The sequence below is a fragment of the Desulfobulbaceae bacterium genome (genome assembly GCA_015231515.1).
GTDB lineage: Bacteria > Desulfobacterota > Desulfobulbia > Desulfobulbales > VMSU01 > JADGBM01.
In genome coordinates, this window is sequence record JADGBM010000013.1 from 1 (window position 1) to 43828 (window position 43828).

Annotated in this window: 44 protein-coding genes; 5 read left to right on the forward strand and 39 right to left on the reverse strand. The window is 45.5% G+C overall.

Features of this window, described 5'->3' with window-relative positions; translation table 11 throughout:
* Positions 1–655: 655 nt before the first annotated feature.
* The 14 genes from HQK80_03750 to ileS form a co-directional block, all read right to left on the reverse strand.
* A complete protein-coding gene (locus tag HQK80_03750) occupies positions 656–1258 on the reverse strand; it encodes a dTMP kinase (protein ID MBF0221338.1) in 603 nt (200 codons plus the stop codon).
* Positions 1259–1315: 57 nt separating this feature from the next.
* The gene (gene pdxA, locus HQK80_03755; protein ID MBF0221339.1) at positions 1316–2305 is read right to left on the reverse strand and encodes a 4-hydroxythreonine-4-phosphate dehydrogenase PdxA; all 990 of its coding nucleotides are present in this window, start codon (positions 2303–2305) and stop codon (positions 1316–1318) included.
* Positions 2306–2348: 43 nt separating this feature from the next.
* Positions 2349–2723 (reverse strand): YraN family protein, encoded by a 375-nt coding sequence (locus HQK80_03760; GenBank protein ID MBF0221340.1) that lies wholly within the window; start codon positions 2721–2723, stop codon positions 2349–2351.
* Positions 2710–3396 carry a ribonuclease HII gene (locus HQK80_03765; GenBank protein ID MBF0221341.1) on the reverse strand — a complete coding sequence of 229 codons (687 nt, stop codon included), beginning with the start codon at positions 3394–3396 and terminating at the stop codon, positions 2710–2712. The genes HQK80_03760 and HQK80_03765 overlap by 14 nt, the downstream gene beginning before the upstream one ends.
* Before the next feature lie 253 nt (positions 3397–3649).
* Positions 3650–3997 carry a 50S ribosomal protein L19 gene (gene rplS / locus HQK80_03770; protein MBF0221342.1) on the reverse strand — a complete coding sequence of 116 codons (348 nt, stop codon included), beginning with the start codon at positions 3995–3997 and terminating at the stop codon, positions 3650–3652.
* Positions 3998–4063: 66 nt separating this feature from the next.
* Positions 4064–4615, reverse strand: a complete 552-nt coding sequence (locus HQK80_03775; protein ID MBF0221343.1) for an RNA methyltransferase — start codon at positions 4613–4615, stop codon at positions 4064–4066.
* Entirely contained in the window at positions 4612–5367 is a 756-nt protein-coding gene (gene trmD, locus HQK80_03780; GenBank protein MBF0221344.1) for a tRNA (guanosine(37)-N1)-methyltransferase TrmD, read from the reverse strand. The genes HQK80_03775 and trmD overlap by 4 nt, the downstream gene beginning before the upstream one ends.
* A gap of 28 nt (positions 5368–5395) precedes the next feature.
* Positions 5396–5944 (reverse strand): 16S rRNA processing protein RimM, encoded by a 549-nt coding sequence (gene rimM / locus HQK80_03785; protein MBF0221345.1) that lies wholly within the window; start codon positions 5942–5944, stop codon positions 5396–5398.
* Positions 5945–6002: 58 nt separating this feature from the next.
* A complete protein-coding gene (locus HQK80_03790; protein MBF0221346.1) occupies positions 6003–6233 on the reverse strand; it encodes a KH domain-containing protein in 231 nt (76 codons plus the stop codon).
* An 11-nt stretch (positions 6234–6244) separates the two neighbouring features.
* Positions 6245–6502, reverse strand: coding sequence for a 30S ribosomal protein S16 (gene rpsP, locus HQK80_03795; protein MBF0221347.1), 258 nt, complete (start codon positions 6500–6502; stop codon positions 6245–6247).
* Positions 6503–6550: 48 nt separating this feature from the next.
* Positions 6551–7912 carry a signal recognition particle protein gene (ffh, locus tag HQK80_03800; GenBank protein ID MBF0221348.1) on the reverse strand — a complete coding sequence of 454 codons (1362 nt, stop codon included), beginning with the start codon at positions 7910–7912 and terminating at the stop codon, positions 6551–6553.
* 237 nt (positions 7913–8149) lie between these two features.
* Positions 8150–9094 carry an ACP S-malonyltransferase gene (gene fabD / locus HQK80_03805; protein MBF0221349.1) on the reverse strand — a complete coding sequence of 315 codons (945 nt, stop codon included), beginning with the start codon at positions 9092–9094 and terminating at the stop codon, positions 8150–8152.
* Positions 9095–9128: 34 nt separating this feature from the next.
* The gene (gene lspA / locus HQK80_03810; protein ID MBF0221350.1) at positions 9129–9611 is read right to left on the reverse strand and encodes a signal peptidase II; all 483 of its coding nucleotides are present in this window, start codon (positions 9609–9611) and stop codon (positions 9129–9131) included.
* A gap of 5 nt (positions 9612–9616) precedes the next feature.
* Positions 9617–12421 carry an isoleucine--tRNA ligase gene (ileS, locus tag HQK80_03815; protein MBF0221351.1) on the reverse strand — a complete coding sequence of 935 codons (2805 nt, stop codon included), beginning with the start codon at positions 12419–12421 and terminating at the stop codon, positions 9617–9619.
* Between the two features lie 266 nt (positions 12422–12687).
* On the opposite strand from ileS, the gene HQK80_03820 reads away from it, so the two are divergent.
* Positions 12688–13443, forward strand: coding sequence for an AAA family ATPase (locus HQK80_03820; protein MBF0221352.1), 756 nt, complete (start codon positions 12688–12690; stop codon positions 13441–13443).
* Between the two features lie 155 nt (positions 13444–13598).
* Here the strand turns inward: HQK80_03820 and HQK80_03825 are convergent, their stop codons facing one another.
* From HQK80_03825 to HQK80_03895, 15 genes are all read right to left on the reverse strand, one after another.
* A complete protein-coding gene (locus tag HQK80_03825; GenBank protein ID MBF0221353.1) occupies positions 13599–16565 on the reverse strand; it encodes a flagellar hook-basal body complex protein in 2967 nt (988 codons plus the stop codon).
* A gap of 93 nt (positions 16566–16658) precedes the next feature.
* Complete coding sequence (locus tag HQK80_03830; GenBank protein ID MBF0221354.1) at positions 16659–17315, reverse strand: flagellar hook assembly protein FlgD; 657 nt, start codon at positions 17313–17315, stop codon at positions 16659–16661.
* 97 nt (positions 17316–17412) lie between these two features.
* Positions 17413–19200 (reverse strand): flagellar hook-length control protein FliK, encoded by a 1788-nt coding sequence (locus HQK80_03835; protein MBF0221355.1) that lies wholly within the window; start codon positions 19198–19200, stop codon positions 17413–17415.
* A gap of 388 nt (positions 19201–19588) precedes the next feature.
* Positions 19589–20095, reverse strand: coding sequence for a hypothetical protein (locus tag HQK80_03840; protein MBF0221356.1), 507 nt, complete (start codon positions 20093–20095; stop codon positions 19589–19591).
* 2 nt (positions 20096–20097) lie between these two features.
* Positions 20098–20544, reverse strand: coding sequence for a flagellar export protein FliJ (gene fliJ / locus HQK80_03845; protein ID MBF0221357.1), 447 nt, complete (start codon positions 20542–20544; stop codon positions 20098–20100).
* 44 nt (positions 20545–20588) lie between these two features.
* Positions 20589–21896: a FliI/YscN family ATPase gene (locus HQK80_03850; GenBank protein ID MBF0221358.1), complete on the reverse strand. Its 1308-nt coding sequence runs from the start codon at positions 21894–21896 to the stop codon at positions 20589–20591.
* On the reverse strand, positions 21893–22708 hold the full coding sequence (locus HQK80_03855; GenBank protein MBF0221359.1) for a hypothetical protein: 816 nt from the start codon (positions 22706–22708) through the stop codon (positions 21893–21895). Before HQK80_03855 ends, HQK80_03850 begins: the two co-directional genes overlap by 4 nt.
* Positions 22701–23714, reverse strand: a complete 1014-nt coding sequence (gene fliG / locus HQK80_03860; GenBank protein MBF0221360.1) for a flagellar motor switch protein FliG — start codon at positions 23712–23714, stop codon at positions 22701–22703. The genes HQK80_03855 and fliG overlap by 8 nt, the downstream gene beginning before the upstream one ends.
* A gap of 74 nt (positions 23715–23788) precedes the next feature.
* Positions 23789–25387, reverse strand: a complete 1599-nt coding sequence (gene fliF, locus HQK80_03865; protein ID MBF0221361.1) for a flagellar M-ring protein FliF — start codon at positions 25385–25387, stop codon at positions 23789–23791.
* An 81-nt stretch (positions 25388–25468) separates the two neighbouring features.
* Entirely contained in the window at positions 25469–25777 is a 309-nt protein-coding gene (fliE, locus tag HQK80_03870) for a flagellar hook-basal body complex protein FliE (GenBank protein MBF0221362.1), read from the reverse strand.
* A 75-nt stretch (positions 25778–25852) separates the two neighbouring features.
* Positions 25853–26287 carry a flagellar basal body rod protein FlgC gene (flgC, locus tag HQK80_03875; GenBank protein MBF0221363.1) on the reverse strand — a complete coding sequence of 145 codons (435 nt, stop codon included), beginning with the start codon at positions 26285–26287 and terminating at the stop codon, positions 25853–25855.
* Between the two features lie 3 nt (positions 26288–26290).
* A complete protein-coding gene (flgB, locus tag HQK80_03880; GenBank protein MBF0221364.1) occupies positions 26291–26680 on the reverse strand; it encodes a flagellar basal body rod protein FlgB in 390 nt (129 codons plus the stop codon).
* 270 nt (positions 26681–26950) lie between these two features.
* Complete coding sequence (locus HQK80_03885; protein ID MBF0221365.1) at positions 26951–28411, reverse strand: sigma-54-dependent Fis family transcriptional regulator; 1461 nt, start codon at positions 28409–28411, stop codon at positions 26951–26953.
* Positions 28412–28434: 23 nt separating this feature from the next.
* Complete coding sequence (locus HQK80_03890) at positions 28435–30537, reverse strand: tetratricopeptide repeat protein (GenBank protein MBF0221366.1); 2103 nt, start codon at positions 30535–30537, stop codon at positions 28435–28437.
* Positions 30538–30663: 126 nt separating this feature from the next.
* Positions 30664–31674: a sigma-54-dependent Fis family transcriptional regulator gene (locus HQK80_03895; protein MBF0221367.1), complete on the reverse strand. Its 1011-nt coding sequence runs from the start codon at positions 31672–31674 to the stop codon at positions 30664–30666.
* Between the two features lie 290 nt (positions 31675–31964).
* On the opposite strand from HQK80_03895, the gene HQK80_03900 reads away from it, so the two are divergent.
* From HQK80_03900 to HQK80_03915, 4 genes are all read left to right on the forward strand, one after another.
* Entirely contained in the window at positions 31965–32669 is a 705-nt protein-coding gene (locus HQK80_03900; GenBank protein MBF0221368.1) for an ATP-binding cassette domain-containing protein, read from the forward strand.
* A 62-nt stretch (positions 32670–32731) separates the two neighbouring features.
* Positions 32732–33550 (forward strand): ABC transporter permease, encoded by an 819-nt coding sequence (locus HQK80_03905; protein MBF0221369.1) that lies wholly within the window; start codon positions 32732–32734, stop codon positions 33548–33550.
* Positions 33551–33653: 103 nt separating this feature from the next.
* Positions 33654–34781, forward strand: a complete 1128-nt coding sequence (locus HQK80_03910; protein ID MBF0221370.1) for a peptidoglycan DD-metalloendopeptidase family protein — start codon at positions 33654–33656, stop codon at positions 34779–34781.
* 184 nt (positions 34782–34965) lie between these two features.
* Positions 34966–36285, forward strand: coding sequence for a S41 family peptidase (locus tag HQK80_03915; GenBank protein MBF0221371.1), 1320 nt, complete (start codon positions 34966–34968; stop codon positions 36283–36285).
* A 15-nt stretch (positions 36286–36300) separates the two neighbouring features.
* Here the strand turns inward: HQK80_03915 and HQK80_03920 are convergent, their stop codons facing one another.
* From HQK80_03920 to HQK80_03965, 10 genes are all read right to left on the reverse strand, one after another.
* Positions 36301–36900 carry a PilZ domain-containing protein gene (locus tag HQK80_03920; GenBank protein MBF0221372.1) on the reverse strand — a complete coding sequence of 200 codons (600 nt, stop codon included), beginning with the start codon at positions 36898–36900 and terminating at the stop codon, positions 36301–36303.
* Between the two features lie 98 nt (positions 36901–36998).
* Positions 36999–37748, reverse strand: coding sequence for an OmpA family protein (locus HQK80_03925; protein MBF0221373.1), 750 nt, complete (start codon positions 37746–37748; stop codon positions 36999–37001).
* A 102-nt stretch (positions 37749–37850) separates the two neighbouring features.
* A complete protein-coding gene (locus HQK80_03930) occupies positions 37851–38606 on the reverse strand; it encodes a MotA/TolQ/ExbB proton channel family protein (GenBank protein ID MBF0221374.1) in 756 nt (251 codons plus the stop codon).
* Positions 38607–38618: 12 nt separating this feature from the next.
* Positions 38619–39455, reverse strand: a complete 837-nt coding sequence (gene panB, locus HQK80_03935) for a 3-methyl-2-oxobutanoate hydroxymethyltransferase (GenBank protein MBF0221375.1) — start codon at positions 39453–39455, stop codon at positions 38619–38621.
* Positions 39456–39626: 171 nt separating this feature from the next.
* Positions 39627–40664, reverse strand: coding sequence for a Holliday junction branch migration DNA helicase RuvB (gene ruvB / locus HQK80_03940; protein MBF0221376.1), 1038 nt, complete (start codon positions 40662–40664; stop codon positions 39627–39629).
* Positions 40661–41278, reverse strand: coding sequence for a Holliday junction branch migration protein RuvA (gene ruvA / locus HQK80_03945; protein MBF0221377.1), 618 nt, complete (start codon positions 41276–41278; stop codon positions 40661–40663). Before ruvA ends, ruvB begins: the two co-directional genes overlap by 4 nt.
* Before the next feature lie 112 nt (positions 41279–41390).
* Positions 41391–41906, reverse strand: coding sequence for a crossover junction endodeoxyribonuclease RuvC (gene ruvC / locus HQK80_03950; GenBank protein MBF0221378.1), 516 nt, complete (start codon positions 41904–41906; stop codon positions 41391–41393).
* 11 nt (positions 41907–41917) lie between these two features.
* Complete coding sequence (locus HQK80_03955) at positions 41918–42664, reverse strand: YebC/PmpR family DNA-binding transcriptional regulator (GenBank protein ID MBF0221379.1); 747 nt, start codon at positions 42662–42664, stop codon at positions 41918–41920.
* Positions 42665–42722: 58 nt separating this feature from the next.
* On the reverse strand, positions 42723–43319 hold the full coding sequence (locus tag HQK80_03960; protein ID MBF0221380.1) for an RlmE family RNA methyltransferase: 597 nt from the start codon (positions 43317–43319) through the stop codon (positions 42723–42725).
* 103 nt (positions 43320–43422) lie between these two features.
* The coding region (locus HQK80_03965) for a 16S rRNA (cytidine(1402)-2'-O)-methyltransferase (GenBank protein MBF0221381.1) at positions 43423–43828 on the reverse strand (406 nt) is incomplete at its 5' end.

The window sequence follows — 43828 nt, forward strand, 5'->3', positions numbered from 1 at the left end:
GAGAACGAGGAAAAGCTCCCTGCCTTAGAGCTACTGTTTGCAATTCTCCAAAAGGCCCTTTCCCCATTTATAGCCAAGGACTGAGTAAAATGGAAGAAAGCAATACCATTCTTGTTGTAAATAGTGTTGTAAATAGGGTCTGTTGTAAATAGTGTTGTAAATAGGGTCAGAGTGTAAATAGGGTCAGAGTAAAATTAATCCATGAATTACTTTACTATGTGTGGAGCGGGGTCGGACCAAGCTGATGCATAATAACCTTTCGATATTACAAAGTAAATTTTCAAAATAAGCTGAATTTCTTTTCTTAGATGGCCCATTTCATAGCCACAATGGACGTTCTAAGGTATTCTTGGCTATGGGAAATGCAAGAAAAGAGAACGGATTTTTTTAATCCCTCGCCAGCAACAAATAAATTGGACAGAGACTGAAAATAACAAACAGCACGTTAGGTACATAGAAAAACGAGAATGAAAATCACATATCAAAGCGCTGCACCGGACAAACCGGTAAGCGTAATGGGTGACCCAACAAATTGTTGACCACAAAAATTTGTTAAAAGAAAACTGGGAAGTGTCCCTAGTTTTTTCCTTTTGCAGCGATGCCCCTTGTTGCCAAGGCATTAGCATCGAGTCTTGCTGCAGAATAAAAATCAAAATTACTCAAGCAGTTGTTCAACATATACCATGATTTCTTGATGCACAGCGTCAATATTTTTAAGCCCATCAACTCGACGAATAAAATCCCGTTTCATGCCTGAAAATGCCTGTGAAACTCGACGCAGAGACTCTTCCTGCTCAAAATCGTTCAAGGACTCCTTTCTATACTTCTCGATTCTCAGCACCGACTCTTCAACTGGTAATTCAATAATAATTGCCAGATCCGGGCGTGGAGCAAACTCCTCATTTATTTTAAGAATAGACTCAGAATCGATGCCGGCAGCACCTTGATAGGCAGCCGTTGAGAGATAATACCGGTCAGTCAGAACAACCTTACCTTGACGCAGAGCTGGGTTAATAAGCCTTTCAACATGTTCCTTCCGGTCGCGAATAAACAGTGCCAACTCTTCCTCTTTTGTTACCGAGTTACGATTTGAATAAAGCGCTCGAATCTTCTGCCCATAGGTTCCATCTGTTGGCTCTCTGGTCGCAATCACATCCAAACCACGTTTATGTAATTGTTCGGCCAACAATCGTATCTGCGTTGTTTTCCCGGTGCCATCAATGCCCTCGAAAACAATTAAAAGACCTGTTCGTTTCATTACTATTCCTGCAACGGCTGACACCGGTGGTTAAAAAAATTGAATATCTCTTTGTGGCTATAACAGAATCTTTAAACGATTATTGGCGATCTCAGCCGCCATTTGGAATGCTGCAAGCAAGCTTTCCGGACTGGCAACACCCTTCCCTGCTATATCATATGCAGTCCCATGATCAACTGAGGTTCGCACAATCGGTAGTCCGATAGTCACATTTACGCCATCAGCAAAATGCAGTAATTTAAAAGGAATTAGCCCCTGGTCATGGTACATGCAGACCACAGCATCAAATTTACCACTGACAGCGTGATTAAAAACAGTGTCCGGAGGAAAAGGGCCTTTTACATTCCACATATCAGATGATCTCGTTACCGCTGGGCCAATAACTCTTTGTTCTTCATCACCAAAAAGTCCATCTTCACCGGCATGAGGATTAAAACCTGCGACTGCTATCCTGGGGCTGGCAATACCAAAATCCGTCTGTAACGAACGAGCTGTAAGGTCAATTAATCGACAGACCGCGTCCACAGATAAATGCTTTGCAACCTCGCTTAAGGCTTGATGAATTGTAACCAGTGTCACCCGTAAAGATTTACCAGCCATCATCATCGCATACTCTGTGCTATGGCACAAGTCCGCCAGCATTTCAGTATGACCTGGGTATTTATAGCCGGCGGCATTCAAAGCTGTTTTGGTAATCGGACAGGTCACAAGAGCTGCAACCTGCCCCTGTTGAACTGCGGCAACAGCCCGGATTATGTAAGATGCCATGGCTTGGCCTGTAGTCGTATCAGGCTTTCCCCAGACGAGCTTATGCCGGCTCAAATCAACCCCGTTATCAGTCTCTGGAACCTGACAGACGTAGATCGCCTCCTTACCACAACGCTCGCCGGGCAACCAAGGAATAAACTTTACCTCCAGACCCATGGCGGCGGCGCATTTTTGCAGAACATGAATATCGCCAAAAATTACCGCCCTTGCCGCAAAAGAGTTACTATCCCGATAACTTTTCAGGATAATTTCAGGTCCGATCCCAACCGGACAGCCCATAGTGATTGCAATTGGCAGAGGCCGATGCATGTCGTCTGAAAGTTTAATCATAGCTTAGGTCAAATGCATTTTTAATGAGATCAAACTGTGGCTTTTCGTTCGCTTTAATCATGACGGAAAGTACATCAAACCGGGCATCGCAGTCGTGTAACTCGTACTGATTGATATATGCCAATGCAGCTTTAGAGATCTGTTGCTGTTTTTTGTAGGTAACTGCTTCTGCTGGAACACCATAGCACAGACCAGTTCTGGTCTTCACCTCCACAAACACCAGTACATCGTGATCTAGAGCAATAACATCAACCTCTCCAGCACGAACCCTGAAATTCATTTCTTTAATACAATACCCTTTCTTTTCAAGGTATCGAGCAGCAAGTTCTTCGCCATGCATGCCCAGTTGCTTATTAGTCACCGGCAACAACCACCTTTGGCGCGAAAAACTCCTTAACCCCGGCAAACGATTTGCGGTGGATAGGACAGGGGCCGTGAACCTCCAGTGCCTTACGATGCTCCGCTGTCGGATAGCCTTTGTTTTTAAGAAAATTATAGTGCGGATATTGCCGATGATACGCAGTCATCAAGGCATCACGAGTTACCTTTGCAACAATCGAAGCTGCCGCGATTGAAGCACTACGCGAATCACCCTTAATAAGCGCGTGCTGAGCAAGAGCGACAGGAACTGGAAACTTGCCATCAACTAAAAGAAAATCTGGTTTAAGTGCTAATTGCTCTTGGGATTTTTTCATAGCCAATAGCGATGCCTGCAGAATATTGACGCGATCAATTTTGGCTTCGGATATAACGCCAACACCGATTATCGCACCATTTGCTTTAAGAACATCATAAAGATGTTCACGGGTTTTAGCTGACAATTTTTTGGAGTCATCAAATACGGAAAAATCACAGGAAGGAGGAAGAATCACACTGGCGGCAACAACTGGCCCGGCCAAGGGCCCACGTCCGACCTCATCAACCCCGGCGATTGCCCGATAGCCTTGTCGGGCAAGTTCTCGCTCAAAAGAAAACGTATCTTTTTCTTCGAATAAGGGGAATAAGAATTGAGGCTCTCCACGTAAATTTCCGTTTTTCATCAACGTAACCAACCGGACACCTTACAAGGATTATAGGAGGCAAACTGAAAGAAGAACAGCGGACATTATATAACAAAACCTGCCGGCATTAAAAACGCCGACAGGTTTAATGATAATTGCGTATCTCCGAACCAAATACAGTCGCCCAAACCGAGCGAATCAGGCTGACCTTGGAAACCGGAACCCCACAAAAGCTAAGCCCTTGACAGTATCAAGGAGCTCGGGGTTATTAGGGGCAAAATTACGCAGTCTATTACCGCATACCCCTTTCTTTAATTCGAGCTGCTTTACCACGTAAATCCCTGAGGTAGTAAAGACGAGATCGTTTTACACGACCCAGGGTATCAACCTCAATCTTTTCAAGACGAGGTGAATGTAAGGCAAAGGTTTTTTCCACGCCTACACCATGAGACATTTTACGTACTGTAAAATGAGCACCCATGCCACCACGTTTGCGTTTCAAAACAACACCTTTAAATATCTGCACACGTTCTTTCTCACCCTCAATGATTCTGATGTGAACACTGACGGTATCACCTGGACGGAAATCCGGCAGGTCAAAACGCATACTTTCTCTTTCAATTTTGTCTAACATATTCATAGCCATAATACTCACCCTGTAACTGTTATTTGATCAATATTTGATATACTTTATTAAAAGTCGGTATTAAACACCCAACAACCTATCCAAGATTATAGACACAGCCGAACGCACAGAAAGATGATTATAACTTCCAACTCCGCCAAGTGGAGGAAGTACTGCATCAACGTGATCAAAAAGTTCCACCGACATTCCTGATGCAGTGCCAAACAACAGCAATACAGGTTCATCTCGTTGAAGCCTTTCTTTAACCTCGTCATACCCATGTCGATTGGGCATTTCGCGGGCCGAGGTAGCAAGTATCAGTGGCTTCGTCCCCCACTTTTCTTGCGTTACTGCAAATAACTGCTCAACATCATCAACCAACTGGATTAAAGAAAAAGCCTCTTTTCTATCAGGGTTGTGTCGTGAACCATGACCAGTCTGCCAGTGATCAATTATCTCCTGAACCAATTTTTGCTGGTCAGCAAAAGGGGTAACGACATAAAACGTATCAACCCCATAAGTACGACTTGCACGAGCAATATCATGCAAGTCAAGATTTGTTACTGCTGAGCCAATGAGCTCATTATTCCTATTACAAACCGGATAATGAATGAGTGCAACATCAACCTTCAAATCTTCGTATCCAGCAGAGTTAACTGACCGGCAATACCACTGGAAGCCAACAGCTTCTTTTCTTTCTTACTGAAGGTCACTTCCTTCAAAAGCTCCGGCCGTCGTTCGATCGTTCGTTTCACAGATTCCAACAGCCGCCACTCTTCAATCTTCTTATGATCGCCGCTAAGCAGTACATCCGGCACATCAACACCGGCAAATGATCGCGGCCTTGTATACTGCGGATGTTTCAGCAATCCGCGACTAAATGTATCATTATCGACCGAATCTTCACAGCCCAAGACATCAGGCAGCAAACGAGTAATCGAATCCACAACAATCAAGGCCGCAAGCTCGCCACCAGTTAAGATGAAATCACCAATTGAAATTTCATCATCGACGTAGGCGCTAACTCGCTGGTCAATCCCTTCATAACGCCCACAAAGTAAAATTATATGATCTTTCTTGGCGTACTCCTGGGCCACATTCTGGTTATACAGCCTCCCCTGGGGAGTCATCTGCACAACAAAACCACCAGGATGCAAATTGTCAACATGCTGTAAAGCCGCGACTATCGGCTCGGGCTTCATTACCATCCCCTCACCGCCTCCAAATGGCCGATCATCGGTCATGGAGTGTTTATCAACGGCAAAATCCCTTATATTATGTGCCGCAACTTCAAGCGCCCCACTTTCCTGTGCCCGCTTCAAAATACTCTCTTCAAGAGGAGAGGCCAGCAGATCAGGAAAAATGGTTAATATATCAATCCGCATTGTAATTATTCAGGCAGCTACTCACCACCTAATCCACATCAGGGTCATTTATCTCTAAAAGTCCCGGCAGTGGCGCAATTACCACGGTTTCCGTATCCCAATTAACATCGACAATTATTTCATCAATCGCTGGAATAAGATACTCTTTTCCTTTACCAGCAACCACCAGCACATCGTTACTGCCAGTGGCAATAAGTGCTATTACTTTTCCCAGATCAACACCTTGTTCCGTTACTACTCGAAGGCCCTCAAAGTCGTGCCAGTAAAACTCATCATCTGGCAACTCCGGCATCGCATCTCTGGGAACAGATATTTCAAGTCCAACAAGCTGCTCGGCATCATCCCGACTGTCTATCGACGCCAGTTTTAGAACACAGAATTTACCATGAACCCTGGACTTATTAACAGCAAACGGGGCAATTTCAAGACCACGACTGATAAAAAACTCGCCGTAGCAAAGCAAGTCATCCGCATGGCCAGAGAAAGGCAAAACCTTAACTTCACCTTTGACGCCCTGAGCCTTCACAATTTTACCAACAGACAATAAATCTTCTGGAGTTGTTGATCGATCTGCCATTGCCTGCCTCAACGGTCCATATCCAGCCTGAATTAAATACCCACAGTAGCCTAAAAAGCTACTCTATAATTTCAAGCCTTGCCCTTTTATCAGCCTTACTGGCTGTTGCAGTCAAAAGTGTCCTGATTGCCCGTGCAGTTCGACCCTGTTTACCTATAACCTTACCGAGATCTTCCTTGGCAACACGAAGTTCTTCTACAACCATATCATCCTTGTCAACTTCTTCAACCTGAACCTCTTCAGGCTTGTCGACCAGGGCTTTAGCAATAAAAGTAACGAGTTCTTTCATGACAAAGTTCGTTATTCGGCTACTGGCTGTGGGGCAGCATTCTTGGCTAAAATGCTCTTCACTGTCGTGGTTGGCAGTGCACCTCGATCAAGCCAATACTGAACTTTGTCGTGTTTGAGTTCAACAGAATTAGTCTCAACCATTGGATTATATGTTCCAACAACTTCCAAAAAACGACCGTCACGTGGAGACTGAGAGTCCTGCACAACTATTCGGTAGAAAGGTTGTTTCTTGCGGCCAAACCGACTTAATCTAATTCGTACTGCCATTACCTTGTATCCTCCTGATATATATATCGATATAAAAACAGTTAAAAACTATCTACGCATGCCCTTGGGCCGCTTTCTTTTTTTCTGACCACTTACAGGCCCACCACCAAACATTGGACCTTTCATTTTTTTCATCATCTTAAGCATATCACTATAACTTTTAATGACCTTATTAACATCCTGCACTGAGGTGCCGCTTCCGGCGGCAATTCGCTGTCGTCGACTGGCATTAATGATCAAGTGCTTACGCCGTTCTTCCGCCGTCATTGAATTTATAATTGACTCAACCTTAACAAGCTCTCTCTCGTCAGGTTTAGGCATATTTTTCATCTGCTTGAACTTATTCAATCCTGGAATCATCCCCATGATCTGTTCAAGACTTCCCATCTTCTTAATCTGCTGAATCTGGTCCCTGAAATCTTCAAGAGTAAAGGCATTTTTCTGAAGCTTTTCAGCAAGTTTTTCCGCCTGCTTCTTGTCAACGACCTCTTCGGCTCTTTCAATGAGAGAGAGTACATCTCCCATGCCCAGTATTCTTGAGGCTAGACGGTCTGGGTGAAAAACCTCCAGAGCATCCAACTCTTCGCCAACACCAACAAATTTGATTGGGCAATCTGCTACTTTCTTTATGGAGAGTGCCGCACCACCACGCGCATCACCTTCCATCTTAGAGAGAACAACGCCAGTAATACTCAGCTGTGCGTGAAACTTCTCGGCAACTGAAACTGCATCCTGACCTGTCATAGCATCAGCAACCAGCAGAATTTCCGCCGGTGCCAACACCTTTTTAATATTTGACAATTCGGACATTAACGCTTCATCTACATGAAGACGACCGGCAGTATCTATTAAAAGTGTGTCGTATTTGTAGTGCTTTGCCGCCTCTAAAGCATTGCGGCATATATCAACAGGGTCATGCTCACTTTTTGAAGGATGAACAGGAACCTGGATCGCTTTACCAAGAACAGTAAGCTGCTCAATAGCAGCTGGCCGATAGACATCTGCCGGGACAAGATAGGGACTACGCCCCTTCTTCTTAAGCAATTTGGCCAGCTTAGCAGAGGTCGTGGTCTTCCCGGAACCCTGCAGACCAACCATCAAGATAATTGCAGGCGGTGAACCCGCCAGCATCAACTCTTCCGTCTTACCGCCAAGAAGCTCAATAAGAGCCTCGTGAACCAGCTTTATTATCTGCTGACCAGGAGACAGGCTCTGCAACACCTCGTGCCCGACAGCCTTTTCTGTAACTGACGCTATGAACTCTTTAACAACTTTAAAGTTAACATCAGCCTCAAGCAAAGCGATTCGAACTTCACGTAAAGCGTCTTCAATATTGGCCTCGGTCAGTTTCCCGTGACCACGCAACTTCTTAAAAACACCTTCTAACCGATCTGAAAGAGTATCAAACATAGTATCTACTATTGTATTTCTGGCATCAAGCAACAAAAAGCATAGAACTCAAAGTATGGCGCTTTTCGGTATCTCAATCAAACCAAAAGAGAGCCACATCGAGTTCACAGAAGATTGTTACCGAGCTTGCCAAAACCCTTTGAGCAGCTTGCCCTGTAAGGATTTACGTCAATTATGCACCATTTGAGAATCGGCAACAATAAATCTATCTAGCAAAATTGTCAAGCTTCAACTCGATCAGGCCGTTTGATCCATGAACTTTTGCAGTAGTTCCGGGGTGTCAATCTGAAAGCATCTGTGCGCTCCCCCCTTAGGCAACAAGCGTTTCATAAGCCCAGTCAAAACTTTTTTCGGTCCGATTTCAACAAAGGTCTCAACACCCAGATCAACCAATCCATTAATAGTTTCATACCACCTCACCATTGAAACAATCTGTTCAACCATCACAGAGCGAATCTTCTGCATGTCTGTTTCAATTGCACCTGTCACATTGAAAAAAACCGGGACCTCAGGATCACGCATCTCGACGCTGGCAAATTCACACTCAAACTCCGCCACAGCCTCATTCATCAACGGACTATGGTTGGCAATACTCACATTTAAAGCAACAGCTTTGCCACCTCTTTCAACAGCAATATCCCCCGCTTTGGCCAGCGAGTCCTTTGTTCCAGACAATACTATCTGTTGAGCCGAATTATAATTCCCTATACTGATTTGGTCGGGGCAGGCCAACACCTTGAGAATACCTTCAACTTCGGCAATCGACAGTCCCAGTATAGCCATCATGGCACCTGGATTCCGTGCTCCGGTTTCACCCATAATTCGACCTCGAGCCGCTACAAGTCTGAGGGTGTCTTCAAGAGTTAAAATTCCTGCCGCACATAGCGCCGAATATTCACCGAGACTGTGTCCGGCAAAATAATCTGCTTTCAAACCAGCTTTTTGAGCAACCTTCCAACTCAACAGATTGACAGCGGTAAGTGCCGGCTGAAGACATACTGCTGCAGTCAACTCTTCCATCGGGCCTTCAAAACACAGTGATTTCAAGGGAAAACCACTAATAGCTTCTGCCTGCGCCAGAATTGCTGCCGCATCAGTATCTGCTTGAACAAACTCACTTCCCATTCCAATATATTGGGACCCCTGCCCAGGAAACAATACCGCAACTTTTCCAGAGTTCATCGCTTATTTCACCTTTATTTCAAAACGAATCTTGTTAAAACTGAAGTTTCTTCTGCTTTTTACTAAGAAAGAGATGCCCCATGACAAACAAGGCAACACCGACAGTGATAGCCGAATCAGCAACATTGAAGACAGGCCAATGATAGTCATTCACATAGAAATCCAAAAAATCGATCACCGCCCCCAAGCGCAGGCGATCAATAAGATTGCCGATAGCCCCGCTGGCAATAAGACAAATCGAAAAACCGTACAGACGCGACTCGTCCTTAAACTGTTTATAGGCGGTGACCAGAAAGACCAGAGCTACAATTGCCACAACCACAAAAAAGATATGCCGCCAAGGGCCATAATCACCATTTAAAAATCCAAAAGCCGCGCCGCGATTGGTAATAAAAGTCAGATTGAAAAAACCTGGCACAATTATTTTACTCTCGTAAAGCGCAAAATTATCAACAATCCACAACTTGGTAAGCTGATCACAGGCGATAATTAAAAATATCAGGAGTGCTGCATACATGCGTTTTAGCCTTTTATGATATCGACAAACCCGATCTCGGCCAGGACGCCCACACAGCGTTCACAGGCGACGGGGTGCAAAGCATCCAGCCCTACCGACTGGCTTCGAGTCCAACAGCGTTCACATTTTTCACCACTGGCAGCCTCAACTAAAACTTCTACCCCTGTAAACTCACCAGTATCAACTTCCCCACCCAACGCATCAACCTTTACCAGTTCAGAAACAATGCAAATATTCTGCAATGTCTCCCATTTATCAGCAAGAAACTCTTCTAACTTCTGGGGCACCTTCACAGAAACTCGTGCTTCAAGGGAGTGACCAATAACCTTCTCAGCACGAGCAACCTCAAGGGCCTTGGTAATATCTTTTCGAACCTGAATTAACTCCTCCCATTTTTCGTCCAGATCGGCACGTACATATTCCTTGTGAGCTGCCGGAAATGCAGCAAGAGCCGGATCTTGTTCACGATCTGGCGACTCCGGCAGGTACTCCCAGGCATCGGCGACAGTAAAGGCCAGAACAGGTGCCATCAAGCGCAAAAGACCTTCGGCCAGATCGTAAAGCACAGACTGCGCCGCCCGGCGACTTACTGATTTTGGCGCTGAGGTGTACAACCTGTCTTTTTGAATATCAAGATAAAAAGAGCTCATCGTTACCACACAAAAATTCTGCAAAGCCTGAAAAATTGAATGAAACTCAAAGGTTTCATAGGCTCTCATTATCTTTATCCGCAACTGTTCAAACTGCGACAAAGCCCATTTATCAATTTCCGTCAACTCATCATAAGCCACAACATCGGTTGCCGGGTTGAAGTCATTCAAGTTACCCAGGAGATAGCGAATAGTATTACGAATCTTGCGATAGGCATCTGAGAGATGGCCTAGAATTTCATCTGAAATTTTTACCTCATCCCGGTAATCCTCTGAGGCAACCCAGAGGCGAAGAATCTCAGCGCCATACTTATTTATAACCTTTTCAGGGGCAACGACGTTACCCACACTTTTAGACATCTTCTTGCCTTTAGAGTCCACCACAAAACCATGGGTTAACACCCCTTTATACGGCGCCCTGCCTCTGGTGCCAACTGATGCAATAAGCGAACTCTGAAACCAGCCACGATGCTGATCACTGCCCTCAAGATACAAATCTGCCGGTGAGTCAAGCTCCGGCCTATCCTCAAGGACTGCGGCATGGCTGGTACCTGAATCAAACCAGACATCAAGAATATCCTCTTCTTTCTGAAAAGTCTGGCTACCGCATTGACAGGTAAGTTCGCCGGTAAACTCCTTCACATCTTTAGAAAACCAGGCGTCAGCACCCTCTTTAAGGAATAGCTCATCAATCCGTTTGTTTATGGCCTCGGTATTAGCAACTGTGCCACACTGACTGCATAAAATAGCAGTAATCGGCACACCCCAGGCACGTTGACGAGACAGGCACCAGTCCGGCCTCGACTCCACCATTCCGTATATTCGCTCCATGCCCCATTTTGGGGTCCAGTTAACCGTCTCAATAGCCTCCAAGGCCTTTTTGCGAAGATCATTTTCATCCATGGAGATAAACCACTGCTCGGTGGCCCGAAACATCACCGGCTTCTTGCATCGCCAACAATGCGGAAAACTATGCGACATTTTTGCCTGGGCAACTAAAGCTCCGCTGTCTCTGAGGTCATCACAGATTAACGAATTTGCCTCCGTGGTTTTCATGCCCGCATATCTGCCCGCTTCCGAGGTAAAAACGCCGCAGTTATCAACTGGGGAGAGCACCTCAAGCCCGTACTTCAAACCAGTGATATAATCCTCTCGACCATGGCCCGGGGCAGTATGTACACATCCGGAGCCTGTATCAAGCGTCACATAATCAGCAAAAACTATGAGCGATTCTCTATCAATAAATGGATGTCGGCATTTCAAACCCTCAAGTTTTGCAGATGGAAAATCAGCCACTTTACTGTACTCATCAACTCCTGCCGCTTTCATTACCGACTCAATCAGTTCTTCTGCAACAATTAATACCTCACTGCCTACTTTAACAGCAGCATAGGTGAAATCCTGATGCAGGGCCACGGCCAAATTCGCCGGCAACGTCCATGGAGTCGTGGTCCAGATAACAACAGAAACTGTTTCTCCGGCAAGTTCAGGGATTCGATCTCCAAGGTCTTCAGCGAACTTGAATTTCACAAATATTGAGTACGAAGTATGATCAGCATAATCAACTTCAGCCTCAGCCAAGGCCGTGGCGCATGAGGAACACCAATGAACAGGCTTCTTACTGCGAACCACTGCCCCGGAGATCAAAAACTGATTAAACTCACGGGCAATTGCCGCTTCATAACGATAGTCGATGGTAAGATAGGGGTTCTCCCAATCACCAAGAACTCCAAGACGCTTAAACTCATCGCGCTGCGCCTTGATCCATTTTCCGGCATACGTCCGACAGGCATTACGGAAAGCAAGTTTGCTGATAACCTTCTTCTTTTCGCCTAACTCCTTGTCGACATTGTGCTCAATCGGCAAGCCATGGCAATCCCAGCCCGGAATATAGGAACAGTGGTGGCCCGACATTCGCTTGGAGCGAAGGATAATATCCTTTAAAATTTTATTTAAGGCATGACCGATATGAATATGCCCGTTAGCGTAAGGAGGGCCATCATGAAGTATATAGGCAGGACGACCTTTGGTGCTTTGCTGAACCTTTTCGTAAAGGTGTTCTTTTTCCCATTTCGCCAGAAATTCAGGCTCACGCTGGGCAAGATTTGCCTTCATTTTAAACTTTGTATCAGGTAGATTCAGAGTGGATCGATAATCCATTTGTGTAACTCCAATATGTGATGGAAAACGTTAATTTGCAAAACAGAGAAAGATACCAGCAACGGCTTAATTTGCAAGGCTAAAATTATGGTTTTCAGATCAATGTTTGCGGGCTATAGTTTTAAAGCAAATCGTGAAATCTATCCATGCACCACCGAGTGCACAGAGATCGCAGAGAAATATTTTTTTATCCCAACCCTCTGTGTTCTCCGTGATCTCTGTGTTAAGAAATAATAATTTCATACTATTCAACTACGGAGAGAATAATGCCGAAACTAATTGCTATGGCTGGTAAGGGAGGGGTTGGCAAGACTACAATAACCGCCCTGCTTATCAAATATATGGTCGAGAACAAACTGACCCCTATTTTAGTGGTCGATGCCGATCCCAATACTAACTTAAATGAGCTCCTGGCTTTAGATGTGCGGACGACCATTGGCCAGATCCGTAAAGAGATAAAAGGTGAGATACCAGCACACATGAGCCGTGACCAGTATATGGAGATGAAAGTGCACCAGTCGCTTATCGAGGAGTCCGGTTTTGACCTGATGGTCATGGGTCAACCTGATGGCCCAGGCTGTTATTGCGCCGCCAATCAGTTTCTGTCCATGACCATGGATCACCTGACCGACAACTACAAATACATTCTGGTGGACAACGAAGCAGGCATGGAACATTTGAGCCGCATGAATCTTACCCTTATTGACCACCTTCTGGTTATCTCTGATCCTTCCGCTCGTGGCATCATGACTGCTGGCCGAATTTCTGAGATAACCGAGCCCTTAAAACTTGATGTTCGAAACAAAAAACTTATCGTCAACCGCGTACCAGACCCTGAACCGGAACTGCTCATTGCTAAAATCAATGAGACCGTTGAACACTCCGGCCTGCAGTTGGGCGGCCTTCTTCATGCCAGCCCTGAATTGGTTGAGCAGGAGCTGAGCGGCGGATCATACCTTGAACTGAGCAGTGATATACCGGCAATCAAAGAGGCCTATAAAATATTTGATTCTCTATTCTAATAGCGGATAGCGGAATTTGGCCCGCAGCCATACTCTTATCAACAGCAATTTAGAGTTTCTCTGAATTCCCCAACAGGCTCATAATAAAAAAGAAACCCCGAGCAATGCGTTGCATGTCTCGGGGTTTCTTCTAAATCTCAATTCCGAAATCAAAACTAGCGCTTGATATTAATGAGGTCATTTAGCATATCATCAGTTGTGGTGATAATTTTTGAGTTAGCCTGAAAACCACGCTGCACAGTTATCAATTTAACAAATTCGGTTCCCAAATCTACATTGGACTGTTCCAAAGCATTCGGCGCTATCGACCCTAAACCGTTTGATCCCGGGGCGCCTGTCACCGGCGCACCTGATTGGGTCGTTTCAGAGAAGATATTGCCACCCTCTTTCCGCAGTCCTGCCAGATTACTGAAATTGGCCAGAGCCACCTGGGCCTTTTTCAAGACCTGCCCGTTTGAGTAATGCCCGGTAATAACCCCTTCCACATCCACGGAAACTGACTGCAAAAAGCCAGAAGAAAAGCCGTCTTGATCCTGAAAAACAGTCGTTGAGCTATTGGCGTACTGAGTTGAAGAAAGTGCCTCAGGCTCAAAATTGATGGTCACCACATCTCCGGACTGACTGCCATCCTCGCTGCTTATATCGGCGGCAATAAATTCAAAGGAACCCATGCTTGCAGAGGCAGGTGTTGCACCAGCAACATCTGTCACGGTGGTCCATGCCCCGAAAATATCATGCTGAAAATCCACTTCCGTTGCTGGAGCAATTAATGCTGCAACTTGAGCTGCGGTATAGCCATAGGTTATATCAACAGCGCTTATTCCAAGTTGACTTACAGACGAAACTGTATCAGCTGTTCGCTCAGTCAATACAAGACGACCGGCATTATCAATTGAGGCCTCACAATCAAAATCACTTTCAAGTTGGTCTAACATACCCTGCACTGTTTTTGGCGGTGCCGCACCTGTATCGATAACATAGGTGCTTGTTATAGAAGAGCCATCTGTCTTTGTACCGGAAAAGACAATACTGTCGCCATCGTTTACTCCCCTGGGAAGACCACTATTTACGGCTGACGCACTGTTATCATCATAGACACTGTCCCACTGGGTTGTTGCGGAAATAACTGTTGAGTCACCAGTATTTGTACTAAAGGCCCGCCCTGGCGAATACACCATTCGTTTCGAAGTAGTTATGTTAATTTGCCCTTCAACAGTATCAGCCTTTACCAAAGTAGTTGCGGCGGCATTATCGATAAGGCCCCAGGGGTTTGCTGTGCTGGCCCCAACAGCATTATCATACGCTACCGTGACCTCAAGCACTGTCGATTGAGTTACATCAATCACCCGGATATTTCCCGTAGAGTCCAGCACAGCCTTAACGGTAGAACTTGCCACGGGAGGTGAGCCTGCTGTCCCATCAGCATAAAGATCCGACAAAAATGTTAACAGGTCACTAATCGTATCACCCACGCCTACAGTAAAGGTCCGCGTTGGATCTGCCACATTTGCAGCAAAAGCTGCCGACCCATCCACAGGCCTTCCTGAAAAGGCAAACGTGTCACCCACACCAATTAACTCTGTATCTGTCCCCCGCAACCCAATCAGAGCTGTAGAGGAATCGGTCACTACCGTCGTTCCATTACTGGTAATTCCAGTGCCTGTTTTAGAATAGGTATTTACATTTGTCTGATATGCACCTCCCCAGGGCGTTGCATTATTGCCTGATATTGTCTCAAAACGAGTGATATACAGACTTGAATCACCAGAGGTATTATCACTGAGCTTCAGACGACCAGCTGAGTCAATCGAGGCAGAAACACCAAACGTATTTTCAATCTGGGTCAGCATGTCACCAATGTTTTTGGTTATGTTGACAGTATAGGTGAGGCGATTCGCCACATCGGAACCATTATCGTAGCCTTCAAAGACAAACATATCCCCTTGAACAATCGTGTTACCGTTCGAGTCCGCTACATTACCCCAGGTAGTTGCTGAGGTTACAGCTGAAGACACAGACCCACCGGCAGCCAGAACGCGGGCCCCGGAATCACTTACTAATATCTGGCGTTCAGTCGTGCTGAGACCCTCATAGCGCCCACCAAAATTTATTTCAACCTGCTGATTTGTTGTATCACCGGTGAAGTTGCTTGGAAATTTATAATACGAATCCCCAGCCTCAAGTAAAAGACGATTATCATTTTTGGCCGGATCAACAAAGCCATCTGGCGGAACAGTGAAGGCATCAACCTGAGTCAGGTTTCCAGAGGTATCAAACTTAATTGTGCCGTAGAGAAGGGCTCCTGCCCCTTTATGATTTTCGTAATTATACCGAGTATCAGGATTATAAATAACTTGTTCAGCAGCGCTTAATATCCGTAAATCTTCACTGGGGTCACAGGTTATAAGATACTCCCACTCATTATCATTGACTGTACGATCATAAAATATCGAAATATCATGACTGGCACCCTTTGAGTCGTAAATCTTGATGGCAGTAGTATAATCATATTTGGTCGAATCAATCGGATCAGAGGGATTAACCGCCGCCGCATTTGTCCCGTTCCAGTTTGCAAACAGTCGATCTTCGCTTGTCTCGTTGCTCTCCCTTGAGTCTAGGTTCGCTATAACTTCAATAGTCTGAGTAGCAACAGGTGGGGTATTGGTGCCAATGCCAATATCGCCAATTGTTCCTTCGCGCTCACCGGTTTCAGTAGAAACCTGCCAGCCCTGCACAAAATTACCGACTGGAGTGATTAAAAACCCTTCCTTATTAAAGCGAAATTCACCCGCCCTCGAATACTGGTCTGCCTCAGTGCTGTCAGCCGCACGCAGCATAAAAAATCCCTGACCGCCAATAGCCAGATCGGTTGCCGTTGATGAACTCTCAAAGGAACCCTGGGCAAAAAGCCCGTCAATGGCGCTTAACGTTACACCGCGACCAACCTGGGCCGAACCAGCGGCTGTCGATACCGACTGCGACAAAACATCCTGAAATGTTGAGCGGCTTGACTTGAAGGCTACTGTATTGACGTTGGCAACGTTATCGCCCAACACTGTCATTGCCTCTCCCATAGTGCTTAGCCCGCTGATACTTGCATACAAGGAACTTGAAACTCCCATTGCCTACCTCCTGTTTTCCCTATAAAATAAATTCACGTTAGTATCTGTTTTTAGTGCTTCAAGGATTTCGCTTAACAATAAGCAAAGTCCTCATTACTTAACTTTAATAATGTCTGAAACTCCGGCCTCGATGGAGTCATCCAAAATCATGCTGACGATGCCACCTTCAAAATTTATTCCCGTAACTTTCCCCGTCGTGCGGTAGTCAACATCAACAATCTCACCGGTTGATTTCATTGCCTTCACCTTGTACGTGTATGGACCGTCTTTTACCTGATTGCCGGCCAAATCAAGACCATCCCATTCAATTTCATAGGTCCCAGGGCCCTGACGACCTTGAGTATCCTGCCAAACGATATGATCCCCGACATCATAAATCTCAACTACTACGCTTTCGGCATTATCGATTAGAACAAACTCTGTCGGGTTAGCCTTTCCATCTACCACACCAATCGAATTACCGGAGATCTGTACTTCGCTATCAAGCAGAGTTAGGAGTTGCAAATTATTCTGTGAGGTCTGGTATTCGAGGAGTTTTTCCATATTCTCGCTCATCTGCATCGTTGCTTCCATGTTACTGAACTCTGCAAGCTGTGAGGCCATCTCGTAACTGTCCATGGGCTTCATAGGATCTTGATACTGCAACTGGGTTATGAACAGCGTCATAAAGTCACTCTTCTGAAGATCCTTTTGCCCTACAGCATCTTTAGGCTGCACTAAGGCTGACTGTGTAACACCTGTAATTGACATCTCATATCTCCCTAAGATTTAACCCCGATGAACGGGATAAGTGCCTTTCGCAGAGTATTTTCTTGTAAAAAAAAACAAGAAAATACTCTGTAAGGCACTAAACGAAAAGGCTGATTGTGCCGCCCTGGTTCATCTGGACGTACCGTTCTCCGACCGTGCCCATAGTCTCATTTGGCAGACCACCGTCTTTTTCATGTCCGGTTTGGGCCACCAATCTCTCCCAAGCCTCTTCAAATCGCTGCCTGGCATCATCGGAGTTATTCTGCTGATCAACAGACACAAAACAGTCTTGCAAAGAAAATCCCTGCCTATTGAGGTTATCTTTAAAATCCTGCATGGTACTTTCAAGCGCTTCCTTGACTCGGGAGTTCTGCATTACAAAGGAGACTGATATGTGACTCTCCCTGATCTGCATGTCGACCTTGACCTCGCCTAGCTCTTTTGGATACATCGTTAAGGTGAGTTGATGCAGATTATTGCGCAACCCCCGCATCACGCCTTGAGAAATCTGATCCATAGCAAACTGTTGCATTTCAGGAGCAAGCCTTACACGTGTCAGTGGTACACGCGGTTCAGTCAAGGTTGTCTGCTGCTCTGGAACCGGCTGCGCTTCCTGGGTGCCTAAATGCGAGATGAAGCTCTTCGATTGATTGCCGTCCGTATTCTGCAAACTGCTCGGCAAAAGTTCTTCTTCAACCGCCTGGTCAGATGAACTCGGCGTAAAATCCGACAGATTCATCTGCGACTTCTCTGCGCCCTCGATAACAACTTTTTTACCAGAGTTTAACCAATCACTGGCAAGCCCCTCTTCGATGGTTCGGGTCTCCGTGACTTTTTCAATTTTAACCTTAGCAAGATCAACCATCTTCTGGAGTTCCCGGTAGACAGTAGACATCGATTCCTGGACCACCGGTGTCCAACCAACATCCTTACCCTCAAAACCGGCCTGGGAAAGCATCCCCTTAAGCTCGTCAAGAAAGCCCGGCACGTTCGCTTTTGCTTTAGCGGTGTCTGCGTCTGCTATGGCCTGTTCCAAGAGATTTTTAAGTCTCTCAACAGACAACTGCACGTCTGCATCTGCAGTAGCCAGACCAAGTGCCTCTAAACTCTTTCTCAGCAGAGCATTAGCCTCTGGAAAAAGATCATGCAGGCTTTCTTCCGTCATACCGGCCTGAGAGAGCATGCTTTGTAACTGTTCAAGTTCCCAACTGGAGAGGGTTACCCCTTGCTTGTTCTCACCAGCCAGCTGTTCTACGCCCTTCAGATAAGCAATCAAATCCAATTCACTCAAGCCATTGACCGCCTTATCTGATAAAGCAGATACCTGTTCAGCAGATATTCCCATTTTTGCGAGCAGGGTCTCCAGGAATGCAACATTCGTTTCCGGTACGGTGACCTGGAGATCAGTATTCAACATTGAAAAGTGTTTTTCCAAGGCCGCAAAAAGATCAGTCAGTCCGAGGCTTCCCTGCTCTGCCATCTGTTTTTTCAAGAGAGCGAGTTCAGCATCATCCATACCGGCAAAGGCTGCTAATTTGTCCAGCATATCCGAACCTTCAAGGGTCCACTCACCGGCCTTGCTATTAGTATCATCAGCAAGCATTTTTTGAAGTTCAGCCATTAAACCCTGAAGATATGTTGCTTCTGTCTCTTCAGGTTGCACGGATTCGGCTTTCGCTGGTTCAGGTGCCCGTGTCGTTTTCTGGGGGGCAGTTTTTTCCTGGACCCCGAGCATAGCCCTTTTTTCTCTTTGCTCAGTGCGGATTTTCTTATCCATATAATTGGAGAATGAAGCTTCTCGATCCGGCTCTATCTGGCCCTTTTGCTCAGGTGCTTGTGCAGGCGACAGAGACTTTGATATGGGGGGCATCATTATGTTGGCCACTTCACGGTCCTCTCTTGCTTTTTGTTACGAGTCCATTATCTTTTAGTTACTCTGCGTCCATCGTATAGGAAGCACTGTTTCGCATTTCACAACGGCATATTCCATTTCTGCTGATCTCTTTAGCAATGGGTATGCCAACACGATTGGCAAACCTTTCCCTGCCAACAGTTTGCTCCGCCACAACACTGAAAACCCCTCTGAATCAAGGCCCTTCAAGCGCTACCCGAAGCACGACAAATGCTTGTCAAATTATTTCATTCGGTATTTTATTGACCATCACCGGCCATAAGCTGGAATAATGTTCCGTGATACAAAGGGAGAAAAAATCTTGAAAGAAAACCAATAGGAAAGAATTGCCACTTGCGTTATACGGAAAGGAAAGAGATCACTACTGAGAAACGTTTTGCTCCATCATGCCAAGACGTTTCGAGATAGTAACTGCTTGTTGGGGGGGGAACTTAGGAATAATCTTAATGACTTGCTCAAACTTCATTGCCCGCATTATCTTGACAATTTCGTCTTCTTCCATTTTTTCAAAAAGTGCCACTACTTTTGAAGCGCTCAAAGCGCTATAGATCTTTACCAACTTCTTGAACTCTTCAGATTGCATGGTTTTAAACTCATCCACATACCCTTCAACCTCTTTTTGTAAGGCAAGCAGTTTAACAAGTTTTTCATCCACTTCTTTTTGGACATCGGCTAAAACCTGCTCTTTTTCCTGTAACTCTTTTTCCTTTACAGCAAGCGCCTCTTCCCTATCTTTAAGGGCAATTGCTTTTTCAACATCGGCAGAAGTGATCCTGATCGGTTTCTGCTCTGCCGCACTGGCAACTCCGAGTACAATACAAAGAACAACTCCGCACAGACTCAGTATTTTCAGTATTTTTTTCGTCATAATTACACCAGTTCTGTTCTGCCAAAACGCATCACAGCCATTTCATCACTCTCTATCTGGGCCTTGCGCTGCAACTCTTTCGTATAGGCCAGAAAGTCTTTTTCTTTAAGCCGTTCAACAACCTTTCGTTCCCTTAGTTTTTGGGCCAACTCTTTACGAATATCGGTAACAGCAGCTTTTTGGGCCTCTATGGCATTTTCCTGAAAAGAGATCTGCCTGTTTCTGTTATGGATTGCTTCCACGTAAAAGCTAAACATTGCCACGCTCATAGCCTGCTTCTTTTTTTCTTCCAGTGTTTCAAAAAGACCTAAGCGCTGTGCTTTCAGGTCAACAAGGTGTTGTTTATGGTTCTCCAACACGAAAAGCTCATGGGCCAGCCTATTCTGGCACTGTTCTTCAATATTACGACGCACAGTAAGCAAGGTTTCGAGTTTATAGTGATAGGCCATTACATGGGGTCGCTGATTTTATTTTAGTCATACGTTAATCAACATCAGTGAATCAACGAGCTTAAACCGGCACCGCTATCGGCCAGAGAAACTTTTTCGTCAACATCCTGTTTCAAATACATATTGAGACCGTCAATCATCTTAATTGCATGATCAATTTTCGGATTACTACCAGAGGCATAGGCCCCGATATTAATCAAATCTTCAGAACGTTTATAGACCGCAAGGGTCTCTAAAAATCGATGTACCCGCATTACATGATCTTTTGGCATAACGTCACTCATGCAGCGGCTGATACTGTCAAGAATCTCAATAGCCGGATAATGACCACGACTGGCCAAATCACGACTCAAAACGATATGTCCATCAACTATTGACCTTACAGCGTCGGCAATGGGCTCATTCATATCATCCCCCTCAACAAGCACCGTATAAATGCCGGTGATGCTGCCCTTTCCCGAACAGGTTCCGGCCCGCTCAAGCAATTTAGGAAGTTGAGAGAAAACCGAAGGGGTATAGCCCCTTGAAGTAGGAGGCTCCCCGATGGCAAGACCTACTTCTCTGCTGGACATAGCAAAGCGGGTCACCGAGTCCATCATCATCACGACATCACGACCTAAGTCCCGGAAATATTCCGCTACAGAAGTCGCCATATAGGCTCCGCGCATTCGAACCAGGGGGGGCTGGTCTGAGGTTGCAACAATAACAACAGAACGGGCAAGTCCCTCCGGCCCCAGATCTCTTTCTATAAAATCTTTTAACTCACGCCCACGCTCGCCGATCAAGGCAATTACGCTGATATCTGCGGCTGTGTGCTTGGCAATCATGCCAAGCAAAGTACTCTTTCCAACCCCAGAGCCCGCCAGGATGCCAATTCGCTGCCCCTTTCCCAGGGTCAGCAAACCGTTAATCGCCCGAACGCCGACATCAACGGGTTCCAGTATTCTATCCCGGGACATTGGATTTAATGGTTCGGCATAGAGCGGATAAATACTCTCTGTCGGAATAGGCCCTTTACCATCAACCGGATTACCAAACCCGTCAATCACTCGTCCCAGCATTGCCTCGGAGACCGGAACCGAAGCCTGTCCAGCCACTTGCTTGATGGTGCTTCCAGGCTCTATGCCCCGCATCTCGCCCAGAGGCATTAACAGGACTTTTCCCTCACGAAAGCCAACCACTTCGGCAGGAACCGTGCTCCGGCCACGGAAAGTACCGATTTCGCACATACTGCCAACAGGAATTCCGGGGCCATTGCTCTCAACCACCATACCAATAACCTGACTGACACTGCCACGAATTGAAACAAGATCGAGACTCTCAACAGCCTTTAGGCAATTTTTAAATTTCATTGAGCATCAGCGGGCAGAGGTTCAGAATCACGAATAGCCTTCTCTGCAGATTCCGCATCACGAGCATCCCTATCGGCTAAAGCCTTAACAAAAATGACATCCAGGGCTTTATAGATTTTGTCCCGCCTGGTCTCAAGCGTAGCATCTATCTCACCAAAACCTGTTTCTAAAAAACAACCGCCCCTTGAAATTGCCGGGTCTTCAGTCAGCTCAACCTGTGAGACCCTGTCAAGCAGTTGCGGCCTCTCAAGCGTCGCCTGCTGAATCACTGTCAAATCATCCTTATGGAGATTGATCTTCACCTTCGAGTTCTGGACAACGTAAGACATTGCTGTCTTCAGACAGGTCTCAATAACTAAAGGGTTAACTGTCACTTCATGAAACAAAACCCTCTCCACCATGAGTTTAACTAATGACAGAATATCCAGCTCGTAGTGCTCATGAAGCCGCTCCCGGTCTTTGTTAAAATCAGCCACAAGTTTATCGAACTGCGCACTGGCCTCCTGCTGTTTTTTTTGTTCCACAGCAAGAGCCTCCGCTTTTCCAGCCTTAAATCCTTTGTCGTAAGCCTCTTTTTCGATCGTGGCAACTTGGGCCTTGGCCGTTTCCAACATCTCACGAGTCAGACGTTCAACTCGCTCCCGTTCTTCCTTCAAACGATCAACAGTCTCAATATATTCAGTGTCTGATGACTGCCACAATGAGTCCAAAGAGCGAAAACTATCATCGTTTGGATCTCCGGATCCGGGTTTAGTCCGAAAAATCTCACTTTTGCGCAGAACATTCCTGTCCAGTTTGTAAATCTTAGACAAACTCATCATCACCACCGCTGGTCAACTGAACTTTACCTTCCTGCTCCAGACGCTTAGCAATTTTAAGAATTGCCTGCTGGGCCGCTTCAACATCTTTAAGCCGAGTTGGCCCCATAATTTCCATATCTTCTCTGAGCATTTCAACCGCACGCTGAGACATGTTCTTGAATATCTTTTCTTGAATCCCTTCAGAACCAGTTTTAAGGGCAAGTTTAAGGTCGTCAGTACTTACCTCTTTCAAGATAGCCATAACGCCACGATCATCAACATCAATAAGATCTTCAAAGACAAACATGAGCCGCCTGATTTCGTCGGCAAGTTCCTCTCGCTGTTCTTCAATTCCTTCAAGAATAGAGGCTTCAAGAGCACGATCTGCATTATTTAATATTTCAGCAACTGCCTCAACACCACCTAAGCGCTGACCCTCCATACCCTCAACTGAGAGTAGTTCTTCCTGAAGCACCCGGTCAATATCAACAAGAATCTCAGGACTGACCTTGTCCAACTCGCTCATCCGCATGATAACTTCTATGCGCTGATCTTCCTTAAGTTCTCCAAGTATGTGTGCTGCCTGCGTGTGTTCAAGGACTGCCAGAAGCAAAGCGATGGTTTGCGGGTGTTCGTTTCTCAGGAAGTTCACCAGAACAGGTGGTTCAAGCTTGCGTGCTTTTTGAAAAAGGGTAAGCCGCCAATCAGATCGAATATCATCAAGAATTTCAGTGGCCTTGTCAGACATCAGTGCCTTCTTCAAGGCCGACTCAAGCATATCATCACCGGAAAGGAAGATATCATCCCCGCCGGCATCTCCCCTAAACTCCTTCAGAAGACCAGCAATATCCTCTTTATCAACATGGTCGATTTTGGCCATCTGTCGACCAACAATCTTAATGTCATCCTCTTCAAGACGCTGAAATACCTGTGCCGCGAAATCATCGCCCAAGGTCAGCAGAAAGATAGCTGCCTTTTCCGGACCGGTAAGATCTGATTCCTGCTCTTTCTTTGCCATAATATGTGTTTACCCTTAATGACTATTCAGCCAGATATTTAAGACTACCAAAAACAATCAGACTACAACGAACATTACCTCTTATCTTCTCTAAGCCATCGTTTAACAAGATCTGCTGCACGATCCGGATCACTTTGGGCGAGTTTATATATCCTCTCTTTATCTGACATCCCTAATGGCTTGAGGGCCAACTCTTCTTCCGACAGATGAGTTTCCTCTGCATCAACTTTCGCTAGCATGGCTCTTCTTTGTTCCTCAAGCTGTTTGCTGGAGAGTAGTCGAAAAAAGGGCCTGACAACAAAGAATATAAAACACACAGAAATTAAGAGGTAGATAATTGGTTGCGCCATTCTATCTAACACCTCCTGATATTTTGCCATAACATCTTCTTGGGGTTCAGAGGCAATTGACGCCGCAAAACTCAAACCAACAACTTCAAGCTTATCACCTCGCTCGCTGTCAAAACCAACCGCATTTTGGGCCATGGAGGCAAAACTTTTCAACTCTTCGTCTGACCGTGCTCTATATTTTATTTGAGCATTGCCATCTTTGTCAACTTCCTTATCATAGGTACCATCGACCATCACGGCAACAGATAAACGTTTTATCGCCCCAGACCGGGTCTTGACATGTTTGATCGTCTTGCTTATCTCATAGTTCCTGGTCACATTATTACGGGTATTAGAATTTCCGCCAGCTGCCCCATCCTGCCCTTCGTTGAAGGTCGCCAGATTCCCTTTAACCCCTGGGATACCGGACGGCTCCTGACCGGCTTCCAGGTTTTCTTCATTAAGCAACTGCTCACTGCGAACAACCTGGGCCTCCGGATCAAATAACTCTTCAGTTGTATCAACCTGGTCAGTATCAAGTTCTACCGACACTCGGGCTATCGCCTTGCCAACACCGACGATCTCTTCAAACATCGTTTCCAGCTTATTACGCATATCACGCTCAATATTAAGCTGGTGCTCAAGTTGCGTTGCCGACAACATTGAGGGATCATCTCCTCGTTTTCGAAACAACAACCTTCCGGCCGTATCAACAACAGTAATATTTTCTTCCGTTAACCCTGGCACAGCACTGCCGACCAGGTTAACAATGGCCTGAACCTGCTTTTGAGATAATTGATTACTGCCCCGCATTTTCAGACTGACAGAGGCTGAGGGTGGACGCTGATCCTCAATAAAAACCGAATCTTTAGGCTTAGCAATGTGCACTCGTGCTTCCTGAATCTGCTGAAACTGCCGTATGGTTCTGGCAAGTTCTCCCTGCAAAGCACGCTGGTAATTTAATTTCTGGACAAAATCAGTAGTTCCCAGGCTGTTACGGTCAAAAATCTCAAAGCCAACACCACCGCCACGCGGTAACCCTTCCCCGGCAAGACTTAGCCTGGTGTCCAGCACCTTATCCGCCGGCACCTTGATTGCAGAACCATTCATGTCAAGCTGGTAGGGAATGCGCAACTCTTTTAGTTTAGCAACAACTTCAGAGGCATCATCTTCACTTAACGATGAGTACATAACAGCATAACTGGTCGAACTCTCTTTGGTACTGAGCATGATAATCCCAGTCAGGACAACAGCAAAAACTAACCCGCCAACCATCTTTTGAATGGGCGTCAAATCTTTGACAACAGAAAGAACCTGATCTACCATTTCCTTTGCACTGGCCATTACTTTTCCTCTTTAGGTATCGGATAGCTGATCTCTGCTTTAGCAGATAGGTATGGATACAAAGTTTCCATCGCCAGAAACCTATAACTGAATACGCATAACTTCTTTATAGGCATCAAGCACTTTTGCCTGAACCTTACTTAACATCTTAAAGGAAATACTCGATTTCTCCATGGCTATCATCGTTTCATGAATATTCGAGTGCTGCCCTGCTACCAGACCCGTGCTCATTGCGGCCGACTCTTTCATCGTACCGTCCACCGACTCGATAGACCGCTTGAGCAGATCCCCGAAACCAGTTGGGTCAGATTTTGCGGTTTGCTGAACTCCGCCAACAGGCGAACCAGCGCTGATGCCTCCAGTTACAGGCTTTAATCCTATAGTGTTCATGATGAATCCTCTTCTGAAATTATCGATCTACAAAGATCATTCGTTAACTGTTCAATTATCGCCTTCACAAACACCTTATCTGCTGATATCCAATGCCCGGAGTGCCATTGTTTTTATGGAATCAAGCGCTGCAACATTTGCTTCAAAGTCACGCCTGGCACTCATCAAATCAACCATCTGTTCAACGACATTGACATTCGGCATTTTAACAATGCCATTAGCATCCGCATCAGGGTGAGAGGGGTCGTAAATTTCCTTGAAAGGTGTTTTGTCCTCGACGACTTTAACCACCTCAACCTTACGAAGTTTGTCGGATACTGAGTTGTAGGTTTCCTGAAAACTGCCCTCAAGGCGTTTGGCTCCAAAAATTACCGATTTGGCTTTATATGGCCCACCCTCAATTGTTCGGGTGGTATTGGCATTCGCCAGATTCATTGAGGCAATATTCGCCCTGGTACGCTCGGCCTTTAAAGCGCTACCGCTGATTTTCATAGCTGTTAAAAAATCCATTTACTATTTCCCTCCTTCGTCAATTGCAGCACGCAACCCTTCGAACTTTTTAGCCAACATTTTTGCCGTGACTTGGTACATAAGCTGATTTTCTGAAATCTTCTGCATCTCCTCATCCAGATCAACAGGCCTTTTATCGGATTTATACTCCATACTTTGTGACAACTCGACAGGATCAAGCTGAATATGTTTTGCATTCGTTCTGGCAAGCTTTCCCTGCCCACGCAGAGCATTTGCCATAACCGATTCAAAAGAGAAGTCCTGACTGCTATAGCCCGGAGTCTCAATATTAGCGATGTTCGATTGAATCAGCCCTTGTTTCTCTAATCTGGCGTTAAGCGCGATCTGGCCAGAACTGATAACTCCACCGAACATCTTACTTTCAAATGGCATGTGATTACTCCCGTGTTTAAATGAATCGCCAATTGCCCTTTCCCCCACGGTTTTCACAAACCAAACCGCAAGAACTGACACTACCACAGATCATGCAATAAGAATGCCGGAAAAATTTTCTTAGGTAAAAAGAAGAAAAAGAGAGAGTATATGGCCGGAAGTCAGCAGAATTTGGCTATGCAAATAGCTGAAAAATAAGGAAAGGGGCTGCGCCGCAAAAAGATAATTTTCCTTTAATTACAGCAAGATAAATATCGATCACAGAACCAGCTAGACAGAAAAACCTTTGGTTCGGTACTCATTGAGTTTATTGCGCAAGGTCCTGACACTTATGCCCAGCATTTTTGCTGCATGTGTTCGATTATTGTCAGTTTTATGGAGAGCCTGCATAATCATTTGACGCTCGACTTCCCGCAAAGGTATCATCTCCCCTGACTGAATTGAGACCTGCGCCACCGAGCCATCTGAGGATGCTTCCGGCTGAGAAGCAGGCAAAACCGGGCTCTCCACCGGCTCCATATATTCCGCAGCACCTTCATCCCACAAATCCCAAGGTTCAAGTGTTGGTCCCTGACTCAAGAGAACTGCCCGTTCAATCATATTTTCCATCTCCCTAACGTTACCAGGCCAGGCGTAGCAGAGAAATTTTTCCAAAGATCGTTCGGACAAACTCTTAACATCCTTTTTGTATCTTTCCGAATAGCGCTTGATAAAAAAATCCGTCAAAAGTGGGATATCAACTTTCCGCTCACAAAGGGAAGGCAGATTGAGAGGAATTACATTCAACCGGTAAAACAAATCCTGGCGAAACTCGCCTTTTTCAACCGCCTCAAGCAAATTACGGTTGGTAGTTGCCAGCACGTGAACATCAAATTTTACCGGAGCCTTCCCGCCCAAACGATCAACTTCCTCCTCCTGAAGAACCCGTAACAGCTTGGCCTGCAGGTGCAGAGGAACCTCGCCAATTTCATCAAGCAGAAGCGTCCCGCCATCGGCATATTCGAATTTCCCTTTTTTGGCTACCACCGCTCCGGTAAAAGCACCTTTTTCATGACCAAAAAGCTCACTCTCCAATAAACCGTCAGGAAGAGCGGCACAGTTTAAAGCAATAAAGGGCCCACCGGAGCGTTCGCTCTCGGTGTGGAGGTAACGGGCCAGAACCTCCTTGCCGGTGCCAGACTCCCCCAAGATGAGAACTGTGGCCTTACTCGAGGCCACCGCCTTAGCTTTTTCAACGACCTTCAACCACCCCGGGTCTTTACCGACAATCGGCTTGGACGTGCTCTGACTTCGGGATTTTTGGGAGATATCGTGACCGGAAAAAACCGAATCAGCATTTTGACCGTCACCGACTAGAACAGAGTCGAGCCGCACCTTCTCAATAGTTCGCTTGACCGTTTCCTGAATAACCTCAACAGGAAAGGGCTTGAGGATATAATCAGAAGCGCCTTTTTTCATCGCTTCAATCGCTGTATCCACAGTGGCAAAGGCCGTAACAACAATTACAGGCAGGCCAGGACTAGCCATCTTGATTTTCTGCATAAACTCGAGGCCATTCATTTCAGGCATCCGAATATCGGTGACCACCAAAGCAAATGATTCTTTTTGCAGAAGTTCAAGCCCCATGACACCATTCTCGGCCACAGCAACCTCATAGCCAATCTTGCTTAACCCTTCAAACAGGGCAATGCGCTGGGTTTGATCATCGTCGACTACCAGTATGCGATTCATATTTTCTGACATATATTTAAGAGTTATTGCCCGCTGACCTTTTTCATTTCAACCAGATCGTTATCGATCTCACTCTGACTCAAGCGCTCCATAGCCATTTTCTGCCAGAAAGCACTTTCCCCATCCTTGGCCTTGATGTAGTGATCAAGACCCTGTCGGGTTTCATTCAGGGCCATATAACAGTCGCCTAGGTACAAATGCATCGCCTGAGACGAATTGCTGTTTTGGGGATACTCCTGCTGCAGACCTGCACTGTAAACTCCGACAGCACCCTGGTAATTATCTTTCAGACGCATGGCGTTGCCAATTTTCAAAAACCAATCCTGGGCCACAGTAGCCTCAAGCCCCTTTTCACGCATTTTCAAAAGTGAATCATGTGCCGCCACCTCTTGATTTAAAAGCAGAAAAAGACGCAAAGCATCGTCAGCGTACTCCGCAATCTTTTCCTTGAATGTTGGTTGCTCAGCGGCCTGGACATAAAAGCCGAGGGCTGTTTCGTTGTCATCTAAAGCTTCACTGAGTTTGCCGCTGTATGAATATATTTCACCAACCCGATCAGTTCCCTCATAAACTGTACGCAGATGCTTGAGGAGAAGGTCTGCAGAGGCATAATCGTTTAAGGCCAGATATACTCGGGCCCGCCGATAATATAAATCTATCTTTTCCTCATCGGTTAAAGGCCACTTCTGGGCCCGGTAATAGACAATCGCAGCTTTATCAAAGAGGTTCAAGGCCTCAAGTGCCTGACCGATCTTGTATAAGATAGTGCCATCGGGGTAATCTTGCACGTGGCGATATTCGACAAAGTATAAATCATAAATATCCTGATACCGCTTATTTTTCAGAAGCGCCTCGGCAAGGTACAATAAGACCGTACCAACTCTTTCAAAATCTTGAATTTTATCAGTTTCAGGATCCGTATTACGCAAAAAATCACGGCCGGTTGAGTAGGCCTTGTCCAAATCGCCTCTTGCTTTATACCGATTAAACAACCCAAAACGGGCATCCTGAGAAAGCGGACTATCGAAGTATCGCTCCAGAACATTCAAGTAAGGAATATCTCCCTTGCTATCGGTGAGATCATTAGGTTTCTCCCATTTTGAAAGTTTGATCTCAGGATCATCTTGAATCTGGGCCAATCGCAGCGTACTGAAGAACACCTCTTTTTCCTTTTTCTGCCCCTCTTCAATAACTTGCCGGTATATCTTTTGTGCTGAAGCAAAATCCTTCTCCAGCAGATATGATTCCCCAAGTCCAAAGAGTACCTCAACCCGGTATAAAGAAAACCCATCAAGACTCAGGTAATGATACAACTGCTTTCTACCACGATCAGTTTTGCCGTAGTGAATATTTGCCAGACCGGCCTTACGCAAAATCTGAGGATCTTGGAGGTAATAGTTGGGGTAATTAATCACCACCATTTGAAAAAAATCCTTAGCCTGCCGGTACTCCTTTTTCATGTAATGCAAGTCACCCATACCAATGAAGCCGATCTGTTGTACATTTTTATCGCTATCATTCATAAGCACCTGAAAAAGTTCTTCTGCCTCTTTTGCCCGCCCAACCTTAACCAGGGCCTCTCCTAGCCACTGCTTAGACTCTATGGTCAAAGGCGAAAGGGGGAATTTATTCAAGAAAAGCTTGAAATAACTGACGGCTTCGCGATACAAGCGCATAAAATAATAGGTCTTTCCTAACTCCAGATAGGCTTGCGCGGCGTTGTTTCCAGTGGGGTAGTGGTTGATATAAAGCCTGAACAGATTACGAACGGGATCCCAGTCGGCACCCTTTGTTTTCAGGGCAAACTTTTCGCGAATAAGGGCTGTATTCCAAAGAGATTCTGCTGCATTCACATCATCAGGAAAGCGTTTGAAAACTGTATAAAAATATTGGGCAGCATTTTCCTGATCATCATCCTGGAGATAGGTATTGGCCTTCTCCCAAAGTTCCAGCGCCGTCGGCCCCAGAGGTTCAGTCTCAACTTGACCATCAGCCGCTTCTATATGGTTCTGTTCATCAGTGGGGTCGGCAGCTTGCACCATGCCGACGCATAATACCAAAAGAAACAGGCTTACTACAATAGTTCCTGGAATCGAGTGTATGGTTGGAAATAAAAAAAGTTTCACAGATGCAGGTTTAGGTTCCGGGGTTAAAGTTTGTTTTGCGACTGTACCAACAATCGAATGCCAAACAGTCGAACTACGAAAATTCGAACAGTACTGCGGGCACCACCTGAATAGTTACCTGAAAAATTACTGCACCAGTTCAACGGTAGGCTTAACCAGATTATGACGTTTCATTTTTTCAATCAACGTTGTTCTGTTTATGTTCAACAACATTGCCGCCTGATTCTTTACCCAGTCAGTCTGGTTGAGGGCTTGAACAATCAGTTTTTTCTCATAATCGGCAACAACGTTACTTAAGATAAACCCACTGGCAGGTAACTCATTTACTGGGCCTTCACTATCCCCTTTCGACATAAATATCTTTTCAGGTAAATCATCGGCCATAATTTCCTGGCCGGCAGCAAGAATAACCATTCTTTCGACAATATTCTCCAGTTCACGAACATTCCCCGGCCAAGGATACCGGATCATACAGCTCAATGCCTCCTGGCTTATGCCGGTAATCTTTCGTTTTTTGGTTCGATTATTTTTCTGGATAAAATATTCAATCAGAATTGGGATGTCCGACTGCCTCTCCCTCAGGGTGGGTGCTTTAACCGGGATCACATTAAGTCTGTAAAAGAGATCCTCACGAAATCTGCCAGTCTTCACCTCTTCCTCAAGATCTCTGTTCGTGGCCGCAACAACCCTGAAGTCGGATAATATAGGCTGCGTTCCGCCGACTCGCTCAAACTGGCGCTCTTGAAGTACGCGCAAGAGCTTTACCTGGAGCATCGGGCTCATCTCAGATATCTCGTCTAAGAAGACCGTTCCGCCATGGGCAAGTTCAAATCGTCCCTGACGAGTTCGTATGGCGTGAGTAAATGCCCCTTTCTCGTGGCCAAACAACTCGCTTTCGAGTAATTCGGCGGGTATGGCTCCACAATTTATCGGAATAAACGGTTTGTCAGCTCGAGGCCCCTCAAGATGAATTGCCCGCGAAATTAGCTCCTTTCCAGTGCCGGACTCACCAGAGACAAGCACAGTTGTGTCTGTGTCTGCCACTTTGCTGATAAGTGAAAAAAGGTCTTTCATCTTCGCACAGCTGCCGATGATACCAGCATAACTGCAGGAACCGCTTATATCGGTAATTGTCATTCTATCCTCTTGTTTTGACCAGAAAAATCATACACGGAAATTTCGCCAAACTTTACGACCTTTTCCTGACAATATCCATAAAAAAAGTGTCATTTTTTATGAGATTGGGATAATATTTGTAGAATTATCATTATGTTGCCGTATTTTAACCTTTCTTCATTCTTTTCACGAAAATGCCGAAGAGATGAAAAACGATACCTGTGAACTATGTAAGCCCTTTTTCTCCCGGCTGTGATTTCTATCCACTAAACCCTGAATCAGACATGAATGACATTTCTTCAAAGCTGCCAATTGTCGAGCTCATAAAAATTAACAAGGTCTACCCCCCCGACATCGTTGCCCTTCTCGACATCTCATGCACCGTCCGCAGAGGTGAAATGCTCTTTCTGACAGGTATGAGCGGGGCCGGCAAGACATCGCTTTTAAAACTTATCTGTGCCATCGAACACCCGACAAAAGGGGTTATTGAGGTGGACGGCCAAGATCTTTCCAAGATTTCAGCCAGCCGCCTGCAACGAGTTCGACAACGTATTGGTATCGCCTATCAAGACTTCAAACTGCTTCCCAAGCATACGGTTTTTCAAAATATCGCCATGCCCATGGAAGTTACCTATAAGTCAAAAAAAATCATCAACGACAGAATAGATTTTCTTCTTGACGCCCTGAACCTGACATCCAAAAAAGAGTTTCGCACTGAGATCCTTTCCCGAGGCGAGCAGCAACGGGTCAGCATTGCACGAGCCGCCGCCAACTACCCACCACTTCTTCTGGCAGATGAGCCAACAGGCAATTTAGACCCGATGCACACCAAACTCGTTATTAACCTTTTCGAACAGTTAAACCAGGCTGGCACAGCCTTGATCATTGCCACTCACGATGAGTCGATCTACAAAGATTCGACACATCAAATCCTAGACCTGGATCATGGAAAAATGAATTTTCTCGGAACTATCGATCAAAAACCTGACGCAGGATATACAGGAGACAGACTTTGAACGCCTTGGCAATTCTCACCCAAACAGGTAGAAATTTAAAACAGACCTGGGGTGCACAGCTTATGACATTATTAACTGTCAGCCTCTCTGTTTTAATTTTTTCGTTTTTCTTTCTGGTTTTTATAAACCTACAAAAAGCCGGCGTTCAATTGAGCAAGCATATTCGGCTTATAGTTTACCTCGAAAATGAGATACCTGTGGCGTTACGTCCACAGATCGAAAAACGGATCAGAAGTTTCAGCGATGTTGAGAAAGTTGTATTCATCTCCCGCCAAGATGCCTTTAATCATCTGAGCAAACAACTTGGCTCAGAGAGCAACATGCTTCAGGACATGACCCCTGACTTTCTGCCTCCATCCATTGAGGTCTACCCCGCTAAAAACCTGGAAACGCTCTCTCGAATCGACCAATTCTCAGACTTCCTGGCAACCCTGCCAGAGGCTCAAAAAGTAGAGTATGGCCGTGAATGGATAGAGCGCCTGGCACTATTTACCCAGCTCATCAGGCTCATTGTTTTTCTAAGCGGCGGCCTCCTGGTGCTTACTGCAACATTTATGGTTTCGAGCACCATTCGGCTCACGGTTATCACCAGGCATGCCGAGCTTGAGATTCTTAGACTGCTGGGCGCCACAAAATCATACATCCAGGCCCCGCTGGTTCTTGAGGGGATTTTGCAGGGGATCTTTGGCGCAGGATTTGGCTTAATTTGCCTCTATGCACTTTATGCCTGGATCAAAACCAAATTCAGTGGCCCTGCACTCCTCAGTATCTTCAACTTCACCTTTATGCCCCAATATATGGTTGCCGCAATTCTCCTGATCAGCATCATCCTCTGCACCTTCGGCAGTATCGTTTCGATCCGTAAATTTTTACGAATATGACCTCATTATGTCCTTTAACCGTGCTTTCAGTCGAACTCTGCAAAATTTAGTCATCACGACCTTATTTTTCTTCATATCAACAGGAAGCCTGCCGGTTTTTTGTTTGGCAAATCAACCACCCCCATCGACTATTGACCGCATTCGGCAACAGATATCCAGTCAGAAAGAGAAAATTCAATCTTCCCAGAAGCATGAGCTTAACATTCACAAAGAACTACAGAGGATGGACAACGAGCTTAAGGTTGGACAGGAAAAACTGCTCTTTTTGCAAGAACAACTTCTTAGTCAGGAGGAGCGCATTCAGCAAAAAGAGTTAGAAATCAATGCCTTGCAAGCGGAAAAAGAGACTATTGCCGAACATGTAAGCAAAAGGCTTCGTTCATTTTACCAGATGGATGAAATCAGTATTATCAACACCTTATTTTCCGCGTCTACCCTGCCCCAACTGCTCAATTTAAATCACTATTTCCAAGCCATGTTTCAGTATGACAAACAGGTCCTTCATAACTACAGCTCTAAAATCACCCTGCTTTCCAGCGCCCAGGCTGAAATTATCAAAGAAAAAGAAAATCTTTTAGAGGTGATTCTGGAAACAAAAAAGCAGGAAGAGTTATTAATTTCTGCTCGACAGGAAAGGGCAGACCTTCTTGCCCGGGTACAAACCGAAGAGCAACTTTACCGACGTGCGCTTGCTGAAATTCAGGTTGCGGCCGATGAACTGGCCGAAAAAATTGACAGCCTACAGGTCAAAGTTATCCGCAGCAAAAAACGCAAAATTACCAAGCTGAAATCCACTAAAAAGACACTCCCCCGTGAGAACACCGAGTTCATCTCTATGCAGGGCAGATTAGCGCCCCCAGTTCAGGGTAAGATAATTAAATATTTCGGGGCTTCGATTGACCGGTTCAACACCGAAGTAATCTCTACAGGTATCAATATCGAGGTGGCTCAAAAAACTGAAGTTCAAGCCATTTATTCTGGATTCGTCGCTTTTGCAGGTACGATGACAGGCTACGGCAACATGGTCATTATTGATCATGGCCTTCAATATCACAGCCTCGTTTCGGGCCTTGACTCGATCCTGATCACAAAAGGCGAGCAGGTCGAAACCGGTCAAACAATCGGACTGATGGGCGACGGCACGACGCTTTTGTCAAACGGATTGCATTTTGAGATCAGACATGAATCTCAACCAGTTGACCCTCTCCCCTGGTTGATTGACAGCCCCTGATAGTGCTTCAGACAATTATGGAGAGTTTTTTTAAAGCGTTTTACATATTGTCCTTGAAATCGATAGGTGGTAAACAGATGCAACAGAACAACTACTACTCGTCCTTTAGTCTTTTGTAGTGTAATAATCGTCTCTAGCAGCCCAACAACAATTTCAAGCCTCATATTTACCCTCGAGAGCAATCATGCAAGCAAACGCTTTAAAAAATATATCCATACTGACTATTCTCACCATCACTCTTCTTTTCCAACCGACCAGCGCCTTCACCAAAGACCAGAACACATACAAGAACCTAGAAACCTTTGCAAATGTCCTGAGTCTTCTCGAGAAGAACTACGTTGAAGAGATCGACTCCGAAAACGTTATCAATGGCGCCATTAAAGGCATGCTTTCCGCCCTTGACCCCCACTCATCTTACTTAAAGCCCGAGAGCTTCAAAGACCTGCAGATCGAAACAAAAGGCAGTTTTTCGGGTATCGGTATTGAAATTACCATGAAAAATGATGTTCTTATTGTTGTTTCGCCAATCGAAGGAACACCCGCCTATGAAAAGGGCATTAAGGCTGGTGATAAAATCATCAAAATCGGCAAAGAGTTCACCAAGGAGATGACCCTGATGGAGGCGGTCACTCTGTTACGCGGTAAAAAAGGGTCTGAAGTCACTATCTCGATCCACAGAAAGGGCTGGGACGACTTACAGGAATTCACAATTACCCGTGACGTTATCCCACTGCACAGTGTCAAGGCATCACTTCTCGAACCGGGTTACGGGTATGTGCGCATAACTAATTTTCAGGCTAAAACTACTCGAGATACCAGGGAGGCCATCAACAGACTGTCCGCCCAAAAACAGCTAGCCGGCCTTGTGCTTGACTTGAGAAACAATCCCGGGGGGCTGCTCGAACAATCCGTTAACATCTCAGATCTTTTTCTTAATGAAGGAATGATTGTGTACACTAAAGGAAGACTTAAAAACCAGAACACCGAATATTTTGCCCACTCGGGCGGCTCCAAGTTTGACTTTCCATTAATAGTTCTGGTGAACGAGGGCAGTGCCAGTGCCTCTGAAATTGTTGCCGGTGCATTACAAGACCACAAACGGGCCTTAATCCTTGGCGTTCAAACCTTTGGGAAAGGTTCTGTCCAGACGGTTTTCCCTTTAAATGATGGGGCGGGACTTAGACTGACCACGGCCAGATATTACACCCCAAACGGCACATCAATACAGGCCAAAGGGATAACCCCCGACTTGATTGTGCCGCTACAGCCACCAAGTGAGGATAAGGAACTATCGGCATCCGTACTGCGCGAAAAAGACCTCAAGCATCATATTAAAAACGGTAACGAACTCGGAGAGAAACAACAGAAAACAGATGAAGAGTCAGAACTAAATAGTAGTGGTGATGTGGAAGAACAGCTCAGCAGGGACAATCAACTTAGTACCGCTTTGATGTTATTGAAAGGACTTAACGTCTTCGGTAAAAAAACGATCCAAGACAATTAATAGACAATACACAAACTATTCCGTTTCTTCTTTTTGAATGCGGCGCTGCTTCAACGCCAAGCTCTGCTGCTTGAAGTTATAATGAACAAGCTCTTCACGATCCGCATCCATAATTAACTTCAAATTTACGGAAACACGGTATCTCTGATCAGGCTTAACTTGATCACCCCGACACGCAACACACTCCACAACAGTTCCAAAACAGCAGATAAATACATGTTCCGGCTGTAAAAGAAGATAGATTTCTACAATATCATTTTTGCTAAACTCCTTATCGCTCCAAAATGCTAAACCGTTGGCACCAATGCTGACCCGTTGAAGAACAAGAGTATCTACAAGGCTCGGCTCGTTATCAACTTTTTTTAAGAGCAGATTGAGTTTACCGTCGATATGCTGCAAAAATGCTGCTAAATCCTCATCCTTATCCCTTAACCTGGCCAAAGAAGATTGCGCCCCGATGTAGACCTGAACGTCGGCAAGCTCTTCTCTGTTATAAAGTGAAATACCCTCATTAAAATCAGCCAAAACCTTCTCGAATTTTTCGGTTGAAACACGGCTACACGCAAATGGAATTTTGCCGGTTACACGAACCGCCTGTCGATTATCTATTGTCATAATTAGTGCCCTACCCCGGAAACTCTTCTATAAAAAAAAATCGATTCGCACTCTTGAAATCACCACTTCAGTAACTCAAACCGTTATTGCAGCGGATACTATTCAGCGAGAAGCTCTTTGAGCCCCTTAAAAGTAAGGGCGGTTTGAGGAAGTTCTAATTTAAATTCCACGCGCCTATTTTTTGCCCTGCCTTCAGAGGTATCATTCCCTGCTAGAGGTTGGCCATCTGCACTTCCCGTTGCGGTCATCCTAAAGTTAGAAATTTTAAATTTATCCTCCCAATATTCGACAACAGCAACACTTCGTGCGGCCGAGAGACCCCAGTTAGAACTAAACAACCCACCTTTTCGTAAGGGCACGTTATCCGTGTGCCCATAGACAGTGACTTTGGCTTCAATTTCTGAAATAACCTTTCCGATTGCGTCTAGAATTGGGAAAAATTGTTTCCGAATGGTTGCCTTACCAAAATCAAAAGCCAAGGAGTCCTTCATCCTCAACAAGACCGCTCCTTCACCAGCCGCCTCAACCTCTATCAAACCACTGGCCATCTCTTCTGAAACTTCTTCCTCAAGCCGTTTGATTATCTTTACGGCAATTGGAATAGAGGGCAGTTCCTGGGAAATAATCTTATCAGAACTCGGACTATCAACAACCTTCACGGTCTTCTGCACACCGAAGGCATTCTTCATCGAACCTTTCACCATCTTGTATTTCTGAGCGTCCATGACCGAAAAGGAGAGGAGCAAAACAAAAAAACAAAGCAACAGCGACATCAGATCCGCAAAAGTACACATCCATGCAGGCGATCCGGCCTTGCATTTTACTTTGGGGCAATCATCATCTGCCATACATACACCATTTGAGGCTCAGCGCAGTCATATACCCGATTTTATCGCGTTTATAGGTACCAGAGCTTACGAGGAGTTGTAAAAAAACACCGAAGTGCAGCACTACTGCCCTGCCAGACGATCTTTTGGAGGCAGAAAGGTTTCCAAAAACTCCTGCATAACCCTGGGATTAATACCCTTCAAAATTCCAAGCACCCCTTCAATTATCAGACGTTTGTTTCTGGCTTCCTGTTCACTGCGCAACGCAAGTTTATCGGCGATAGGCAAAAAAACCAGGTTGGCCAGAATAGCCCCATACATGGTTGTTAAAAGGGCGACAGCCATGGCGGGTCCTATCGAAGCCGGATCGCTCATATTGCCCAGCATCAAGATCAGACCGATAAGAGTGCCTATCATACCAAAGGCTGGCGCAGCATCACCCATACCGCTGAATACCTTGCGGCCAAGATCATGCCGTTCAATGGTCAAACTAACCTCTTTTTTTAAAACCTCTTCAATAAACTCAGCCTCATGCCCGTCAACACAGTACATTATCGCCTTTTTCAAAAAGGCATCGTCTATCGGTTGCTGCTCAAGAACAATCAAGCCGTTTTTTCTGGCAATATTAGCCAGGTTAACAACCTCTTTGATAATATCAGATGGATTACTTAACGAGGAGAAGAGTGTCTTCATCCCAACTTTTGAAGAATTAATAACATCCTCCATACCAAAACGAATAAAGGCAGTTGAAAGAGTACCACCCAGAACAATCAGCACTGAAGGAATATTTATAAAGCTCGACAGCGATCCGCCCAGAAATATCGCCGCTAATATTAAAAATGTACCTAACGCCAAGCCTATCGGGGTTGCTATATCCATTAACGTGTCCCTTTAATTACTGTTCAACAACTCTTTTACATCAAATTTGAGAGGAAAACTATGCTCGTCTCCGGGATACTCCCCGTCTTTAACTTCCTGTATAAACACCTGCACGGCCTCTTTTATGGAAGGAGCGAGGCGAGTAAACTGTTTAACAAAACTTGGCGTAAACTTTTCGAACATGCCCAGTAGATCATGGGTCACTAATACCTGTCCATCGCAACCCACGCCGGCACCAATGCCTATTGTCGGAATACCTATCTGCTGAGTAATCAACTGCGCCAATGGAGCGGGAACACATTCCAGAACAATTGCAAAGGCTCCGGCTTGCTCCAAGGCCCGAGCTGCTTCAAGCAGGGCCTTAGCAGAATCGATATCTTTGCCCTGCACTTTATAACCACCAAGTTTGCCTGCCGTCTGCGGCGTCAAACCGATATGACCCATTACCGGGATACCAGCCTTATCGATTGCCCGAACAGTCTCACAAACTTCAATGCCACCTTCAATTTTAATGGCGTCAGAGCCTGCTTCCTTCATGAAACGGCCAGCATTTTTAATAGCGTCAGGCACTGAGACCTGATACGACATAAACGGCATATCGCCAACTATCAAGGTATCTGGCGCCCCATTGCGGACAGCCCTTGAATGATGAATCATCTCCTCCATGGTCACAGGAACAGTTGAGTCATATCCAAGCACCACCATACCGAGAGAATCACCAACCAACAGCATATCCACACCGGCGCCTTCGAGCATCCTGGCGAAACTGGCATCATAAGCAGTCAGCATAGAGATACGCTGACCGACAGCTTTCATATTTTTGATATCTGCAACATTTTTTTTGGTCATGGTTCTCTTTGTATTAGATCGAAAAAGTTGTTTTTAACAGCTTGATATAATTACCATAGCAGAATTTTGTGCAGACACAAAAAAAAACATGCCGCAAGGTAAAAATATATTTTTTGAGATGTACTGAAAATAAGCGGAGAAACAAGAAGAAATTAAGAAAGGAACAATGGCTTACTCAAAAAGTTTGGGCGCTTGTTGGGGGATGCTGCCGGCATAGGTTCTGCCAAAATGCTCATAAGCGGCGGGGGTGACCATGCGCCCCCTGGGAGTGCGCATAAGAAAGCCGGACTGAATCAAGAACGGTTCGTAAACATCTTCCAGGGTGTTTTTCTCCTCGCACACAGCAGTGGCCAGAGTTTCAAGACCAATTGGACCGCCCTGAAATTTGTCAATCATAGTAAGCAGAATACGCCGATCCATATCATCTAGCCCCAGTTCGTCGACATTGAGCATCTCAAGGGCTAAACAAGAGACCTTCTTGGTAATTTTACCATCCGCCTTAACTTCGGCAAAGTCACGAACCCGCTTGAGAAGGCGGTTTGCAATTCTAGGGGTACCGCGAGAACGCCCCCCCAACTCCTGCGCTCCGCTTTCATCCATCGGAATGCCAAGCATTTTCCCTGACCGCTTAACAATTTCGACTAACTCTGTCGATGAATAATAGTCCAGGCGCAGAATAATACCAAAGCGGTCACGTAATGGCGGGGTTAATAAGCCGGTACGAGTTGTTGCCCCCACCAAGGTAAATCGGGGCAAATCCATTTTAACCGATTTTGCACCGGGGCCCTGGCCTATCACCAGATCGAGCTGGAAATCCTCCATGGCCGGATAAAGAATTTCCTCAACAACATGATTGAGACGATGAATTTCATCAATAAACAAAACATCGCCTTCCTGTAGACTTGTAAGAATGGCCGCAAGATCACCTGATTTTTCTATAACCGGCCCAGAGGTGACCTTAATTTTCGCCCCCATCTCGTTGGCAATAATATAGGCCAGGGTAGTTTTCCCAAGCCCTGGGAACCCATGAAACAAGACATGGTCCAGCACGTCGTTTCGTGCCAAAGCTGCTTGGATTGAGATCGACAAATTATTTTTCAGGTGATCCTGGCCAATATATTGAGCCAAGTATTGAGGGCGCAGCGACACCTCTTCGGCAAGCTCATCTATCACACCCTTTGAAGTGACTATGCGTTCCTCAAAATTCACGCCAGGGACCTCAATGTCAATCGCAACAACTCTTCAATCGGTGGGCTCGGTTCAGCATGTGGAACACTCTTCAAGACATTTCTTAAGGCTTGCCTGGCTTGGGACTGAGGATACCCCAAATTAACCAGTGCAGAAATAACGTCACTGGCAACCTGATCGTCAACATCAGAGCCAGCTTGTTCACCATGTGTGGAATCATCAGGATTAACAAAGGCCTGGATTTTATCTTTTAACTCAAGACACAGCCGTTCTGCCGTCTTCTTACCTATACCAGGCAACTTCGTTAGACGATGTAGATCATCCGTGAGAACAGCGCGAGAAAAATCAGCAGGCGAAAGCGCCCCGACTATACCCAAAGCAACCTTGGGCCCAACGCCAGAAACCCCCAACAAAACAACAAACAGCTCTTTTTCTTCGCGGCTTATAAAGCCAAAAAGTTCAATGGCATCCTCGCGCACCTTGGTGTAGATGAAGACAAAAACCTCCCCGCCTATCTCCGGCAAGTGCCGCAGTCCCGATTGGCAAAAAGCAACATCGTAACCAACGCCACCGCAATCGACAATAATTCGCTCTGGAGTTTTATGTAACAGTGAACCAGTCAGACAGGCGATCATTTAGTACCTTATCAGTAATTTTCGTGTTTTTTATGGCAAGACTTCAAATAACCAGTTTTAAATTAGCAATTTAGAACCTACTTTTAAGGTACTTATCCAGGCCCGCAGTTTATTATAGTTTATCTGGGCTAAGGATACCTCCCAGATGATTGGCCATGCAGATGGCTACAGCCAGTGCGTCCGACGCATCTTCACTAGGAGAAGAGGTTAAGCCAAGGAGAACTCTTACCATATGTTGAACCTGTGCCTTGCTTGCCTGGCCATATCCGGCAACAGCCTGCTTGACCTGTTTGGCTGTGAACTCATCAACCAGCAGCTGGTTCGTCACCAGGGCCATTATTACCGCTCCGCGTGCCTGACCAAGCTTCAACGCCGACTGGGGGTTTTTGGCAAAAAAGATATCCTCAACAGCAGCACATTCAGGCTTATATTCACTAACCACCAAATGAATACCATCAAAGAGTTCTTTGAGGCGTTGGGGAAACTTATGTGATGCCGTCGACTTCACAACACCACAACAAACAAACTGAAATTCAGAGCCGGTAACATCAATAATTCCATAACCGGTTATCCTGGATCCAGGGTCAATGCCGATAATACGAAAAGAGTTCCCAGATGTTCTTGCCATTATTGACGGTGTTATAATTGTTCCATAATTTCATCTGGAATGTCGAAATTTGAATACACATTTTGCACATCTTCGTTTTCTTCAAGGGTTTCCATCATGGTCAAAATGCGCTTAGCGGTTTTCTCGTCGGTAATATCAACAGTATTCTGCGGAATCATCGAAACTGAGGCGTCAAGAAAGGCCACGCCATTTCCCGCAAGTGACTCGCGTACCGCATCAAAATATTCCGGGGCAGTTATTACCTGGAATTCACTCTCTTCTTCCACAACATCCTCGGCACCAGCATCGAGGGCCAGATCCATCAACTTGTCTTCTGAAATTGTTTCTTTATCGACCAGAATAAGCCCCTTTTTATCAAACATAAAAGCAACACAACCAGACTCCCCGAGGTTCCCACCGTTTTTGCTAAAACAGTGTCTCACCTCGGATACGGTGCGGTTTCGATTGTCGGTCATACATTCTACCAGGACAGCAACGCCGCTGGGGCCATACCCTTCATAGACGATCTCATCGTAAATAGCCCCCTCCAGCTCGCCAGTTCCCTTCTTAATGGCACGCTCAATATTATCCTTGGGCATATTCTCTGTTTTTGCACCGGCTATTGCCGTACGAAGCCGTGGATTGCCATCAGGATCACCTCCGCCGGAACGCGCAGCTACGGTTATCTCTTTAATTAACCGGGTAAAAATTTTCCCACGTTTTGCATCAATTGCACCCTTCTTTCTTTTAATAGTGCTCCATTTTGAATGTCCAGACACTGTACCCCCCTAAAATCTATTCCTATTAAACTTTAGCCAACAAGCTGATCCGTAATTTTCAGCTTTTGTATCCCATACCCAAAACAAATATCTCCCGGCTTTCCTTCCGTGAACTTTTGGGTTTAACAATTTTTGTTTTAGCAAAATATTTCCGCACCATATCATAAAACTCTTTAAAATCCTCGCCCTCAAACACCTTGCAATAAAAAGTTCCGCCCTCTGCCAGCATCAACTTGGCCAAATCAAAGGCCCGCCGGGATAACTCAAGCGATTTTTGCTGATCTGCCCACTTATTTCCCGTTGTACTTGGGGCCATGTCACTCAATACCGACTGATATTTAGTCGCGTACTTGTAAATTTCTGCCACAGTTTCATCTTCCAGGATATCTCCGACAATAAATTCAATGGCTGCTCGTCCCGATTGCTGCATGCGCTTAGCTTCCTGCAGATCGACCCCAACAACCTTGCCCTGCGGGCCAAGCACCTTTGAGGCATATATTGACCAACTGCCAGGAAAGGCCCCAATATCTAAAACCCTATCGCCGCGTTTTAAAAACCGAAATTTAAGCTGGGCCTCTTCAAGCTTATAAACACTTCGGGCGGGGTACCCCTCTTTTTGGGCCTTCTTAAAGTAATAGTCCTGAACTTGTTTCACATTGCACAGTTGGTTAATTGTTATTTGATTGGTTTCTCTTCTGCTAATCCCCAGCCCATACCGCTGCGAAAAACATATATACCCCAATGCCTGGTTAAAATCATCATTCTTTATCCCAAATCTTCAAGGCCTCAGCATAGACTTTTGATTTAGACAACCCAAGATCAGTGGCAAGCGCCTTAACAGAATCTTTTAAACTTTTATCAGTTGAATCCTTGTACCAAAGTAACAGTTCATTAAGATCCTGCGTTTCGGGCTGCACGTCAATGGATGAGTTCTCCTCTATTAAAACAACATACTCACCCTTAACCCGCAGTTGACCTAACCCATCAATTATATTTGAAATTTTTCCTTTGAGGCATTTTTCGTGAATTTTTGTCAGCTCCTTGCAAATCGCGACATTTCTATCCCCTAACACATCCAGACAGTCTTTTAATGATACAAGCAGGCGATGAGGCGATTCGTAGAAAACTAGCAACGATTGAAGCGCTGCCAGGGATTGAAGTTTT

What these genes read in the sequence shown, in the direction of transcription:
- HQK80_03750 (MBF0221338.1), bottom strand. Translation starts at nt 1,258, where the DNA reads ATGAAACGAACAGGTCTTTTAATTGTTTTCGAGGGCATTGATGGCACC.
- pdxA (MBF0221339.1), bottom strand. Translation starts at nt 2,305, where the DNA reads ATGGGCTGTCCGGTTGGGATCGGACCTGAAATTATCCTGAAAAGTTAT.
- HQK80_03765 (MBF0221341.1), bottom strand. Translation starts at nt 3,396, where the DNA reads ATGAAAAACGGAAATTTACGTGGAGAGCCTCAATTCTTATTCCCCTTA.
- rplS (MBF0221342.1), bottom strand. Translation starts at nt 3,997, where the DNA reads ATGAATATGTTAGACAAAATTGAAAGAGAAAGTATGCGTTTTGACCTG.
- trmD (MBF0221344.1), bottom strand. Translation starts at nt 5,367, where the DNA reads ATGCGGATTGATATATTAACCATTTTTCCTGATCTGCTGGCCTCTCCT.
- rimM (MBF0221345.1), bottom strand. Translation starts at nt 5,944, where the DNA reads ATGGCAGATCGATCAACAACTCCAGAAGATTTATTGTCTGTTGGTAAA.
- HQK80_03790 (MBF0221346.1), bottom strand. Translation starts at nt 6,233, where the DNA reads ATGAAAGAACTCGTTACTTTTATTGCTAAAGCCCTGGTCGACAAGCCT.
- rpsP (MBF0221347.1), bottom strand. Translation starts at nt 6,502, where the DNA reads ATGGCAGTACGAATTAGATTAAGTCGGTTTGGCCGCAAGAAACAACCT.
- ffh (MBF0221348.1), bottom strand. Translation starts at nt 7,912, where the DNA reads ATGTTTGATACTCTTTCAGATCGGTTAGAAGGTGTTTTTAAGAAGTTG.
- fabD (MBF0221349.1), bottom strand. Translation starts at nt 9,094, where the DNA reads ATGAACTCTGGAAAAGTTGCGGTATTGTTTCCTGGGCAGGGGTCCCAA.
- lspA (MBF0221350.1), bottom strand. Translation starts at nt 9,611, where the DNA reads ATGTATGCAGCACTCCTGATATTTTTAATTATCGCCTGTGATCAGCTT.
- ileS (MBF0221351.1), bottom strand. Translation starts at nt 12,421, where the DNA reads ATGGATTATCGATCCACTCTGAATCTACCTGATACAAAGTTTAAAATG.
- HQK80_03820 (MBF0221352.1), top strand. Translation starts at nt 12,688, where the DNA reads ATGCCGAAACTAATTGCTATGGCTGGTAAGGGAGGGGTTGGCAAGACT.
- HQK80_03825 (MBF0221353.1), bottom strand. Translation starts at nt 16,565, where the DNA reads ATGGGAGTTTCAAGTTCCTTGTATGCAAGTATCAGCGGGCTAAGCACT.
- HQK80_03830 (MBF0221354.1), bottom strand. Translation starts at nt 17,315, where the DNA reads ATGTCAATTACAGGTGTTACACAGTCAGCCTTAGTGCAGCCTAAAGAT.
- HQK80_03840 (MBF0221356.1), bottom strand. Translation starts at nt 20,095, where the DNA reads ATGACGAAAAAAATACTGAAAATACTGAGTCTGTGCGGAGTTGTTCTT.
- fliJ (MBF0221357.1), bottom strand. Translation starts at nt 20,544, where the DNA reads ATGGCCTATCACTATAAACTCGAAACCTTGCTTACTGTGCGTCGTAAT.
- HQK80_03850 (MBF0221358.1), bottom strand. Translation starts at nt 21,896, where the DNA reads ATGAAATTTAAAAATTGCCTAAAGGCTGTTGAGAGTCTCGATCTTGTT.
- fliG (MBF0221360.1), bottom strand. Translation starts at nt 23,714, where the DNA reads ATGGCAAAGAAAGAGCAGGAATCAGATCTTACCGGTCCGGAAAAGGCA.
- fliF (MBF0221361.1), bottom strand. Translation starts at nt 25,387, where the DNA reads ATGGCCAGTGCAAAGGAAATGGTAGATCAGGTTCTTTCTGTTGTCAAA.
- fliE (MBF0221362.1), bottom strand. Translation starts at nt 25,777, where the DNA reads ATGAACACTATAGGATTAAAGCCTGTAACTGGAGGCATCAGCGCTGGT.
- flgC (MBF0221363.1), bottom strand. Translation starts at nt 26,287, where the DNA reads ATGGATTTTTTAACAGCTATGAAAATCAGCGGTAGCGCTTTAAAGGCC.
- flgB (MBF0221364.1), bottom strand. Translation starts at nt 26,680, where the DNA reads ATGCCATTTGAAAGTAAGATGTTCGGTGGAGTTATCAGTTCTGGCCAG.
- HQK80_03885 (MBF0221365.1), bottom strand. Translation starts at nt 28,411, where the DNA reads ATGAATCGCATACTGGTAGTCGACGATGATCAAACCCAGCGCATTGCC.
- HQK80_03895 (MBF0221367.1), bottom strand. Translation starts at nt 31,674, where the DNA reads ATGACAATTACCGATATAAGCGGTTCCTGCAGTTATGCTGGTATCATC.
- HQK80_03905 (MBF0221369.1), top strand. Translation starts at nt 32,732, where the DNA reads ATGACATTATTAACTGTCAGCCTCTCTGTTTTAATTTTTTCGTTTTTC.
- HQK80_03915 (MBF0221371.1), top strand. Translation starts at nt 34,966, where the DNA reads ATGCAAGCAAACGCTTTAAAAAATATATCCATACTGACTATTCTCACC.
- HQK80_03920 (MBF0221372.1), bottom strand. Translation starts at nt 36,900, where the DNA reads ATGACAATAGATAATCGACAGGCGGTTCGTGTAACCGGCAAAATTCCA.
- HQK80_03925 (MBF0221373.1), bottom strand. Translation starts at nt 37,748, where the DNA reads ATGGCAGATGATGATTGCCCCAAAGTAAAATGCAAGGCCGGATCGCCT.
- HQK80_03930 (MBF0221374.1), bottom strand. Translation starts at nt 38,606, where the DNA reads ATGGATATAGCAACCCCGATAGGCTTGGCGTTAGGTACATTTTTAATA.
- panB (MBF0221375.1), bottom strand. Translation starts at nt 39,455, where the DNA reads ATGACCAAAAAAAATGTTGCAGATATCAAAAATATGAAAGCTGTCGGT.
- ruvA (MBF0221377.1), bottom strand. Translation starts at nt 41,278, where the DNA reads ATGATCGCCTGTCTGACTGGTTCACTGTTACATAAAACTCCAGAGCGA.
- ruvC (MBF0221378.1), bottom strand. Translation starts at nt 41,906, where the DNA reads ATGGCAAGAACATCTGGGAACTCTTTTCGTATTATCGGCATTGACCCT.